Consider the following 57,671-nt stretch of genomic DNA (forward strand, 5'->3'; position numbering starts at 1 on the left):
AATTATGTATGGATCTATACAGGAAAAATGACGAGCTGTATCGAAAATTCAACAAGCATAAAAAAAGAATGGTCAAAAGTTTTATACTACAAATCAAAAGGAGGTATTTCTAAATGGAAAAGAGAAATGTAATGGCAATAATATTAGAGAAGGTGGCTCGAAATTCTGTAAAGGTGGCAGCAGACAGTAGATGTATGTATTGCCTTCATCAACCGAAGCAGCCCAAAGGTATTGAAAAGTTTCGTAAGTAAATGGCTTATGATATAGATAAAGGAACATGAAGATAGTTTAATGATATGTACCGAATAGTTTCAATATTTTATCAACCTATATAAATGCTTGGGTGGTAATATTCAAATATTGGGACAAACAGAAAGAATAAAATGTAATTAAAAAAACCGTTCAGGCTGAAAGGAGAAAAGCATGAACGGTTTTTTTACTGATAGAAATACGATAGCCGGACGTTTTTTTTACTGTCCGGTTTTTTTTATGTGCAAAATTCTTGAAGCATAAGAAGTTTGCCTGCCATATCCGGGCACCGCCCCTTTCCGATTTTGAATATTTCAAAAATCGGAAAGGAGAAAGCCATAGATGGCAGAAAGAGAAAAATATTATATCGGACTGAACGGACAAACCTTTGAGGTCAGTAAGGAGCTGTACGAGGCTTATTACAAAGGGCAGCGTAAGGAGAAATACTTTACCCATGACCTGAAACAGGAGCATATAAAGGTGGATAAGGAAACCGGAGGGATAATTGTCATTTCCAGCAGGGAAGATTCTTACGAGCGGCTTCTGGAAGCAGAGAAGCAATTTGCAGAGGAAGCGGAGAATGTAGAGGATGTGGCAGTTCGGGCGGTCATGCTGGAGAAACTGAACGAAGCCTTACATACACTTACAGACGAGGAGACAGCTATCATTCATGCTCTGTTCTATCAGGAAATCAGTGAGGTGGAACTGGCGAAGAAATTAGGAATAGCCAGAACAACCTTACAGTCAAGAAAATATAAGATATTAGAGAAACTGAGAAAATTATTGTAAAAAATAAATTTTTTTCGGCAGACCCCTTTACCTAGCGGCGAATTAGGTGAAGGGGTTTTCTTTTGTTTAAAAATATTCCCCTTTTACTGCACTTTGACAACTTCATATCTGTGCATCAGACACATATCCGACCGGCCGGAGAGCCGGAAAGCACAAGTCAGGGTACGCCATGACGGACCAGTGTGAAAAGAACCGCACTATCCTGAGCGGGAACTACCCGTGGCTTTACTGCCCGTGGTGGGGCAGGATGCGATGATACCGGTCGGAGATAATGATACTTCCACGCCAGTGGCCCGCATAAGTGACGGGAAAATGTACACCCACGTTTGAGAAAGAATGTGGGCGGCTTTTATGATGCCTGCTTACCGGCAGGATGGCTGATGCACTATATATGGGGAAATGCCTGTTCCTGGCATTTCCCGGCGTGAAACCTAGTGCTTCTTGGCGAAGCACCCGCTGGTGTGAGCCTTAGAAGTACTTTTCACGCTATAAAGCAGTAGAAATCATGGGCTGGATGGAAACTCATTTTTGTTAGTAAAAAGCCAAACCAATACCTCCAGCCTATTCCTGTGCTGCTTTATGGCACTAAGAAATTTTAGGAGGCGTAACGATGGCAAAGAGTGCAGAAGAATTATTGATTTATTTATTTGATGAGATTTTACCGAAACATGGAATGAACCTGAGGGTAAAACAGAAAGAACTTTCTCTTGAAATGCTCCGGGCATTGCAGGAAAACAAACTGGCTTTATGTGAGGCGGAAGTGGGGACAGGAAAAACTCACGCATATATCCTTGCACTGACGGTATATAACATTTATTTGGGCAGGAAGGTTCCGGCGGTCATATCCACATCTACCATAGCTTTACAGAAAGCATTGACAGAGGAATACATACCGCAGATATCCGGCATTCTTTTAGAACACCATATCATTGATAAACCATTATCTTTTGTGGTGAGAAAAGGAAAACAGCATTATGTTTGTGACTCCAGATTGAAGATATATGAGACAGCCATCATAAATTTGCAGAGAGAAGCGGACGCTGATCTGATACTGGAATTGGAAAGGCTGGGAGAGAATGGAGATGACAGGATTGATTTGGATGATGCAAGTCTGACACCTTATGTAAAAGGAAGAATCAATGTGTTTCACTGTAATAGGTCATGCCCGTATTCTGTTTTATGCAGATTTATGAATTTTAAAAAGAAGTGTATGACAGGCAGTTTTGATTTTCAGATTACGAATCATAATTATATCCTTGCCGATCTGATTGGGCAGAAACAGGGAAGAAAATCTCTTTTTCCGGGATATGGTGCAATGGTGTTTGACGAGTCCCACAAGCTGATAGACGCTGCCAGACAGATGTACAGCACAGTCTGGAATGAGCAGGAGGCAGAACTTATTGTGACTTTGAGTGAAGTGAGCAGAAGAAGTACAGCAGTAGATGAACTTAGTGTATTACGGAGTCAGCTTGAGGAATATAACAGGAAAATATTTGACAGGCTGTCAGGTGATTTGACAGGAAATCACACAAGAGAGGGAAGCAGGACTGAAATAACAATAGGTGTTATGGAAAAAAGTTATGTCAGGAACATGATAAAGATTTTAGAGCAGCTTCCCTTATCCTATCAGGAAAACAGCGGACAGAAAATGCGGATGCAGAACCTGAAAAGACGTTGTCAGGAGCTGGCAGACAAGCTGACGGTATTTCTAAACAGTGATAATTACATTTGCTGGATGGAAAAGAGGGAGAACAGCAGGCTTGCCCTGTGTGCGGTTCCTATGGAATTGGAGCAGATTTTATTTCGTGATATCTGGAGCAGAATGATACCGGTCATTGTCACGTCCGGCACAATGTCAGTCAGGGGCGATTTCAGACATTTTAATAAGATGACAGGGTTGTCTTTTGCTGCTTCTTCCAGAATCATGGAAACCAGCAAGCCGTCACCTTTTGATTTTCAGAGTAACGGTCTGCTCTATATACCGGAGCGTATGCCGTTCCCAAATATCCGTGATGACAGGTACATACAGGCGGTGATGGCGGAAATATTGCAGATTGTGTCTGCCACCCATGGGCATACCCTGATTCTTTTTACATCCTATTGGCTTATGGAGAAAGTGTTTTATGGTTTGAAGGAGCAGCTTTCCGATTATCCGCTGTTTCTTATGGGCAGAGGCAGACTGGATGTGATAAACAGATTCCGAAGAAGTGGAAACGGAGTATTGTTTGCCAGTGATAGTGCCGGAGAGGGAATTGATCTTGCAGGGGATATTCTTTCCAGCCTGATTGTGGTAAAACTGCCGTTCCCCGTGCCGGATCCGGTTATGGAATACCAGAGAAACCAGTACGAGGACTTCGACTTATACCGCAGGGACATCATCATCCCGGAAATGCTGATTAAACTCAGGCAGTGGTTCGGGAGGGGAATCCGCAGGGAAAAGGACACGGCGGTATTTTCTATTTTAGATAGCAGAGCATCCCTGCGTGGCAGATACCGTACAGAGATTTTGAACACACTCCCGACCATGCCGGTTACGGACAGGCTTATGGATGTGGCAGATTTTATTATAAGGAAGAAAGCGGACAGTTATTTTATGGATAAGGAGTGGAACGAAGAATGAAAATCATAGGGATTGCAGTGGGTGCTGTAACAGGCACCCTGCTTCTTATATTTCTGGTGGCTTGCATTGCCGTTGTCAGGGCTGGGAAATGTATGAAGGCGATGGAAGAAATGTGAAGTTTATAAAGGAATATCGAACAAGCTGGCTGTCATATAGTAAGATAAGCCAGTTTGCTGATTTTGGGAGTGAAAAATGGAGAATTGGGAAAAGCTGAAGTCTGCTGATATACGAACGGTTAAGCGGGATGAGCTTATAGATATTACAAGGATTCCAAAAGATGATTCAGACTGTGAAGATAAAGAAATGCAGATGAGAACTTTTTTAAGAAATATAAAGAACCCATATTGTTTTATGGTAGGGGATGTAATAGTAAAATCTTCTTTTACAGAAGAAGTTAGTCTGAAACAAAGACTGCGGGAACTGGCGGATGGAATATAGAATGAAAATTGCTATAAAGGTCTGGAAAAAGGAGAAGTTCTGTGCTAATATGTGTATAGGACTAAAGAAATAGAAATCACTTCTTATTTATAGCAGATTGTTCTGGCTAATATGAATAAGGAGTGTTTTTTATGCTGTCAAATAACTTATCTAAAACATATCTATGTGGTGGCTATCTTCGTTTATCCAAAGAGGATGATGATATTGCCAAAAGTGAAACTCTGCAAAGCAACAGTATTGAAAATCAGAAAGAATATATTGAAGATTATCTGCAAAGCAAACCGGAAATTAGGGTTGTAGATTTTTACATTGATGACGGCTACAGTGGTGTAAATTTTGACAGACCTGATTTTCAGAGGATGCTGCAGGACATTAAGGACAAGAAGATAAACTGTGTCATTGTCAAAGACCTGTCACGATTAGGAAGAAACTATATCGAGGTTGGAAAATATATTGAGAGGCTTTTTCCTTTTCTTGGAGTACGCTTTATAGCAATCAATGATAATTTCGACAGTGCTGATGATGCGGCATTATCGAATAATATAATTGTTCCCTTTAAGAATTTAATCAATGACGCATATTGCAGGGACATATCAATCAAAATCAGAAGCCATTTGGAAGTAAAGAGAAAACGCGGTGAATTTATTGGTGCTTTTCCAGTCTATGGATATATGCGGGGAGAGGATAAAAATAAACTGATTGTCGATCCGTGTGCGGCAGAGATTGTAAAAGAAATTTTTGCCATGAAAATGGAGGGAATGAGCCAACAGGCAATTGCCGATGAACTGAACCGTTTGGGAGTGCTCTCTCCGGCAGAATACAAGAAAGAGCAGGGGAGCGGATATAAGACGGTATTCCAGACACACAGCAGGGCGAAGTGGACTGCGGTTGCAGTTCTGCGTGTTTTGACAAATGAAGTTTACATGGGAACTCTGATACAGGGAAAGGAGAGTACCCCCAATTATAAAGTCAGGGTGAGGGAAAAGAAACCGAAGGAAGAATGGATTCGGGTAGAAAATGCGCATGAGGCAATTATAAGCAGAACTGATTTTGAACTTATTTCAGATATTTTACAGAAGGACACAAGGGTAAGTACAGGAAAAAGTGCAGTTTCTGTATATTCCGGTTATCTTGTCTGCGCGGACTGCGGATGCAGCATGGTAAGAAAAAAGGTTCGCAGTGGTTCTTTAGAATATGTATATTATGTCTGTTCTGGAAATAAGAAGGACAAAGATATATGCAGTAGTCATAGAATCAGTGAGAATACCTTGAACATGGCCATAACAAAGACATTGCAGCTTCATTTGAAACAATTGGGCGATTTACAGGAGAGTATTCGGTATATACGGGAGACATCCGGTAATTCAGATAAGATAAAAAAACTGGTGCTGCAGTCAGAAAAACGGAAAGAAGATATCGAAAAATATAACCGGTTAAAATTGGAATGCTATGAGGACTATAAAAAGGAACTGATTACGCAGGACGAGTATATGCTGTTTAAAAAAGAATTGGATAATAGAATTGAAGAGATTCAAAGGGCTATTACAGAATTAGGAAAGAAAAAAAGAATGTTATTGGATGGCGGATACGAAAAGGAAAGTTTACTAGAGAAATTTTTGACAAGTAAAGAGATAGAATTGAAGCGTTCCATATTAGTCCGCTTTATTAGCAGGATATATGTATATGAGGATCATCGGATAGAAATTATCTTTCGTTATCAGGATGAAATCAGGCAATTATTAGGGATAGTAGAAGAAATTAAGCAGGAAGTGGCGCTTGAGGAGGTGATTTGATGGCACGCACAGTCAGAAATCACCCGGTTCCGAGAGATAAGATGCAGGAAGAACGGGGAGCGGAACAAATACCTGAGGTTAAAACACAGGAAATCTCCGTTGGATTATATATTCGATTGTCAAAAGAAGACAGCGGAAAACATAATCAAAATACGGTAGAAAACCAAAAAGCGTTGTTAGAGGACTTTGTCAGAAGCAAAGCGGATATGAAAGTATTCGATGTTTATATTGACAATGGCTTTAGTGGGACGAATTTTGAACGTCCCGCTTTTCAAAAAATGATGGAAGATGCGAAAAGCGGAAAGATTAATTGCATTATTGTGAAAGATTTGTCTCGTTTTGGACGCAGTTATTTGGAAATAGGGAATTACTTGGAAAAGATATTTCCCTTCTTAAATATACGGTTCATTTCTGTAACAGACCACTTTGATACTTTTGCTGCAGCTTCTTCTGAAAGCGGCAGACCATTGACGAATGGGCTGGAAATACCGCTGAAAAATATTATCAATGAGGTGTATGCAAAGGATATTTCCAGAAAAGTAGGCTCTGCCATAGAAATCAAGAAAAAAGAAGGCAGATATGGCGGCGGAGTTGCACCCTATGGTTATCGGAAATCGAAAACTGTTAAGGGAAAATATGAAGTGGATGAGGAAGCAGCCAAGGTAGTGCGCTATATTTTTGGACTGCGCTCTGAGGGTTATGGATATTGCAGTATAGTAAAAATTTTGAATGAGAAGGAAATAAAGTCACCCAGTGCATACCGTTATGAAAAAGGAATCGTAAAGAACGAGAAGCTGAGGGATGTGCTTTGGAAAGCTTATGCCATAGAGGATATGCTTCGTGATGAAGTGTATTTGGGAAATATGGTACGGGGTAAAACGCATTCTGCTATGCACAAGGGAGAAAAGAGGCATCCTGTTCCGAGGGAGGAATGGATTGTTGTTCCGGGAATGCATAAGCCTATTGTATCTAAAGAACTCTTTGATGCGGTACAGGCTGTGAATGAAAAGAGAGCGCAGGAGCATAAAAAGAAATTGGAAAAAGCAAAAGAAAATCCGAAACGTGATAATGTGTTTAAAGGAAAAATCTTTTGTGGAGATTGTGGCATTACCATGGGGTGTAGTGTCGGCAAACATAACTCTAAGAGTTACTACTGCACAAATTACAGGGAGAATGGTGCAATGGGATGTGTGAAAAAGCATATCAGTGCAGGAAAATTAGAAAAGGCGGTAGCAGAGGCAGTTCAGATATATCTAAAAATGTTCTTAGAGAGCAGAGATATAATCAGGTCAAGAAACGGAAATATTGAAATCAGTAAGAAACGGATGGTACTTGAAAAGGAGATAAGAGATTTAGGACAAAAAGAGGTACAGCTTCAACAGAAATTGAGCAGCAGTTATCTTGACTATAAAGACAAATTACTTACGGTTCAGGAATATTTTATGCTCAAGGAAGAATATCAGAGGGCATTGGCACAGACTGATGAAGTCCGTAAAGAGAAAGAATTGCTTTTGCATGAAATGCAGGAAACTTATGGAGATAATCTGGAACTGTCTCAGGCTGCAGAGCAGTATGCAGGGCAGGATACGGTTACACAGGACATGATAGATTCTTTGATAGAACGGATAGAAGTATTTGCAGGAGGACGTATACATGTTATATTCCGATTCGAGGATGATTGCCGGAGGTTATTAGAGAAGAAAGAAGAGATGGAGGTCGGGGAATGAAAAAGTATACGATTGCTAAGTATATCCGGCTTTCTATGGAAGATTTAGATTTATGCGATTCTGAAGAAAAGGCTGAGAGTGTAAGTATCAGTAATCAGAGGAATTTTATCAATGTTTTTATGGAGCAAAAGGAAGAATTTAAAGGAGCAGAAGTCAGGGAATTTGTAGATGATGGATATTCCGGTACCAATTTTGACAGACCGGCGATGAAAGAGATGCTTCGGCTATGCAAGCAGGGAGAAATAAATTGTATTATCGTAAAGGACTTATCACGTTTTGGACGAAATTATCTGGAGGTTGGAGATTATTTGGAACAGATATTTCCTTTTTTGGGTATCCGCTTTATTAGTATCAATGATGGGTTTGACAGTAAAAATTTTTTCGGACAGACAGGTGGAATGGATGTAGCTTTCAAAAATTTTATTTATGAAATGTACAGCAGAGATTTGTCTGAAAAGGTAAAAAGCGGGGTTACAACCTGTATGAAAAGGGGAGAGTATTACGCAGGTTGTATGGTGTATGGCTACCAAAAATCGTCTGATGGTAAAAGAATGGAAATTGATGAAGGTGCAGCAGTCACGATACGGCGTATTTTTCGGGAATTGGCTGATGGAAAAAGTGCAAAAACTTTGGCAATTGAACTTAACGCAGAGGGAGTACCGACTAGACTGACTTATAAGCAGGCAAAGGGAGAGCAGCTTAATCGGCATTATAAAGCAGATATATGGAATCGTAACAAGATACATTCCATTATCCATAATCGGGTATATCAGGGAGATATGGTGTATCGAAAGGCTGTCCGCACAAGGGTTGGAAGTAAACGGAAGGTAACTCAGCCGGAAGAAAAATGGTTTGTGATACCGGAACATCATGAGGCGATTGTCAGCCGGGAACTTTTCAAAAAAGCAAATGACAGTATCAGAAAAAGAAAAACAGCAGAATATGACCGTTCTTCCGTCCACCGGGGGATTGTCTTTTGTGGATGTTGTGGAAATCGGCTAGAACTGCGGAAAACCAAAACACCATATTATCTATGTAAACGAAGAAACTTGCTGGATGATGCGGCGTGCAATGAACTTCGTGTGGAGAAAGAGCAGATTGAGAGGACAATATGGACTATCTGGCAGGAACATTGTCGGTTGTTTGCGACAATTCCTGTTGCGAGTCTCTATGAGCAGCAGATTGAGAAGCTGAGGAAGCAGGAAAAAATACTAAAGCAGAGTTTAGAGCGTTTTCCGGCTGAAAAAATCAATTTGTATGAACAGTTCTGTTCCAGCAGGGTAAAGCAGGATATGTTCTTGAAAGAAAAGGACCAATTGAGCAAACAGGAAGAAGTGGTACGGAAAGAAATAGAGAAAGTCTCCGGACAGATTGATATGCTGGAAAAAAGACAAAAGAATTATCAGTGTGCTGCTGATCTTGTAGAAAGGTATAGAACAAGTGAAGCATTGACAGAAGAATTTATGAGTGAGATGGTAGAGAAAATCGTAGTGTATGAAGACAAGCGGATAGAAATTGTCTGGAAGTATCGGGAAGAATTTGAAGAAATATTGTAAGAATCTGAAAAGAGGAAGCCTAAGGAAGCAGAAAGGCTTCTTCTTTTTGTATATTATCTATCCATAGTTAATATTTTAGATGTCAATAGTAGGAAAATATTGTATAATATATATGTATTTTTTGACAACGGAGGTATTAATCTATGGCACAGATGACGTATATAGAGAAAGATTATTTCGAGAGATTATTTGACATGGAAATGGGTTATGTATTAGATTTCACAAATTATACATATCAAAGATTCGTTGCTGATACTATTAATATAGATGTTTATAAAAAGTATCATAATTTATCCAAGGCAAAAATCTTAAGAGCAATTATGGATGATTATGATAATGTTATTGTTGGAAAATTGTTACTTGGACTAATGCAATATATGCAGGCAAGAAAACTTGTGACAGATGAGAAAAATGAAATCTTTCAGAAATGCTCTCAAATAGGGTATCGCTTAATCGGAAAGAAAATTTCTGAGAAATCGGTTGATACTGTAGCTGAATCTCCCAAAAAAGAATTTGATTTTAAAAAGTATCTTGATGAACTTAAAGAGTTGGCAGATTATCATGATAATCCGCAAGCAAGAGGATATCAATTTGAGAGATATTTAAATAGGCTATTCAAAGATTGTGCGTTAGAGCCAAGAGAAAGCTTTAGGATTAAGGGAGAGCAGATAGATGGAAGTTTTGTTTTAAGGAATGATATATATTTATTAGAAGCAAAATGGACGAACAAGTTAACTGAAAAAAGTGATTTAGTGGTATTTAATGAAAAGGTATCTTCAAAATCAGGCTTTACAAGAGGGCTATTTATTAGTTTTGCTGGCTATAGCAATGATGCAGTTGAAACATTATGTAATGGTAGAAAAGTTAATATAGTGTTAATGACAGTACAGGAGTTGGCAGTAGCCTTAACAAGGGAAATGAATATTTCTACTGTGATATGGAACAAGGTTAGGGCATTAGCAGAAGAGGGAAATTATAATAAGTTGGTATTTGAGATGTGAGTTATAACACCAAGGTATGGGATAGCAGTGGAGTATGGCTAAAGTGGTACTACAAATTGTAACTGTGCTTATGCAAATTTTCTTTAGAAAACTGTTTTCGGTTCAAAATCAGCAGACACTAATTGAATAATCTACAAATGAATTATGAGGAGAAGCAGTAATGATAAGACGAGAGAACGTGATAAAAAGATTTATAATGGGAATGAGCGTACTCACTGCATACATTTATTATACAGGAAATTTGAATATGCATGATATAAATATTAGTGCAGAACAATTTATGTGTGATTTGCTGAATATTCTTTATAATATGGATTTAAAAAATGCAAATAATGTCACATATAATAATTCGGGATATGACTTGATCAGCGAAAATAAAAAAATAATTATACAGGTAACAGTTACGGATACACCAGAAAAAATAATACGAACACTTAATACTATTAAGCATAAGGTATTTGAATACTCAGAGTGGACGGAGAAACTTAGAGAAATAAGAGTGCAAAAAAAATTAGATCCGTCGACATATACTTCTAAAGTGCAAGACGATGAAAAGAAAATTAGGTCTAAATTGGCGGAGAATGTGAATTTAAATGATTATACATTATATTTTATGGTAATGAAGCAAGACGCAACCATGCAGAGAAAATATAAGGGTGAGAATAATCAGGGGTATGTGTGTATAGATGAAGTTAATTTTGACAAAAAGAATATTTGGGATTTCAGCACGCTTATTAATAAAGTTAATAGTATATCGGAAATTTCCAGCAATGGGGAAGATGATTTATTAACTGAAATAAATCATTTTATGGATAAAAATATCAATGTATTTGGAATGTTATCTGAACATGGAAATAGCCTTAACAATAAGGTTAAATCTATTATTAAAGAATATGCAGATAATTTTACAGAAAAGTTATTTCGACATAGATATGTTAGGAATAGTAAGGTTACATTAAATAGATTGTTTGTAGAACCTAAAATGAAAGTTAAAGAGTATTCTTTGGACAATTTTATTGTTATATTGGATAATTTTTTGTGGAATGAAACAAAGAAAAGAATATTGTTTATTGAAGGCGATGCAGCAATTGGAAAAACAAGTCTAGTTTCATATTTGTGTTATCACTATTTAGAAAAAGATGATATAAGTAAAGCAGTTTTTCTTAATAGTGATTTAGTGTGCGTAAGATTACGTGAACTAGATTTTTCCGATCGGAATAAAAGTATTCAAGAGATTTTATTAGAATATTTAGGCTTTGAAACAATGGAAAAGTTTAAGACTCTATTCGCTGATTGTATTTTGATTCTAGATGGTGCAGATGAAATGAGCATGATTGAAGGAATACATAGTACGGGAATGGAGGACTTGATTGTTTCCATTAGAAAAATATTTAAGAATAACAAAATAATTATAACTTCTAGACCACAATTTATTGATACAAGAAGATTTGATGCAAGAAATTTTAGCATTGAAAAGGCAGAAATTTTGCATTTTGATAAAGAAAAGAGAAAACAGTGGTTAGAAAAGTATGAGAGCTGTGGGGAGAGTGTACCTGAAAAAACAAAAGAATATATAATAAATATAGATGATAATGTAGCATCAGGAGTAGCCGATACACCTTTGGCACTATATCTTTTGGTTGCATGTGATATGCGAGAGGAACTTCAGGGAAATGTGTGGGCTTTATATCATGAAATATTTCATAATGCAATCATTAACACAGAGTATAATGAAAATTTTGATAATAGTCTTGAGCATCCAATAAAAGATTATGAAGAGATTCTATATAAGATTGTATGTAGTATTGCATTCAGAATGTTTAAAAATTCAATGGAAGAGAGGTATTATATAAGTTCACATGAACTTGATGAAATCATAAATGAATCGGGGGTTGACTCCGTAATTGTAAAATGGGTTCGAAAATGTTGTGTCCTTTGTGCATATTGGAAGAGCAATGGTAAGGCAGGTGCATTAGAATTTTATCACAATAATATTCGGGACTATTTTTTTGGTGAGTATATATATAATAAACTGAGCTTGCTAATGAATGAAAATGATGTTGAGAATCCACAAAATTTTCTCACAACAATGTGTGAAATAATGCAATACGGATATATAGCAGGAACAACATGGGAACAAACATTTTTGTTCATTTATAATAAGTTACAATATGATGATAAGAATTATGAGTGTGATCTTGAGAGTATGGTGATTTTTCTGCAAAGTATATATACAAAAATTATTTTAGCTGATGATACAATTTGGACGTATAATTACAGTGGATACAATTATCAGAAAATCAAGAATACATTATTTAATACATTGTTGTTAATTCGAGTTTATCAAAAAGGAGCGTTAATAGAAAAAAACAGTACGAAAACTACTTTTTGGAGTTCAGATGGTGAATTTATACAAATATTAAATTCAAATATTTTTGCGGATTGGTGTGATATGTTTAAGCAAAAAGTAATTATATCGAATAATAATATAATCTCGATAGGGCAAAACTGTCTACTCGATGGATTGAATTTTGAAAATAGGAGTATGCAGAATGTTGGATTTCAAGATTCGAGCTTAAGAAAAGCAAGCTTTAATAATACAAATTTGAATGGTATTGATTTTGCTTATAGTGATCTTTCAAATGCGTTTTTTTCAGGAGCAATATTAGAAAAAATAAATTTTTCAAATGCTCTTTTGGATGATATTGATTTTAGTAATGCTACTCTTATTAATTGTAATTTTACAGGTGCCAAAATTAGAAGGGGAAAATTTGACTTAACTAAAGTGGTAGATTGTGCATTTAAAGATTTGAAAGTGGAGGATGTAAATTGGGGTACTACGAAAATTCAGAGGTGTCATTTAGAAAATGTAAAGTTTACAAATTCATGTTTAGATAGAATAAAACTTAGAAAGGAAACGATTAATAATTCTGAATTTATAAATTGTAGTTTAAAAAAGGCGGATTTGGAAAGATGTAATGTTCAAGAAAGTATATTTGGAGAATGTGTGTTAGATGAAATTATATTAATTGGTGCAGAACTTTGCAATATAGAAATTACAAAAACATCATGCAGAAACGCAAATTTAAGTAATTCATCTATTGAGGATAGTCAGCTTATAAGTATAGATTTTGAAAACACAAGCTTTACTCAGGCAATTTTAAAGAAAAATAGCTGGGAACATATGAAATTTCGAAATTCAGATTTTAGACATACACAAATTTTTACAGATGATTTCATCAAGTTAAAAAAATATGATGCAGATTTAAGATGGTCAGTGGAGAAGAATGAGGATTTTTAAGATAAGTTAGGTTAGTCCACGCAAGTTTGAAATTTGTCAGCTCTAAAATAATAATTTATTCAAAATTTTTGGTCCTTACTTGACATCAGCAGACGATGGACCAAGCCCGGAATGTACGAAAGATTTACTGGAAGGGCTGAAGGAGCGCAATGTCAAAGCAACCTTTTTTGTAATCGGAGAGAAAGCAGAGGCATATCCGGATTTGATAAAGAAAATTCAGGATGATGGGCATATCATAGGAAATCATTCCTATACCCATGTGAACCTTGGCATCTTATCGAAGAAAGATGCCTGTGAGCAGATTCGAAAGACCAATGATGCCATTTATCAGATTACCGGGGAATATCCGCAGTTTTTGCGTTCTCCTTTCGGAAGCACCCAGAAGAATCTGGACTGTCAGATGAATATGATAGAGGTGCTCTGGGATGTAGACCCAAGGGACTGGGAGGTGCAGAATAAGGAAAAAGTCGTCAATAAAGTAATGACGGATGTCAAAGATGGTGATATTATTTTATTACATGACGGTTATGACAGCAGTATGCTGGCAGCCTTTGAGATTATTGACCGGCTGCAGGCACAGGGTTATGAATTTGTAACGGTAGATAAGCTGATATTTGAGTTACCTTGAGAAAAAAGAATGTTTCAATGGATTTTTTGTGTGTTTTCACTGGAAAATCGAGAAAAAATACCAGAATAGACTTGTCAAAAGGCAAAAATTAAGGTATGGTATCTTAGGATGAAATGAATTATTTTAAAGCTCAAATGTCATTTTGAAACCAAAAAAGTATAAAAATGAAGAAAAATAAGAGTAAAAATGCAAGATTCGTTTTGAAATTATGCAAGGAGCAAAAATGGATTTATTTGATTACATGCGGGAACAGAATATGGAAAAAGAGTCTCCCCTTGCGGCAAGACTTCGTCCCACGACCTTAGACGAAGTAGTCGGGCAGGAACATATTATCGGAAAGGACAAGTTGTTATATCGTGCCATTAAAGCAGATAAGTTAAGTTCTATTCTTTTCTATGGACCGCCGGGAACCGGAAAGACCACGCTGGCAAAAGTGATTGCCAATACCACCAGTGCTGAATTCCTTCAGATGAATGCTACATCTGCAGGAAAGAAGGACATGGAGGAAGTGGTGCAGCAGGCAAAGAACAATCAGGGAATGTATGGAAAGAAAACGATTCTTTTCATCGACGAGATTCATCGTTTTAATAAAGGACAGCAGGACTACCTTCTGCCTTTTGTAGAAGACGGAACGATTATCCTGATTGGTGCCACAACGGAAAATCCATATTTTGAAGTCAATGGAGCTTTACTATCCCGTTCCATTATTTTTGAACTGCATGCACTGGAAAAAGAAGATATTAAGAAGCTTTTGGTGCGGGCAGTTACTGATAAGGAAAAAGGAATGGGTGCATATCAGGCAGTCATCGATGAGGATGCACTGGAATTCATGGCAGATGTAGCCAATGGAGATGCAAGGGCAGCCCTTACCGCCATTGAACTTGGAATCTTAACCACACCACGAAGCGAAGACGGACTTATCCATATTACAATCGATGTGGCACAGGAATGTATCCAGAAGCGTGTAGTGAAATATGATAAGGCAGGCGATAATCATTATGATACGATTTCTGCATTTATCAAAAGTATCCGTGGAACAGACCCGGATGCAGCCCTTTATTACCTCGCAAGAATGTTATATGCAGGAGAAGATATCCGTTTCATCGCAAGAAGAATCATGATCAGCGCGGCAGAGGATGTTGGTACAGCAGACCCGATGGCATTGAATGTAGCGGTTTCTGCAGCACAGGCAGTAGAACGCATCGGTATGCCGGAGGCACAGATTATTCTTGCAGAAGCAGTTGCCTATGTGGCAAGTGCACCAAAGAGTAATGCATCCTATATGGGACTGAATCGTGCGATGGATGTGGTAGAACATACCAAAACGGCACCGATACCAAATCACTTAAAGGATGCACATTACAAATCCGCCGGAAAATTAGGACATGGTCTGGGTTATCTTTATTCTCATGATTACCCGCATCACTATGTCAGACAGCAGTATCTTCCGGACGGGCTGACGGATTCGGTATTTTATGAGCCGACCGACAATGGAAAAGAAAAAGAAATCGCCCAGTGGCTTCACTGGTTAAAAGAAAATGATGAATGATACAGGAGGAAGGAATAAGATGCAGTCTTATCAGGAAATGTCAAAAGAAGAATTGTATAAGGTAAAGGAAGGTCTTGAAAAAGAGTATGCAAAATACAAGGGAATGGGTCTTTCTTTAAATATGGCAAGAGGAAAGCCGGCAGCAACCCAGCTCGACCTTGCTATGCCGATGCTGGATGTATTAAACAGCAGCAGTGAATTAATTGCAGAAGATGGTACAGACTGTAGAAATTATGGAGAATTAAAAGGAATTCCGGAAGCAAGAAAATTAATTGCAGATATGGTAGGAAGCACACCTGACCATGTCTTTGTATACGGTAATTCCAGCTTAAATGTTATGTACGATACCGTATCCCGTTCCTTTACCCACGGTGTCATGGGAAGTACACCATGGTGCAAACTGGATAAAGTAAAATTCTTATGTCCGGTACCGGGTTATGACCGTCATTTCGGAGTAACAGAATTTTTCGGTGTAGAAATGGTAAATGTACCGATGACTTCTGAAGGACCGGATATGGATATGGTAGAGCGTCTGGTAAGCAGTGATGATTCCATCAAAGGAATCTGGTGTGTACCAAAATATTCCAATCCGCAGGGAATTACTTATTCCGATGAAACTGTCCGCCGTATGGCAGCATTAAAGCCGGCAGCAGAAGATTTCCGTATTTACTGGGACAATGCCTATGTAGTACATCATCTCTATGAAGATGAGCAGGATGACCTTTTAGATATCATCAGCGAATGTGAGAAAGCCGGCAACCCGGATATGGTATATGAATTCTGCTCTACATCAAAGGTAAGCTTCCCAGGAAGCGGTATTGCAGCAATTGTAACCTCTAAGGCAAACCTTGAGTTCATTGAAAAACAGTTTACGATGCAGACCATCGGACATGATAAGATTAATCAGCTTCGTCATGTACGTTATTTCAAAAATATTGACGGAATCAATGCACATATGATGAAACAGGCAGCAATTATGCGTCCGAAGTTTGAAATGGTAGAAAGAACATTGCAGGATGAATTAGGCGAGCTTGGAATCGGTTCCTGGATTAGCCCGAAGGGTGGATACTTCATCTGCTTTAATACTTTACCGGGATGTGCAAAGAGTGTTGTTGCCAAAGCAAAAGAAGCAGGCGTTGTTATGACACCGGCAGGAGCACCTTTCCCTTATGGAAAAGACCCGGAGGATTCTGTTATCCGTATTGCACCAAGCTTCCCGACTATGGAAGAACTTGAGACAGCAACTAAAATTTTTGTACTTTGCGTCAAACTTGCAAGCGTAGAAAAACTGCTTGCAGAATAGAAAGAATCATATGAAACAGGAAAAAAGACAGGGAATTTTATTTATTATAGGAGCAGGCTTCTTCTTTGCACTGATGACATTTTTTGTCCGGCTGTCAGGAGACCTGCCTACGATGGAAAAGGCTTTTTTCCGAAATGCAGTAGCTGCCATTGTGGCAGCTTTTCTGCTCATCCGGGCAAAAGAGCCATTCTATGCACCAAAGAAAAGCTGGGGCGGACTCTTCATGCGAAGCTTCTGCGGAACGGTAGGATTAATCTGTAATTTCTATGCCATTGACCGGCTGAATATTGCAGATGCCAATATGTTAAATAAGTTATCGCCTTTCTTTGCAATTATTATGTCAACCTTTATCTTAAAGGAAAAGGCAAATAAAGTAGAATGGGGAGCAGTTGTGCTGGCATTTACCGGAGCACTACTTGTCATTAAGCCATCCTTTGATATACAGTTTGTTTACGGACTGATTGGAGCACTGGGCGGACTGGGTGCAGGAATTGCTTATACCTATGTGCGTAAATTGGGAAAAATGGGAGTGAAGGGACCGGTTATTGTCCTTTGTTTTTCACTCTTTTCCTGTGTTGTCACATTGCCATTTTTTATCATCGGATATAAGCCTATGAGCATGACACAGTTTGTCTGCCTTATGCTGGCTGGCGTATGTGCAGCAGGCGGACAGATCTGCATTACCACAGCATATACGAAAGCACCGGCAAAAGAGATATCTGTTTTTGATTACACCCAGATTGTCTTTGCAGCACTTCTTGGCATTCTGTTCCTGGATCAGATACCGGATGTCCTCAGTATTGCAGGCTATATTGTAATCATTGGAACTGCCATATTTAAGTGGCAGTATAATATGAAATACGACACCTAGAAAAGGAAATTGGAAAAGATTTCTGAAAATGCACTTTTTTACGGTAATGCGTAAAATTACAGTTGCGTTGAATTAGGCTATCACTTATAATGATACTCAAAGTAAATATATTGGGCGATTGCGAAATTGGATAACCAGTCTTTCCAATGTTTGACATCGTCGCTGCATTGGTCGTCAACTTCAGATGCATGATAAGGGCTGTTAGGGGCACTTAGAATTTCGTCTGTTCTTTGGCAACGCTGGCACAGGGACGTGCCAGCGAGGCGCAATTGAACATGGATGTGAATTTGCGCCGGTTGCCGGAATGTACGATGTCCATGCCGAAATTCTTAGTGCTCCTTGCAGGCTTTATGCCGCATCTGCAGTTGGCGGACAGTACAGCGACCCCGTTAAAGCAACGGAAAGACAGTTTACAATCAAGCAAAACATACACTTAAGAACTGCTGGCATTCCAGTACAAATAACTCCAAATCCCCTTTCATAGCAAAATTTTGAAAGAAAAGCTGTCCCCTTTCGCAATCGCCTAAAGAAAATCACATAGAGAAGGAGAAGAAACATGTATACATTAGAAGATATTCAGGCAGTGGACATGGAAGTTGCAGATGCCATTACCAAAGAATTTGACCGTCAGAACAGCCACATTGAGCTGATCGCATCTGAGAACTGGGTAAGCCCGGCAGTAATGTCAGCAATGGGCAGTGTAATGACCAATAAATATGCAGAAGGATATCCGGGAAAGAGATATTATGGTGGATGTGACTGCGTTGATATTGTAGAGAACCTGGCAATTGAGAGAGCAAAAGAGCTGTTTGGCTGTGACTATGTAAATGTACAGCCACATTCCGGTGCACAGGCAAACATGGCTGTACAGTTTGCTATTTTAAAACCGGGTGATACCGTAATGGGAATGAACTTAGACCATGGTGGACATTTAACACACGGAAGTCCGGTAAACTTCTCCGGAACATATTTCCATATTGTGCCTTATGGTGTAAATGATGAAGGCTTCATTGACTATGACAATGTTATGCAGATTGCAATGGAATGTAAGCCAAAGATGATTATTGCAGGTGCATCTGCATATGCAAGAACCATTGATTTCAAGAAATTCCGTGAAATCGCAGATGCCTGTGGTGCAGTTCTTATGGTTGATATGGCACATATCGCAGGACTTGTTGCAGCAGGACTTCATCCAAGCCCAATCCCATATGCAGATGTTGTAACAACAACAACCCATAAGACCTTAAGAGGACCAAGAGGCGGAATGATTCTCTGCAATCAGGAAGCAGCAGATAAATATAACTTTAATAAGGCAGTATTTCCGGGAATCCAGGGTGGACCTTTAATGCATGTCATTGCAGCAAAGGCAGTCTGCTTAAAAGAAGCGTTACAGCCGGAATTCAAGGTATATCAGCAGGGTATTATTGATAATGCCCAGGCACTTTGCAAGGGATTATTAAGCCGTGACATCAGGATTGTATCCGGCGGAACTGACAACCATCTGATGTTAGTAGACCTTACTAATTATGATTTGACAGGTAAGGCAGTAGAAAAATTATTAGACTCTGTAAATATCACCTGTAATAAGAATACCATTCCGAATGATCCAAAGTCTCCATTTGTAACCAGTGGCGTCCGTCTCGGTACTGCAGCTGTTACATCAAGAGGCATGAATACAGAGGATATGGATAAGATTGCAGAAGCAATTGCCATGATGATTAAAGAGGGTGAAACAGCTTCTGAAAAAGCAAGAGCAATCGTATCAGAGTTAACTGCAAAATATCCTTTGAAATAAATTACAAAAAATTTCGTCAGGAAATTAATGATTTCTTAAGAAATCTTAGGAATTATCCATGCTGTATTTCAGATAAGAAAATGATAAAATAGTCGTAAAGTATGAAAGCTTTACGGCTATTTTTTCGATTGTCAGGCATTCCTGAGAAACTGCCAACGGCAGCTTCTACAGGTAAAAGGCAGAAAAAAGGAATTATTCAGGAGGAGACAGATGAGCAAAAAGAAGGTAGGCATTATTATTGGAGTTATTGCAGCTGCAGTAGTTGCAGCCGGAGTAGGATTCTATTTCCTAAGAGGAAAGAGCAGTGGTGGAAATTCGGCAGACAAGGTATATGTAGAAAAAGTATCTGCAATCATGAACCAGTCAGCAGGAGTCAATAACCGTTACAGTGGTGTGGTAGAACCACAGGAGACCTTAGAGATAAATAAGGATTCCGAACGTAAGGTAAAGGAAGTATACGTTTCTGTTGGTGATGAAGTAGAAGAGGGAACCGTATTATTTTCCTATGATACAGAGGATTTGCAGATGCAGATAGACCAGGCAAAGCTTGAGATGGAAGGCATTGCAAATGACATTTCAAATTCAAATGCACAGATTGCAGAATTACAGAAAGAAAAAGCAAGTGCACCGGAAGACCAGCAGTTTGAATATACCACACAGATTCAGACTCTGCAGACTTCCATTAAGCAGTCAGAATATAACAAGAAAAGCAAACAGGCAGAGATTGACAAATACCAGAAATCCATCGACAACTCAGAAGTAACCAGTAAGATGGCTGGTGTTGTAAAAGAAATCAATGAAAACGGGGTGGATTCCAATGGAAATACTGTAGCATATATGAAAATATTAGCTACAGGCGAGTACCGTGTAAAGGGAACGATTGATGAGACTTCTGTAGGAACAATATCTGAGGGAACACCGGTTATTTTACGTTCCAGATTAGATGAGACGCAGACCTGGACAGGAAGTATTTCCAAGATTGATACTGAAAGCACGCAGACTGACAGTAATTCTTCTTATATGTATGATGGAAGCAGCTCCGGAGATTCTGCGTCCAAGTATTCATTCTATGTTACTTTGGACAGTACAGACGGACTGATGTTAGGACAGCATTTATATATAGAGCCGGATTACGGACAGGGCGAGGTTGAAGAAAAGGAAGGACTCTGGCTGTATGACTATTATATTGTGCAGGATGATGGAGACCCATATGTGTGGGCAGCAGATAAGAAGAACCGTCTGGAAAAACGTAAAGTGGAATTAGGCGAGCATGATGAAAATCTGGGTGAATATGAGATTAAATCCGGACTTTCTGAAGATGACCTGATTGCATTCCCGATGCAGGGACTGTATGAGGGTGTAGCTGCAGTTACCAATATGGAAGAAGTAGATTATTCTTCTCCGTTATACAATCAGGAATCTACAGATGATTCCGGTATGGATGAGGGAATGTATGATGAAGCCGGAACTGAATCTATGGATGAAGGCATGTATAATACTGACGGAACCGAATACATGGACGAAGGAATATATGATGAAGCCGGAACTGAATTAACAGATAGCGGCGAGTCAGGTGCGACAGATTCGGAGGTGGTTGAATGATTCTGAATCTGCAGCATATCTATAAAGATTACAATCAGGATAAACTGGTAGTTCCGGTATTGAAGGATGTATCTTTACAGGTAGAAGAAGGAGAATATGTTGCTATCATGGGACCGTCCGGTTCCGGAAAGACAACATTGATGAATATTATCGGATGTCTGGACAGACCGACTTCCGGAACCTATGAACTGGCAGAAAAGGATGTCTTAAACTTAAAAGACCGTGAGATGTCGGCTGTCCGACTGAACAGTATTGGATTTGTATTCCAGAGTTTTCAGCTGATGCCAAGGGAAAGTGCACTGGATAACGTATCACTTCCGCTGAGCTATGCCGGTGTAAAGAAGAAAGAACGGAAAGAAAGAGCACAGAAGGCATTGGAGCGTGTAGGCTTAGGAGACCGTTCCGGATTCCGCCCGACACAGCTTTCCGGTGGACAGAAGCAGAGAGTGGCAATTGCCCGTGCCATGGTAAATAATCCGAAGATTTTACTGGCGGATGAGCCGACCGGAGCATTGGACCAGAAATCCGGTAAACAGATTATGGAACTGTTCCAGAGCCTGAATGATGAGGGCGTTACCATTGTCATGATTACCCACGATATTAATATTGCAAAGCAGGCAAAGAGAATCCTCCATATAGTAGACGGAGAAATATTTACAGACGATGAGGAGGGCAAGGCATGAAAAAGAAAGTTATAATTGCAATTCTAATCGTAGTTTTAACCGGAGGTGGAATCACCGGAGGAGTAGTAGGATACCGGGCATACCAGAACAGTAAGCTGGTAGCAGAGGTACAGTCAGTATCCATGTTAAATACCGGTTTCTGGGGTGACAGCATGGAAAGTGACGGAACCGTGACCAATGGACAGCAGCAGGATGTTTATGTCAGCACAGAGCAGACCGTTCAGAAAGTATTTGTAACAGAAGGACAGGAAGTATCCGAAGGTGACCCACTGTTACAGTATGATATGACCAATATTGACCTTGCAATTGAGATGAAGAAATTAGACATCCAGACGACCGAAAATAATATTGCTGTAGCACAGAAGGAATTGGAAAAGCTTAAAAATACCAAGCCGGTCAGCAATACCACAACAAGTACACCGTCTGTAGACAGTGTGACACCATCAGCACCGGAAACACCATCTACGGATACTTCTGTAACCACACCGGATACGGTAGAAGAGAAGAACGGAGATGCCTATAATTATATTTCAACAACGGCGCAGCCATATACCGGAGATGGAAGCCAGGAGAATCCATACCGCTTCTTATGTACAAAGGAAGCATATGTCTATGGAAGCTATCTGAATACATTGAAAAGTGAGGGGAAGGTTGCGGTATTTGAAATTCATGACGGAAATACCGTAGCCGGAACCTTAATCAGTGCATGGACAAAAGTCGGTGCAGCTTTAGAGGAAGCAGACCCGGATGCAAAATGGTATGTTATTGATGGAAGTAAAGTAATTAATGAGCCGGATATCCCGGATACCCCGGTCGAACCGGTTGTACCGGATACACCATCTGTACCGGATGATAACCAGCAGAGCGGATATACGGCAGATGAACTGGCAAAAGAGATTGCGGATAAAGAAAAAGAACTGACTAAGCTTGATCTGGATAAAAGAAAAGCGGAGCTTGCGTTGAAACAGATGGAAAGCCAGTCAGAAGATGGAATGGTTTATGCTGAGTTTAATGGTACCGTAAAGAAAGCAGGAGATCCGGATAATCTTCCAAATGATGGAAGTGCATTTTTGACACTTTCCGGTTCGGATGGTCTATATGTAAAAGGAATACTAAATGAGCTTGCATTGGAACAGGTGAAGGTGGGACAGAGTGTTACAGCAACCTCCTGGAGCACCGGAATGGTATTCGATGCAACGATAACAGAGATTAATGATTACCCGGAAGATGCAAATGGATATTATGGCAGTGGTAATCCAAATGCCTCCTATTATGGTTATACTGCATATATTGAAGACAGTACCGGACTTAGCAATGGAGATAACTTAAGCCTTTCCATCAATCTTGGCGGAGATGAAGATGCTTCTGATAAGATTTATCTGGATAAAGCGTATGTGCGTAAGGAAGATGGTAAGAGCTATGTCATGAAGGATGATGGAACCGGTCATCTGGTAAAGCAGTATGTGAAGACAGGAAAGACCATATACGGATATGCAGTAGAAATCAAATCCGGAGTTACAATGGATGATTATCTTGCTTTTCCATATGGCAAGACAGCAAAAGAAGGAGTCAAAACCAATAAGGATGAAGATTCCGGAACTGAAATGTATTAGTAGGAGGGACGAACATGTTAGAAAATTTAAGATTATCTTTTCAGGGTATCTGGTCACACAAGATGCGTTCCTTCTTAACTATGCTGGGTATTATTATTGGTATTGCAGCAATTATTGCAATTGTATCTACGATTAAAGGAACGAATGAACAGATTGAGCAGAACCTGATTGGCGCAGGCGATAACAATGTTACAGTGCAGTTGTATCAGGGAGATTATTCCATGGATTTTTCCTATGGAAGTGTACCGGGTGGAATTCCGGTAATTACAAATGAAGCACTGGAGCAGATTAAAGATCTGGATGAAGTAGAGGATGCATCTTTATTCCTTTCCAGACAGGATTATGATGGAGCATACTATAAAAATACTTCTCTTTCCGGCGGTTATATTATGGGAGTAGACAATGGCTACTTTAATACTGCGGGAATGATTATGAAGAGCGGGCGCTGCTTTACCGAAGAGGACTACAGTGATTTTGCAAAGGTCGCAATCTTAGATGAAGATTCTGCAGAAGCATTATTTCAGGGCGAGAATCCAATTGGAAAGACCATTGAGATTAAGCAGCAGCCATATATTGTTGTAGGAATTGCAACCAAGAGCGAGCAGTTCGAACCGGTTATCAATTCCATGGATGATTATTATACTTATTCCCAGGACAGCAGTGGTAAGATTTATGTACCATCTGTAACCTGGCCGATTATCTATCGTTATGACGAACCACAGCAGGTTCTCATTAAAGCAAAGAGCACCAGCGATATGACCAATGCAGGAAAGAAGAGTGCCGATATTTTAAATGGCTATCTTGCAACATCGGATGATACCATTAAGTACAAATCCGAAGACTTACTGGAGCAGGCAAAACAAATTCAGCAGTTGAGCCAGTCCACCAATACCATGTTAATCTGGATTGCCGGAATTTCCCTTCTGGTTGGCGGTATCGGTGTAATGAATATCATGCTGGTATCCGTAACGGAGCGTACCAGTGAGATTGGTCTGAAGAAAGCAATCGGAGCAAGAAAGTCTGTTATCTTAGGACAGTTCTTAACCGAGGCAGCAGTACTTACCAGTTTAGGCGGATTGATTGGAGTTCTGGTGGGAATCATATTAGCTGAGATTATCTCAAAACTTAGTACCACACCGGTTGCCATCAGTGCACCGGCAGCCGTAGGCGGCGTGGTATTCTCCATGATTATCGGAATTATTTTCGGTCTTCTGCCATCCTATAAGGCAGCAAACTTAGACCCAATCGAGGCATTGCGTCACGAGTAAAAAATAGAAAAATGTAGACCTATAGGACAAGATGTAAAAAAGAGAGGAAAATTCAGAAGATGAAATTTCCTCTCTTTTATGTTGCATTTTTATGGCGTAAATGGGCTGTTTTTATATCAGAAAGACCAAGAAAATAATCGGAAGAAACACTATAGTAATGGCAGAGCTTCAGAAGATGGCGGATAGGAAGCTCATTAGCACCACGCTCATAGCGGGCGTACATGGTCTGGGAAGTTCCGAGAACGTCGGCAATTTCCTGCTGGGTTTTGTCATGGTCTTCGCGTAAATTACGCATTCGCTGTATATAATCCATATAATCTCCAAATCTAAAAATAAATCCGGAATTTTTCAAAAATAAATTTATATAATTCTCAAAAAATCCAGAATATATCCTAAAAATAATATGTCTTGCAGAGGACTTTTTTAATTTATCATAATAAAGATGTTTACTATTGATTTTAGTAAATATATGTACTAAAATAGAGAGCAGTTCAAATGATAACAGGAAGATAAAAAGGAAAGGCGGACATTTATGAAAAACAGAAAGATTTCAACAGCAATAGCGGAAAAAGTTATGACAGGAGTATTAACGATACTTATGGCAATATCAGTTACAGCCTGTGGCAGCACGAAAGAGCAGGCAAATCCAGCCGCCACAGAAGTGACCGAAGCAGTTGTCACAACTGAGACAGAGAGCGAGACAGCAACGGAGGCAAAGGTAGAAAATGAGATCGTGACAGAGACCGAGGCAGTGACGGAGACAGAAACAGAGGAGCCGGTGCTGTTTCGGGTGAAGGTTACGAATTCAAATGGAGCATATTTAACAGACCAGCCAAGCAGTGAAGTATATAGTGAATACTTTTTGGTGGAAAATGGAACAGAGTTTGATGTATTAGAAGTTTTTGAAAATGATACAGAGGCGGCTACCTTTTATGGGGTTGATTGGAATGGACATAGAGAGTTTTTGTGGGATAAAGATGTCACCGTTATCGACTAACCATACATTCATCACATTTTTCAGTAACACAGTATTTTAGATATAAAGAACTGCAAAAATTTTGTTAAAAGAAAAATCGCTTAGACCGTGAATGTGCCAAGGCACATTCTTTTTCCAGAAATGAACATGGATATAGTAAAAAGTAACAAAAATTCCTTCCGAATTTTGTTATGGGTTTTATGGTTTTACGATGGTTTACGATGGTTTACGATGGTTTACGAATGGAAAACTTGATAACATAGTCAAATTATGATATGATGTGACTATAATATAGGCGGAGGTGTTTTTTATGCATGCATTACAGGAAACAATACGACCATCTGCAGATTTAAGAAATCATTATAGTGAAATTTCAAAACAATGCAGAGAAGAAAATGAAGCGGTTATAATCACAGTAAACGGTCGTGGTGATACAGTCTCTCTTTCGTATGAGGAATATAAAAGAATGAAGTCAAGAATAGAACTTTTGGAAATTCTTACAGAAGCGGAAGATGATGTAAAGAATGGTAGAGTAGCACCGGTTCGTGAAACATTTGATGATTTAAGACAAATGCTTGGGGAGGAATAGAATTATTGAAATATGAAGTTGTTCGTACAGAAACGGCAGATGCGCAGATTAGAAAAATCGTATTGTATATAGCCGAAAATTTTGGTAATAAGGTTGCACTGGAAAAATTAGAAGAACTGGAACAGAATATTCTTGATTTGGCGGTTCATCCATTAAAGGGGGGAGAACCGCATTATCTTGTATTGAAAAGACAAGGGTATCGGGTGTTGATATTGGAAAAAAATCTGGTTTTCTATAAGATAAATGAAGAAAATAAAAGAGTTATAATCTATGCTGTTGTTGACCAACGCCAGGATTACTTAAATATAATTAGAGGATTGTAGAATCCTCTTGCGTAAATCCACTCCCCGCGCTATAATAGGAAACAGAGTAAAAACAGCGTTTGACGAAAGCTAAGATTGACGGAATAATTCAGAGAGCCGGCGGCTGGTGTGAGCCGGTATTAGGAAGCAATTGGTCCACTTTCGGAGGCTGGTGGTGAAAGCCACGGGTTCGTACCCCTTATGATACGCAATGAAGTGGTCGCAGGCAAAGAAGAGAAGACGTAAATGTGATGCGGCAAAATGGGTGGCAACGCGGAACGGTAGATAGGCCTTTCGTCCCATGTATGAAAATGCATGGGATGGAAGGCATTTTTTATGCGAGTAGCGAGAAAAATCGCATGCTTGCATGCAGATTTGGCGAGCACCGCATGCTTACGAATCAATCCTATAAAATTTTTAAAAAAAGCACATGATATCAAAGAAGGAGAACAAAGATGATTGATTTAAAATTCTTACGGGAAAATCCGGACATCGTAAAAGAGAACATTAAGAAGAAATTCCAGGATCACAAATTGCCACTGGTAGACGAGGTAATTGAGTTAGATGAGCAGGCAAGAAGTGCACAGCAGGAAGCAGATGCATTACGTGCAAACCGTAACAGTATTTCCAAGCAGATTGGTGCATTGATGGGACAGGGCAAGAAAGACGAAGCTATGGCATTAAAAGAGCAGGTAAGCAAAGATGCAGCCCGCCTTGCAGAGTTAGAAGAGCAGGAAAAAGATTTACAGGAAAAGATTACCAGGATTATGATGACAATTCCAAACATCATAGACCCATCCGTTCCGATTGGAAAAGATGATTCCTGTAACGTAGAAATTGAAAAATTTGGTGAGCCGGTTGTTCCGGATTTTGAAATCCCATATCATACCGATATCATGGATCGTTTCCATGGTATTGATTTGGACGCAGCAGGAAAAGTTGCGGGAAATGGCTTCTACTATCTGATGGGAGACATTGCAAGAGTACATTCTGCAGTTATTTCTTATGCAAGAGATTTTATGATTGACCGTGGATTCACATACTGTGTACCACCATTTATGATTCGGAGCAATGTTGTAACCGGTGTTATGAGTTTTGATGAAATGGATGCCATGATGTATAAAATCGAAGGCGAGGATTTGTATCTGATTGGTACTTCTGAGCATTCCATGATTGGTAAATTCATTGATACCATCAATGATGAAGAAAAACTTCCATATACTCTGACCAGCTACTCTCCATGTTTCCGTAAAGAAAAAGGAGCACATGGTATTGAAGAACGTGGTGTATATCGTATCCACCAGTTTGAGAAGCAGGAAATGATTGTTGTATGTAAGCCGGAAGAGTCCAAAGAGTGGTATGACAAGCTCTGGAAGAATACCGTAGATTTGTTCCGCAGCTTAGATATTCCGGTACGTACCCTTGAGTGCTGTTCCGGAGACTTAGCAGACTTGAAAGTGAAATCCTGTGACGTAGAAGCATGGTCTCCACGTCAGAAGAAATACTTCGAAGTAGGAAGCTGCTCTAACTTAGGCGATGCACAGGCAAGAAGACTGAAAATCCGTGTCAAAGGCAAGGATGGAAATAAATATTTCGCACATACCTTAAATAATACTGTAGTTGCACCACCTCGTATGCTGATTGCGTTCTTAGAGAACAACCTCAATGCGGACGGAAGCGTAAATATTCCAAAGGCATTGCAGCCATATATGGGTGGAAAAGAAAAACTGATTCCACTGGATTAATAGAAAATAAGAATTTTGGAACCTGATTTTAGAAAATGAGTTTCAAACAGTGAGAAAATCAAAAGAAACAGGAAACTGTGTTTTGTGTATAAAATTCACAAGACACAGTTTCTTTTTTATGAAGAACTATTGTGAAAAGTGTGATAATTATTGATAAAAATAACCGGATATTGTATAATATATACAAATACTGTGATGAATCACGACAAAAAACAACCTGTGAGGGGAGCAATACAGGTATCATACAAAGGAGGGGCACATGGCAGAACCAAGAGAATTGATTCTGAAACTCGGTCAGAAAATTACAGACCGAATCGGAGTGAAAGTTACGGAAAATGACCCGGAATACTGGGGCTTGGCAAGTGTAGTGACGGATGAGATGGCAGAAGTTGCACTGGCAATGAAAGTCAGAGTACCGGCTACCGCAGCAGAAGTAGCAAAGAAATGTAAGAAGAGCGTAGAGCGGACCGAAGAACTCTTAGAAGAAATGAGTGTCATCGGAGTCATTGAGTACAACCGGGAAAATGAAGACCATCATAAGCAGTACATACTGCCAATGTTTGTTCCGGGCTGTGCAGAATTCATGGTAATGAATAAAGAGCAGGTGGAAACACATCCGGAGATTGCAGATTTCTTTGAACAGATGTCAAAACTTCCGCTGGAGAAAGTTACACCTATGGTTCCGCTGGGTGGAGCAGGAATCGGAATGCATGTTATTCCGGTAGAAAAAGCAATCCCGGCAAACCAGCAGTCGGCAAGCGTGGAGCATATTTCCCACTGGCTCAATAAATATGATAAATATTCCGTTGGTGCATGTTCCTGCAGACGTCAGCAGCGAATCCGTGGGGAGGGAACCGGAGACTTAGAGGATGATTTATGTATTGGTGTCGGTGATATGGCAGATTACTGTGTAGAGACTGGAAAGGGCCGTTACATTGATTATGATGAAGTAATGGAGATTCTGCAGCGAGCAGAGGATAATGGCTATGTCCATCAGATTACGAACATTGATGGAGAAGATAAAATCTTTGCAATCTGTAACTGTGCAGTCGGTGTATGTAATGCATTGCGTACATCCCAGCTTTTCAACACACCAAATATGTCACGCTCCGCATACCGTGCCAGTGTAGAGCCGGAGAAATGTGTAGCCTGCGGAAGATGTGTAGAGTACTGTCCGGCTGGTGCAGCAAAGCTTGGACAGAAACTATGTACCAGAGATGGCGGACATATCACTTATCCACAGCAGGAACTTCCGGATACCACCAAGTGGGGACCGGAAAAATGGAATCCAAATTACAGGGATGATAACCAGATTAACTGTTATGACACCGGTACCGCACCATGTAAGACAGCATGTCCGGCACATCTTCCGGTACAGGGCTATATTAAGATGGCATCCCAGGGAAGATATCTGGATGCATTGAAGCTGATTAAGACGGAGAATCCGTTCCCGGCAGTATGTGGAGCAATCTGTAACCGCCGCTGCGAAGATGCATGTACCAGGGGAACCATTGACCAGGCAGTAGCTATTGATGAAATCAAGAAATTCATTGCGGAACAGGAGCTCCATGCAGAGAAGCGTTATATTCCACCAATGTTGAATTATTCTGGAAAGCCTTTTGAGGAGAAGGTAGCAGTAATCGGAGCAGGACCGGCAGGAATGTCAGCCGCATTCTATTTAAAGAAAATGGGTTATCCGGTTACTGTATTTGAAAAAGAAAAAAGACCGGGTGGTATGCTGATGAACGGTATTCCATCTTTCCGTCTGGAAAAAGATGTGATCAATGCAGAAATCGATGTGCTGCGCGAGATGGGGGTAGAATTCAAGTGCGGCATAGAAGTTGGCGAGGACATCACCATAACACAGCTGCGTGAACAGGGGTATAAAGCATTTTACATAGCAATTGGTGCACAGGGCGGACGTATGACCGGAGTACCGGGAGAAGATGCCGTAGGCGTAGAAACCGGAGTAGACTTCTTGCGTCGTGTCAATTTAAATGAAGAAGGCGTGAAATTATCTGGCAAGACCGTAGTAATCGGTGGAGGAAATGTAGCAGTAGACGTTGCAAGAACCGCACTTCGTACCGGATCTTCCGATGTATCCATGTTCTGTCTGGAATCAAGAGATATTATGCCGGCAGCCGATGATGAGGTGGCAGAGGCAGAAGAAGAGGGCATTGTGGTAAATAATTCCTGGGGACCAAAGGAAATCCTTACCGAGAATGGCAAAGTGACCGCAGTGGTATTCAAAAAATGTATCGCTGTACTGGATGAGAATAAACGGTTTTCACCAAAATATGACGAAGAAGAATTATTAACGGTTCCTTGTGACCAGGTATTATTATCCATTGGACAGTCTATTAAGTGGGGGGCTTTATTAGAAGGAAGCAAAGTGGAATTTAATCCGAACGGAACCTTAAAGGCAGATCCGGTAACATATCAGACCGCAGAGCCGGATATTTTTACCGGTGGAGATAACTATACCGGACCAAGATTTGCTATTGATGCTATTGCAGCAGGAAAAGAAGGCTGTGTATCTATTCACCGTTTTGTCCATGAAGGACAGAGCCTTACTTTGGGACGTAACAGAAGACAGTTCATTGAACTGGATAAAGACAATATTAAAGTTGAGACCTTTGACAATGCAAAACGTCAGGTGCCGGGACATAAGGCTGGAGATGCAAAGCATACTTTCCGTGATTTACGAAGCACCTTTACCGAGGAGCAGGTACAGAAAGAAGCAAACCGCTGCTTAGGCTGTGGTGCTACCGTAGTAGACCCGAATAAGTGTATCGGCTGCGGAATCTGTACAACGAAGTGCGAATTTGATGCCATCCACTTAAGCCGTGACCTGCCGGATGCAAGCCGCATGGTAAAATCAGAAGACAAGTTAAAGGCAATCTTCCCATATATGTTAAAGCGTGAGATTAAGATTAAATTCAAAGGCAGGAAGAAATAAAAAGCAGGATGTGAGTGTATGCATGAACTGGGAATTATCATTCATATTTCCAAAACATTAAAGGAAGTAGCAGAAGAAAATGAAGTGACGAAGATAGGTTCTGTTACTTTGGAAATTGGAGAAGTCAGCGGAATTGTCCCGGAATACCTTTTAGACTGCTGGGACTATTACCGGAAGAAATCGGACCTGTTATCGGAATCGGAATTGCGTATCGAGACGCTTCCGGCGGTAACCATGTGCGAGAATTGCAAAAAGACTTATCCGACTGTAAAATTCGGCAGACAATGTCCGTACTGTAAGAGTGATGACACCTATCTGCTGACGGGAAATGAATGCAGTATCAAAGAAATGGAGGCCTGCTGAGGCAGGCTTTCCAATAAATAATTTACCAAAGAAAGAAGGGGTTAAAATGTTGTTTCATGTTTATGGAGGAAATGGAATTTATCAGTGGATTGCCATGCTGGCAGTCTTAGCCGGACTTATTTTATTAAATGAGTTTGCAAGAAGAACCAAGTTTGGTGGACTTATGATGTTTGGAATTATTCCGCTGGCACTTACCGTTTACTTTGTTGTAATTGCAGTATGCGCAGGACAGGGCGTAGAATGGGCCGTAAATAACCAGACACATCTTTATATGAATGGATGGTTCCATTACGCAAAACTGTATGCAGCACTTGCCGGATGTATCGGCTTTATGATGATTAAGTATGAATGGGGTATTGGAAAGAAACAGTGGTTCCGTGCATTCCCATTTGTAATCGTAGCAATTAATATTTTGATTGCAGTAGCCAGCGATTTCGAATCCGCAATCAACGGCTGGTATTCCTGGTGGTTATCTTCCGAAGATGTATGGCTCTATGGTGGCTGGCACAACGTAATGAACGGAATCGCAGGAATCTTAAATATCCTTTGCATGACAGGCTGGTGGAAAGTATATTCCTCCAAAGACAAGAAAGATATGATCTGGCCGGATATGATCTGGGTTTACATTGTAGTATATGATATCTGGAACTTCGCTTATACCTACAATTGTCTGCCAACCCACTCCTGGTTCTGTGGTGTAGCACTGCTTTTAGCACCTACTATTGCAGCATTAATCTGGAACAAGGGTGGCTGGATTATGAACCGTGCAAATACACTGGCAATCTGGTGTATGTTTGCACAGATTTTTCCACTGTTTCAGGAGACTGCTGCCGATGGAACAACCTATTATCCATGGGCAACCATTTCCAGACAGTATGCAGACGGAACGGTAAATGGCATTGTAGCAGGAACTTCGAACAATGCAGATCCGACCGCAATGACAATCGTCAGCGCACTGGCACTGATTGTAAATGCCATTGCTTTAGGATACATCATTTACAAATCTGTAAAGAATAAGAAGAATCCGTATACCAACGAAGTATTTACAGACTTCAAGTATTATAAAGATGCACTGGCAAGAGCAGATGTAAAATAGGGTATAATTGAGGAACTGGAAATGAAAGTAATTGAAGTAAAAAGAAGTATATTTGAAAATAATGATAAGGATGCTGCCAGCTTAAGAGAACAGTTAAAGGGAGAGAAAACATTTCTCTTAAATCTGATGTCTTCACCGGGAAGTGGTAAGACTTCTACCCTGGTGCCAACGGTCAATGAACTATTAAAGGACTACCGGGTAGGAGTCATGGAAGCGGATATTGATTCCGATGTAGATGCATGGACGATTGCTGATAAGACAGCAGCAAAGGTTGTACAGCTTCATACCGGCGGTATGTGCCATCTGGATGCAGACATGACCAGACAGGGCTTGAAGGAGCTTGGCACTGAGGATGTAGATATTGCTATCCTTGAAAATGTGGGGAACCTTGTCTGCCCGGCAGAATTTGATACCGGAGCAGTGAAGAATGCAATGATTTTGTCCGTACCGGAAGGACACGACAAGCCATTGAAATATCCATTAATCTTTACCGTATGCGATGCACTTATTATCAATAAAATTGATGTGCTGCCATATTTTGACTTTGATATGGATAAGGTAAAGGAGTATGCATGGAAACGGAATCCGAATCTTAAGATATTCCCAATCTCCGCAAAGACCGGAGAGGGAATGGAAGCATGGTACTCCTGGCTGAAAGAAGAGGCAGATAAATGGATGAAATAAAGTATCCTTTTGGGTGAGAAAACAGCCGGAAACATCACAAAAAAACTAGCAAAAGAACAAAAAATAATTAATTGATTAAAAAATGCCCTTGCAATAGGGATAGAAAAGTGCTATAGTCCTAGCTGTAGACGAAGATGTCAAAAACACGAAAACGTGTTTTTGGCATCTTTTTTTACTTTACAGGAAATTGTTTTCCTGTAAAGTAAAAAACGCTCCGCGAGGATGCACACTGCGGCGTATAAGGTAGATATCGCAAGCGACCGCCGCAGGCACGAGAATGTGCCAAGGCACATGCTTTGCTCCGTGCGCTACTCGCATAAAGAGTTTCTCAAGTGAAAAGAAGGAGGATTAGATATGAATACTGGAGATACAGCCTTTATGCTGATTGCAACAGCACTTGTGTTTTTTATGACACCGGGACTTGCATTTTTCTATGGAGGTCTTGTACGAAGAAAGAATGTATGTAACACGATGATGGCATGTGTGGCAATCATGGGATTGTCGGTAGTGCTTTGGACACTGTTTGGTTATTCCCTTGCATTTGGTGGCAATCACGGAGGTATCATCGGAGATTTCCGTTGGATAGCCTTGAATGGTGTAGGCTGGGAGACAGGACCTTATGCAGATACCATTCCACATCTTGTATTCTGTGCATTCCAGATGATGTTTGCCATGATTACACCGGCACTGATTACCGGTTCCTTAGTAGGAAGAATGAAGTTTAAGGCACTGTTTCTCTTTGTAACACTATGGTCCTTTGTTGTATATTATCCACTGGCACATATGGTCTGGGGAGAAGGCGGACTTTTAGCAGCCATTGGCTCTGTTGACTTCGCAGGAGGAGATGTGGTACATATCAGTTCCGGAATCAGCGCGCTGGTTCTGGCAATCATACTTGGAAGAAGACGTGGCTATGAGCAGGTTACTTATCGTATTCATAATATTCCGTTTGTTGTATTGGGAGCATCCCTTTTATGGTTTGGCTGGTTTGGATTTAATGCAGGAAGTGCACTGGCAGCCGATGGACTGGCAGCCCATGCATTTATGACATCTGCAATTTCTGCAGCAGCAGCCTTATTATCCTGGATGTTTATTGATGTTGTAAAAGAAGGAAAGCCAACCCTGGTAGGCGCATCCACCGGACTTGTAGTAGGACTTGTGGCAATTACACCGGGTGCAGGATTTGTTCCAATCTGGTCAGCATTTATTATCGGAGCTTTGGTCAGCCCGATTTGTTACTTCGGAGTTGCACTTATTAAGAAAAAACTGAAAATTGATGATGCGCTGGATGCATTTGGATGCCATGGAATCGGCGGTATCTGGGGTGGAATTGCTACCGGAATTTTTGCACAGAAATCCATTAACAGTACTGCAAAATGGGATGGACTGGTGTTTGGAGATTACCGTCTTTTCCTGGCACAGCTGGAAGGAATTTTAATTACCATTGTAATTGCAGTGGTTGGTACCCTGTTTTGTGTAGCAGTGGTAAGAATCTTTACTCCGCTTCGTGTGAGCTTAAAAGAAGAACAGCTTGGACTGGATGTAACACAGCATGGAGAAAATGCTTACCCAAGCTTCAACGGATTAGACCAGTAGGATAGAAAAGGAGATAATCAGATATGATGATTAAAATAGATGCAATTGTGCGGGAAGAAAAATTCGAAGATGTAAAAGCAGCATTAAATGCCATCGGAGTCAACGGTATTACGGTATCGCAGGTTATGGGCTGTGGTGTGCAGAGAGGATATAAGGAAATCGTCCGGGGCATGGAAGTGGCAGTGCAGATGCTTCCGAAAATCAAATTTGAAATCGTAGTATCTTCCGAAGAATGGGAACAAAAGACCATCGAAGCCATTCAGAAGGCAGCCTTTACCGGAGAAGTCGGCGATGGCAAAATCTTCAGCTATGAGATTCGCTCCGCCCAGAAAATCCGTACCGGAGAGACCGGCTATGACGCATTACAGAGCAACGATTAAAGGAAGGATAGATTAAAAAAGTAACACAAAATTGATTAAATTTAGACCTTGACATTAAATTTAAAAGGGAGTAAAAACAATAATTAAATAATTCATATGAGGAGGAATTTGAAAATGAATGGTTTAGTTATTGTATTAATAGCCATCGTATTGTTGGCTGCCGGTTATTTACTTTATGGACGCTGGCTGGCTAAGAAATGGGGAATCGACCCGAAAGCTGAAACCCCTGCAGTAAAATATGAAGACGGAGAGGACTTTGTTCCTTCATCCAGATTTACCGTATTCTCACATCAGTTCTCATCTATCGCTGGTGCAGGCCCTGTAACGGGACCAATCCTTGCCAGTGTGTTCGGATGGGTACCTGTATTCTTATGGATAGTAGTTGGTGGATTGTTCTTCGGAGCAGTACAGGACTTCGGTGCTCTGTACGCATCAGTTAAGAATGAGGGAAAATCCATGGGTATGATTATTGAAAAGTACATCGGTAAGATGGGAAGAAAACTTTTCATGTTATTCTGCTGGTTATTTACCCTTCTGGTAATCGCAGCATTTACAGATATGGTTGCCGGAACCTTCAATGCATATCCGGCAGGTGATGGTAATGCTGTATATGCTAATGGTGCAGCAGCAACCGTTTCCATGTTATTTATTGGTGTTGCAGTTATCCTTGGTATTATCTTAAAGAAAGCACCAAAGATGAACGAAATCGTAAAAGGTATCGTTGCAATTGCATTAATCGTAGTAATGTTTGCAGTAGGTATGAAACTTCCAATCTATACCAATAAGACCATGTGGATCTACATTATCATGATTTACTTATTCTTAGCATCGGTACTTCCAATGTGGCTTTTGATGCAGCCAAGAGATTATATGACAACCTTTATGCTTCTTGGTATGATTATCGGCGCAGTTGTTGGTGTAGTAGTTGCACATCCTGCAATGCAGTTAAATGCATTTAACGGATTCGTTTTAACCGGAGCAGACGGAAGCAAATCCTATCTGTTCCCGACCTTATTTGTAACCATTGCCTGCGGTGCTGTTTCCGGATTCCACAGTCTGGTATCTTCTGAGACATCATCTAAGACCATCCGCAATGAAAAAGATATGCCTATGGTTGGTTATGGTGCAATGGTAGTAGAGTCATTACTTGGAATTATCGTATTGGTCGTTGTTGGTGCAGTAGCTGTAAATGGTACAAAACCAGATGGAACACCATTTGCAATCTTCTCATCCGGTGTTGCAGGCTTCCTTGAGATGTTAGGGGTACCAAATGATGTGGCAACTGTATTTATGACCATGTGTGTATCTGCATTAGCACTTACTTCACTGGATTCTGTAGCACGTATCGGAAGAATGTCCTTTCAGGAATTATTCTATGAGGATACAACAGACCCTGCAAAAATGGGTGGTGTCCGCAGAGTATTAACCAATAAATATTTCGCAACAATCGTAACCTTATTCTTTGGATACTTATTAACACTGGGCGGATACAACAATGTATGGCCGCTGTTTGGTTCTGCAAACCAGTTACTTGCAGCACTTGTTCTGATTGCACTGGCTGTATTCTTAAAGACTACCGGACGTACTGGCTGGACACTGTATGTACCAATGGTAAGCATGCTGGCAGTAACCTTTACTGCACTGGTTCAGAAATTCATTGCACTGGTAAGCAATGTAATGAATGGAACTGCAGTATTCTTAGTAGATGGTTTGCAGCTCGTTGTTGCAGTTCTTCTGATGGTATTAGGTGTTATGGTAGCAGCAAGCTGCTTTACCAAACTGTTAAAGACCAAAAAACAGGAAGAAGCATAAATTGAATAGAAATTAAATTGAAATTTTTAAATGGAAATTACATTTACTTCTTTTCAAATGGGGAAAAATAAGATACAATCTTGAGTTATGAGATAGTAAAGGAGCAAATGACGATGATTAAGGTAGTTAAATTTGGTGGAAGTTCACTTGCAAGTGCAACACAGTTTGCAAAAGTAGGCAGGATTATCACATCAGACCCGGAACGCCGCTATGTTGTACCAAGTGCACCGGGAAAACGAAATTCCAAAGATACCAAGGTAACAGATATGTTATATGCATGTTATGCTCTGGCGGAAAATGATGAGGATTTCGATAAGGAATTAAAAAAGATTGCAGAACGTTATGATTCCATTATTAACGGACTGAACTTAAAGCTTTCTCTGAAAGATGAGTTTGAAGTAATTGCGAAGAACTTTGCAGCCAAGGCAGGTTCTGATTATGCAGCTTCCAGAGGCGAATATTTAAATGGAATTGTAATGTCGAACTATTTAGGCTATGAATTTGTGGATGCGGCAGAAGTAATCTTCTTTGATAAAGATGGTAACTTTGATGCAGACAAGACAGATAAAGTGTTGAGCAAACGTCTTTCCAAGGTTGAACGTGCTGTAGTTCCTGGATTTTACGGTTCCATGCCGGACGGAAGTGTTAAGACCTTCTCCAGAGGAGGCTCTGATATTACTGGTTCTATTGTTGCAAAAGCAGTACATGCAACAGCATATGAGAACTGGACGGATGTTTCCGGTTTCCTGATTGCAGACCCAAGAATTATTGACAATCCGGAACCAATTAAAGTAATTACATACCGTGAGTTAAGAGAGCTTTCCTACATGGGAGCAAGCGTATTACATGAAGATGCAGTATTCCCGGTTCGTAAAGCCGGTATTCCAATCAACATCCGTAATACCAATGCACCGGAAGATGAGGGAACATGGATTGTGGAAACAACCTGTCACCAGTCCAAATATACCATTACCGGTATTGCCGGAAAGAAAGGCTTCGTATCTGTAAATATTGATAAAGATATGATGAATTCAGAAGTTGGTTTTGGACGTAAAGTGCTTTCTGCATTTGAAGAAAACGGTATTAATTTTGAACATATGCCATCTGGTATTGATACCATGACCGTATTTGTACATCAGCCGGAATTTGAAGGCAAGGAACAGGCAGTTGTATCTGCAATTCACCGCCTTGCAAAGCCGGACAGCGTAGAATTAGAGTCTAACATCGCCCTGATTGCAGTTGTAGGACGCGGTATGCGTTCCACCAGAGGAACATCCGGAAGAATCTTCTCAGCACTGGCACATGCAAATGTCAATGTAAAGATGATTGACCAGGGGTCATCTGAGTTAAATATTATCATCGGGGTAAGTAATTCTGATTTTGAAAATGCCATCAAAGCAATTTACGATATTTTCGTAACAACACAGTTATAAGAAACCTAAAGAAAATATATAAAGAAGATGTAGAAAAAGAGACCTGTTATTTTGCAGGTCTTTTTTTGCTTTACAGGAAATTGCTTTCCTGTAAAGTAAAAAATGCTCCGCGAGGATGCGCACTGCAGCGTATAAGGTAGATGTCGCAAGCGACCGTCGCAGGCACGAGAATGTGGGATAAATGTCTGGTAAATAAATTTAAAGAGTTTCATAAAAAGCAGGTGGAAAGTCGGAATATTTGTGGTAAAATAAAAGAAATATGCTGGAGGGAATATAATGGAAGAACTGGGTAATATTGCAGTCTTTTTAGCTGGATGGAATAGTGAATATCAGACCAGATTAATTAATGGTATTATTCGTAAGGCAAAGGAAGCAAACTATGCAATCTCTATTTTTACCTGTCAGGCAGGGAGTGAGATTTCGGATAAGCATGTGCTTGGAGAAAATAAAATATATTCGCTGGCTAATCTTTCGCGTTTTGATGGCGTAATTTTTGCGACAAATACAATTTGGGAGAAACCAACAAAAGAGGAAATTATTCGAAGAATACATCACGCTGGCATTCCTGCAGTAAGCTTTGAGGAAAAGGTAGAAGGCTTAAGCCTGATTGGAATAGATAATTATAAGGCAATGCGGGAGATGGTAGAACATGTTGACAGTCATGGCTATCATCCGATTCATTTTGTAGCTGCAAATGCAACAAATGAAGAGAGTAATATCCGCCAGAAGGCATTTGAAGATTTTGTGAAAGAAAAGAACTATTCTGCAGAAGATTATGCGGTATGGCATGGGGATTTTTCCTTTGACAGTGGCGTACAGGTAGTGGATGCCATGGAAGAGGCTGGAAGGATGCCACGGGCACTTTGCTGTGCCAATGATGAGATGGCATTAGGTGCCTGCAACCGTTTGAAACAGTTGGGATATCAGGTGCCACAGGACATAGCAGTAACAGGATTTGATGGCTCTTATGATACCCGGCGCTATATTCCGGGAATTACTACGGTAGACAGACCCAAGGAGACACTGGGATATACCGCTATGCAGTTGCTTTTGCAGGAAATTGAGACAGGGAAGAAACAGAAACTGATTTTGACATCACGTGTTGCAGTGGATGAAAGCTGTGGCTGTGTTTTAGAGGACAAAAAGCGTGTGGCATCTGCGATAGAGACGTTATACCTTGAAAAAAAAGAAAATGAAAAATATACTTATCAGATACACAATATGGAAGATGAGATGATGGAGTGCGAATCATTGGAAGAATTAATCTTCTGTATCCGTCAGAATATTGGAAAGTTTACGACAGAGGATGTATATCTGTGCCTGAATAAGAGTATTTATTATGAGATGACCGGCCGTGGTAACAGCATTTTACGTAACCGCACAATTACCCGGGATTATGAAAACAAGATATACATAACCAAATTAAATAATGAGGACGGCATGCCGGAATTTTATTCTTTTACCAGTGAGCAGATGTTCCCGGCAATGTGGAATGGCAGAGGTTCAGGGGAATATCTCTATATGCCGGTTCATTTCAGGGATAATTGCCTGGGATATATGATACTGACCGGTACATTGGATACAAAACATATTCCAAATTATTATGTCTGGATTCGTAATATCAGTAATGCATTGGAAAAGTTAAAGAATGTATCAGAACTTCGGAATGCTGCCCGTAACATTGATAATATGGCAGTCCGCGACAGCCTGACAGGAGTTTATAACCGGATGGGAATCAACCGTTTTGTGGTAGATATGGTAAAACAGGCAAATACCAGCAGACGTCGATTGTTATTTATCTTTGCTGATATGGATGGGTTAAAGAAAATCAATGATGAGTTTGGTCATGAAGCGGGTGACCAGGCAATCTGCCTTGCAGCAGAGGCATTGCAGGAGGCGTTCTGTGAAAAGGAACTGATTATCCGTTATGGAGGGGACGAATTCTTAGTGGTTTCTGATGCTTTAAGCTGGGAACAGGCTGAAGAAAAGAAAGCTCAGATAACAGCCTTGTTAAAGCAGTGGCAGAGGGATGAGAAGCTGCCGTACCGTCTGTCTATGAGTATTGGTTATTACCAGAAGGAGCCGGATACCGAGGCATCCATGGAACAGTATATTAACTGGGCAGATGAGCGAATGTATGAGATGAAATGTAAGAACCGTGAGCAGCGAAAATAAATAATAAGTATAAAAAGCATGAAAGGCATTGGAGCAGAAAAATTTCCTGTTCCGATGCCTTTTTGACAGTTGCAATGCATCTGCAGGTTAAGCCATTTGATTTACAGTTTTATAGCGGTAAATCATTTCTGCATGCTGCTGTTCTTCCGTCTGGATATGGTTTAAAATCTGACGGACTTTTGGAGAAGCAAAGCTGAATAAATCGTTGTTGTATGCAGAAGATACATACTTTTCACTGGAAATGGAATCGCTGCACAATAATGCATCGTGCTTCTTGTCGGCATTTTCACTGGATGCATGGTAAGCAGCGTTTGGCTGATAGTTCTTCGGGGCAGCAATACCAACATCAGGCGTATCACCGGAAAGCAGACTGCTGATGGTGTCATAGTGTTCTGCTTCTTCTTTCTGAATGACCTCAAATAATTGTTTTAATTCAGGGTCTTTTGCTTCGCTGCTGTAAAAGGCATATTTGTCGCGGCAAAGTTCTTCCTGCTGTTTTAAATCATTTAACAGCATAGTCTCTTGTTCGGTTAAAATCATTTTGTCATCACCTCATCCGTAATATAACCCGAAAGGAGTATTTTTATACAAATTATGCGAAAAAAAAGATAGAATTATTGATTGCACTTGATAACTATGCTATGCTAAAGTGTATTTAACCATTTAAATTGGAATCAAAAGAGAATAGGAGCGAACAAAAATGTTAGACCAGATTAACAGCATTCTTGGTAAAATTGATAATTTTGTCTGGGGTGTACCACTTATTGTATTGATCCTTCTGGTGGGAATTTTTCTTACCATCCGCCTGAAGGGACTTCAGATTAGAAAATTACCATTAGCAGTAAAATATTTGTTTGAAAATGAAAAGAGTGGCGAATCCGGCGAAGTATCCAGTTTTGCAGCACTTTGCACTGCATTATCAGCAACCATAGGAACCGGAAATATTGTCGGAGTAGCAACTGCATTGGTAGAAGGTGGTCCGGGTGCGTTATTCTGGATGTGGATAGCAGCACTGGTTGGAACTGCCACAAAATATAGTGAGTGTCTACTGGCAATCAAGTACCGTGTGGTGGCAGAAGATGGTCATATCATCGGCGGACCATTCTATTATATTGAAAATGGAATGGGATCAAAGTGGAAATGGCTTGGAAAATTATTTGCCTTCTTTGGTGTAGGTGTAGGCTTATTTGGAATCGGAACCTTTACACAGATTAATGGTATTACCAGTGCAGTAAAGGGTTTCTTTGACCCGGATACCACCTGGACAGTTGACCTCTTTGGAAGAACTTATTCCTGGACTGTAATTATTGCAGGTATTATTCTTACCATCTGTGTGGCGCTTGTTATCATCGGTGGAATTAAGAGAATCTCTACAGTATCACAGGTCATTGTACCATTTATGGCACTGACTTATGTGGTTGTTGTATTAATTATTATTGTGATGCATATTACAGAGGTTCCAGCAGCATTTGCAACTATTATAAAGAGTGCCTTTGGATTTAAGGCGGTAGCCGGTGGTGCAATGGGAAGTATTATTGTAGCAATGCAGAAAGGTATTGCCCGTGGTATTTTCTCAAATGAAGCAGGACTTGGTAGTGCACCAATCGCGGCTGCAGCAGCCCAGACCGATTATCCGGTAAAACAGGGACTGGTTTCCATGCTTGGAACTGTAATTGATACACTGATTATCTGTACCATGACAGGTCTTGCAATCGTACTTACCGGTGCATGGGACATGGGCTTGGAAGGTGTTGCTGTTACAACCAAGGCATTCCAGCTCGGACTTCCGTTCCCAAATCAGGTAGCATCCTTTATCCTGATGGTATGTCTGGTATTCTTTGCATTTACCACAATCTTAGGATGGGATTATTACAGTGAGCGCTGTCTGGAGTATCTGACCGGACATAAGAAGGCTGTTGTAAAAGCATACCGCTGGTTATACATCTTAGCGGTATTTATCGGACCGTTTATGACAGTATCTGCTGTATGGACCATTGCAGATATTTTCAACGGACTGATGGCTCTGCCGAACCTGATTGCAGTTACTGCATTGAGCGGTGTGGTTGTGGCTGAAACCAAAGTTTATATGGATGGATTAAAAAAAGATAAGATTCAGCCATAGAAAGATGGGAAAAAGGGAATATTAGATTATCGTTAATTAGGAGCAGGTACAGTGAGAAAGTTATTGCGTTTTTTAAAGGATTACAAAAAAGAGAGCATTTTAAGTCCATTATTTAAATTATTAGAGGCATCCTTTGAATTGTTTGTGCCTTTGGTTATGGCAGCAATCATTGATACCGGTATTGGCAATAAAGATGGCGGATTCATCTTGAAAATGTGTGGAATCTTGATTTTGCTGGCATTAGTGGGACTGACCTGTTCCATTACTGCACAGTATTTTGCAGCAAAAGCGGCAGTAGGTTTTGCAACTAAGGTACGTCATGCATTATTTGACCATATTCAGAAATTGTCCTATACAGAGATGGATACCGCAGGAACGGATACCATGATTACCAGAATGACCAGTGATATCAATCAGGCACAGTCCGGTGTCAATATGGTACTCCGTCTGTTTTTGCGTTCTCCTTTTATTGTATTTGGTGCCATGATTATGGCATTTACCATTGACGTAAAGGCAGCGCTTATCTTTGTGGTAACGATTCCTGTTTTATCCGTTGTGGTATTTGGAATTATGATAATTACAATTCCGTTGTTCCGCCGGGTGCAGGCATCTTTAGATAAAGTCCTTGGAGTAACAAGGGAGAATCTGACCGGAAGCCGTGTTATCCGTGCCTTTAATAAAGAGCAGGAAGAAATTGCAGATTTTGATGAGAGTAATGAGAGGCTGACGGATGTACAGCTCTTCGTAGGAAAAATTTCAGCATTGATGAATCCGCTTACCTATATTATCATCAACGTGGCACTGGTTATTCTTATCTGGACAGGTGCAATTCAGGTAAATATCGGAAAGATTTCCCAGGGTGAAGTAGTAGCATTGGTAAACTATATGTCCCAGATTCTGGTGGAATTAGTAAAGCTTGCAAACCTGATTATTACGGTAACCAAGGCAATTGCCTGTGGAAACCGCGTGCAGAGTATTTTTGAGATGGAGACTTCCCTGGTGGATGGAAATGGAAGCAAAAAGGAAGATACCGGATATACCGTAGAATTCCGCAATGTTTCCATGCGTTATAAAGGTGCCGGAGCAGATACCTTAACCGGCATTGATTTTAAAGCAAAGCCAGGAGATACCATTGGTATTATCGGTGGAACCGGTTCCGGGAAGTCCTCTGTGGTCAATCTGATTCCTCGTTTCTATGATGTCACGGAGGGACAGGTTATGGTAGATGGCATGGATGTTCGGGAATATAAGATTACGGATTTAAGAGATAAGATTGGTATTGTGCCGCAGAAAGCAGTGCTGTTTGCGGGAACCGTCCGAAGCAATCTTGCCTGGGGCAAAGAGGATGCGACGGAAGAAGAGATGCAGCAGGCACTTTCCGTTGCACAGGCAGCAGAAGTTGTAGATAAGAAAGAAGGTAAGCTGGATGCGGAAGTAGAACAGGGTGGAAAGAATTTCTCCGGTGGACAAAAGCAGCGTCTTACAATTGCCAGAGCACTGGTAAAACAGCCGGAAATCCTTATCATGGACGACAGCTCATCTGCACTGGATTATGCTACCGATGCTAAACTGCGTCAGGCAATTCATAATATGCCAAACCGTCCGACCGTATTTATCGTATCACAGCGTGCCGCATCCATTATGTATGCCGATAAGATTATCGTATTAGATGATGGAACTGTTGCAGGAACCGGCACCCATGAAGAATTGTTAAAGGATTGCAGCGTATATCAGGAAATCTATTATTCGCAGTTTAAGAGGACGGAAGGAGGACACTGATATGAAAAAGGAATCAAGACAGAAGGAAACCCTTGGAAGAATCCTTAAGTATATGAAAAAGTACTGGTTATTCTTAGGTTTGTCCATTGCATTAGCGGTGATCAGTGTAATTTTAACCTTATACATTCCGATTCTTACCGGAGATGCCATTGATTATATCGTAGACAAAGGAAAAGTAGATTTTACTTATATTACACCGATCCTTAAGAAAATGGTGGTAGTCATTCTGATTACGGCAGCTGCCCAGTGGATTATGAATGTCTGCAACAATAAGATGACTTATAATATTGTCCGGGATATCCGTAAGGATGCTGTCCGCAAAATAGAGATTCTTCCACTGAAATATTTAGACGCTCATTCCTACGGTGAAATAGTCAGCCGCGTAATTGCGGATGTAGACCAGTTCGCAGACGGACTTCTGATGGGTTTTACCCAGTTGTTTACCGGTGTGGTAACAATTGTCGGAACATTAGGCTTTATGTTGAGCGTCAATGTAAAGATTACGGCAGTGGTAGTATTTTTAACACCGTTGTCTTTTGTGGTAGCAGGATTCATTGCAAAGAAAACATTCTCCATGTTTAAGCTGCAGTCGGAAACAAGAGGAGAGCAGACTGCTTTAATCGATGAAATGATTGGAAACCAGAAAATTGTCCAGGCATTTTCCCATGAAGATGAGGCGTTGGAAAGTTTCGATGAAATTAATGGAAGACTGGAAAAATATTCCCTTCGTGCCTTATTCTTTTCCAGCATTACCAATCCGAGTACCCGTTTTATCAATGCGTTAGTTTATGCAGGTGTTGGCGTGTTTGGCGCAGTTTCAGCTATCCATGGTGGAATCAGTGTTGGGCAGTTATCCTGTTTCTTAAGTTATGCAAATCAGTATACGAAGCCTTTTAATGAGATTTCCGGTGTCGTAACTGAGTTACAGAATGCACTGGCTTGTGCAGCAAGAGTATTTGAGCTGATTGATGAAGAGGCACAGGTACCGGATGCAGAAGATGCAGTGGTATTAGAGGAAGTAAAGGGAGATGTGGATTTAGAGCATGTTTACTTCTCTTATGAGCCGGGGCAGAAGCTGATTGAGGATTTTAATCTCCATGTCAATCCGGGTGAGCGTGTGGCAATTGTCGGACCGACCGGATGCGGTAAGACAACATTGATTAATCTTCTGATGCGGTTCTATGATGTCAACAGCGGAATCATCCGTGTCAGCGGCGTGCCGGTTAAAGATATGACAAGAAGCAGCCTGCGCAGCAGCTATGGTATGGTATTGCAGGAAACCTGGTTAAAGGAGGGAACCATTCGTGAGAACATCTGTATGGGAAAACCGGATGCTACCGATGAAGAAATCATGGAGGCAGCAAAAGCTTCCCATGCCCATAATTTTATCAAACGTCTGCCCAAGGGCTATGATACGGTAATTGCAGAGGACGGTGGCAATCTTTCCCAGGGACAGAAACAGCTTCTTTGCATTGCCAGAGTTATGCTTTGCCTGCCGCCAATGCTGATTTTGGATGAAGCAACTTCATCGATTGACACACGAACTGAGATGAAGATTCAGGAAGCTTTTGGCCGGATGATGAAGGGAAGAACTAGTTTTATCGTTGCCCATCGTCTGTCTACCATTGAAGAGGCAGACATTATTCTGGTTATGAAAGACGGTCATATTATCGAACAGGGCAATCATGAAGAACTGCTTCAGAAGAATGGCTTCTATGCAGCCCTTTATAACAGCCAGTTCGCACAGTCATAGAATTGATTTATAGTGTTACATGTTGTAACAGCATTTCGTACGTTACCCCAAGTTCCGGATTAAAATTCCATGGAACGAGAGCTGCCTGGCAGCCGGGGTAACGTTTTTTGATGTCTAAAATGCATTCCATGGCGCCGCTTACGGGAGAATCATTAAGGGAAGAAGTCCGTTCATTTCCAAAGAAAGCGTCTTTCCCGGTAGAAAGCAAAATGGTATCATTAACCCGTTTTACAATCTCATCGGTCTGGGAGGCAATATATTTCGTTACCCGTTCGTCCTGCCAGTGACAGGCTTCTGCAATGGTATCCCAGATCCACGCAGCCATATTATTAAGCTGGCTGTGAAGACCAAAAGATACAGAATAATCAAAAGCATGGCTGCCATAGCGTATGACATGCTTTTTGGCTTTCTCATAAGTCTGATGCAGAAATGCCAGTGCCGTACTGACCGGAAGCTCTGTATCAATGGATGCACCAAAGAGCTTTTTCTGCTCAAAGAGTGTATCACAGAATTTTTCGTAATCACTGCCGTATAAACCGGTAAGATTGCATTCGTCAAGGCAAATTGCAGGATAAGATTCCAGTTGATAGCGTTTAAGAGCCTGCTTCATGGCAGGAAGATTATTATCAATTAAAGTAATCGATGAAAAGTGTCCGGCAAGGAGCGATAAATCCCAGTCGTTACAACCGCCGGCACCAAAGATGGCAAGGGAGCTGTCAGCAGCAGTAGAGGCAATCAGATAATTGCTGATGGCATTGCGATAATCTGTCCAGTCTTCGTAGGCGTGAGGCAGAAACTGTTTTTGCAAGAGGTCTTCGTAAAGTGACATGGGATACTCCTTTCGTTATGTGTATCAGAACGGTTGGTATAAATGTGGTTATTTTTGATGCTGAGCGGGAAAGAACATTTTCCAAGTGCCCCTAACAGATGAAAAAATATATCTGCACGCAGCCACTCGGCAAATGCCTTTCCTATCACCACAACAGACCACATTTATACAAACTGGTTTGCTTCCTCATCATATTCGGAGTCGATGGCAGAAAGCTTGCTGCAGAGCTCATCTTTCGAAAGATTTAATGCAGAACAGAGTTCATTTAAGGTAGGGTAGAAGTCCCGAAGCTGCGTGTTGATGTAACTTAATAACATGACTGGGTCATTTGGTATATTCATGGTGTAATATCTCCTTTTATCATTGATTGCATAGGTGCTTGCGAAAGGGGGAGAGGATTTCCTGATAAAAAAGTTTTAAGGCATTCGCTGCACATTTGATTTTAAGATGATGAAATGCCACAGTTCTAAGTAGCCCATTTTTCTTTTTCGGATAAAAACAGTCTTTTCCATGTTTAACAGAATATTGGTACTGTCCGTCAAAGTACGGATGCCTTTTAAGGGCTGTTAGGGGCACTTGGGATTTCGTCTGGCAACAGGCAACGCTGGTACAGGGATGTACCAGCGAGGCACATTTGAACATGGATGTGAATTTGTGCCGGTTGCCAGATGAAATCAGAATTATGCCGAAATTCCTAGTGCCCCTTGCAGACATTATGTGGCATCCGCTTTTGACGGACAGTGCCGATATTCTGTCAAAGCAAGTGAAAAGACAGTTTATAATAAAGAAAAATGGACTACTAAGAACAGTTGGCATTTCACATCCCCAAAAATCAAACGTACATCGAATGCCACAAAATTTCTTTATCCTTAAAATCTCTCCCCATTCGCAAGCACCTATGGATTATTCAGGTATATGCCCAATTTTAGTCTAAAATTTATCGGCTGACAACCTGAAATTAATATAGAAAATGATTTACATTACTGATTTATCATGGTAGTATACTAAAGTGATGGAAAAAGAACTTAATAAAAAGATATTACAAAAAGAGGAGGAACTCTATTATGAAGAAGAAAATGTTGACTGTTTTACTGGCAGCTGCAATGACCGTGTCACTGGCTGGCTGTGGAAGTAAGGATGCAGATAAAAAAGACAATGCATCTGTCCAGAATACTGAAAATGCAAAGAGCGACAATGGTTCAGACCGTACCCAGTTTGTTGTAGGATTTGACGCAGAATTTCCACCATATGGCTATATGGATGAGGATGGAGATTATACCGGATTTGACCTTGAACTGGCACAGGAAGTATGCGACCGTAACGGATGGGAACTGGTAAAGAAACCAATTAACTGGGATTCAAAAGATATGGAATTAGAGTCAGGTTCCATTGACTGTATCTGGAACGGATTTACCATGAATGGAAGAGAAGATGATTATACATTCTCTGATCCATATGTAGACAACAGTATCGTTGTAGTTGTTGCAAAAGATTCGGATATTAATAAATTATCAGATCTGGCAGGAAAAGTAGTAGACGTTCAGGCTGATTCTTCAGGACTTGCAGCATTACAGGGAGATGATGCAACTGACGAAAATAAAGAACTGACTGCATCCTTTGCAGAGCTTCAGCAGGTAGCTGATTACAATACCGCATTTATGAACTTGGAGTCCGGTGCTGTAGATGCAGTGGTATTGGATATCGGAGTAGCAAAATACCAGATGTCATCCAAAGGAGATGCTTTCCGTATGTTAGATGAGCAGGTATCCAGCGAGCAGTATGCAATCGGATTTAAAAAAGGTAATACAGAGTTAAGAGACCAGGTTCAGAAGACCTTGGATGAGATGGTAAAAGATGGAACATTTACTACTATCGTAAATAACTACACAGATTATAATTTACCAGAAATGGTTTGCTTAGGAGAATAGATATGTCATTTATTGCTGTAGCACAGCAGCTGGGTTCCGGTATGCTGGCATCACTTTCTATATTTGTATTAACATTGGTATTTTCACTGCCGTTAGGACTTTTGGTGGCATTTGGAAGAAAGTCACGGATTAAGCCGGTGCAGTGGCTTGTAAAATTATACATATCCATTATGCGTGGAACTCCGCTGATGCTTCAGCTTCTGGTGGTGTATTTCGGACCATATTACTTATTTGGAATCCGAATCTCCAAAGAGTATAGCTTTTATGCAACAATCATTGGTTTCTCCATTAATTATGCGGCATATTTCGCAGAGATTTACCGTGCAGGAATCGAGGGAATCCCGGTAGGGCAGTATGAAGCAGCCAAGGTATTGGGCTATTCCAAGGCACAGACCTTTTGCAAAATCATTTTCCCACAGATGGTAAAACGTGTAGTGCCGCCGGTAACCAATGAAGTTATTACACTGGTAAAAGATACTTCCATGGCATTTGTACTGGCTTATGCAGAAATGTTTACCATTGCAAAACAGATTGCAGCCCGTGTCAGCAGCATCATGCCATTGTTTGTAGCAGGACTTTTCTACTACATCTTTAACTTTGTAGTGGCATTTATCATGGAACGAATTGAAAAGAAACTGAGTTATTATAAGTAAGGAGAGGAAAAGAATGAAGCTGTTAGAGATAAAGAATGTAAAGAAAAGCTTTGGGGCTGTAGATGTACTTCATGATATTTCACTCTCCGTGGAACAGGGTGAGGTTGTAGCAATTATCGGTCCTTCCGGTTCCGGTAAATCAACACTGCTGCGTTGTGCCACACTTCTTGAGACTATGGATGAAGGAGAACTGGTTTATCTCGGTGAGCATGCGGTGTCAACCGGTGCGGATGGAAAATCCCAGTATGTGGGAAACGCAGAATTAAAAAAGATTCAGGGATATTTCGGACTGGTATTTCAGAACTTTAATCTGTTTCCACATTATTCCGTGTTAAAGAATCTGATGGATGCACCGGTACATGTGCAGAAGCGGAATAAAGAAGAAGTAAAGAAAGAAGCAATGGAGCTTCTTGAAAAAATGGGGTTATCCGATAAGGCAGACTGCTATCCATGCCAGCTTTCTGGTGGACAGCAGCAGAGAGTTGCCATTGCAAGAGCGTTAGCACTTCATCCACAGATTTTATTCTTCGATGAGCCAACCTCCGCATTAGATCCGGAGCTTACCGGAGAAATCTTAAAAGTAATCCGTCAGCTGGCAAGTGAGCATATGACCATGGTAATTGTAACCCATGAGATGGCATTTGCCAGAGATGTGGCTGACCGTGTCATTTTTATGGATGGCGGTTATATTATTGAACAGGGTGACCCGAAGGAAGTAATCGAGCATCCGAAAGAAGAGAGAACAAAGCAGTTCCTGGCAAGATTTGCCCAGAATTAGGATTGGGTAAAACCGGGATTGCATTATTTATAAAGTCTGCTATAATTCGTCATAGGTATTTGCTTCAACGACCAATAAATATGTATGAGAACAAGCATAGGAGAAGCTATGAAGATAATTATAGTGGGCTGTGGTAATGTAGGTGCAACACTTGCAGAACAGCTTAGTAAAGAAAAACATGATATTACAGTAATTGATTGCAGACAGCAGGCTGTAGAGGCAGTGACCAATGTATGTGATGTAATGGGAATTATTGGAAATGGTGCAAGTTTTAATGCACAGACAGATGCAGGGATTGCAGATGCAGACCTTATGATTGCAGTGACAGGTTCAGATGAACTGAATCTTTTATGCTGTCTGATCGCAAAAAAAGCAGGAGGCTGCCATACGATAGCAAGAGTCAGCAATCCTGTATACAGTAGAGAAATAGGTTTTATTAAAGAGGAATTAGGGTTGTCCATGATTATCAATCCACAGCTTGCAGCAGCACGCGAAATGGCGAGACTGCTGAAATTCCCTTCCGCGCTCAAAGTGGATTCATTTGCCAAGAGCCGGGTGGAATTAGTCAACTACCGGATTGAGGAGGACAACCCTCTTTGTAATATGCAGCTTAAGGATATGGGAAGCAGACTGCATTGTGACGTACTGATAGCAGTGGTTGAGCGTGGAGATGAAGTATATATTCCGGATGGTAATTTTGAGTTGAAAGCCAGGGATGAGATTTCTATTGTAGGGACACCGGCTAAAACTATTGAATTCTTTAAGAAACTGGGCGTGCCTACTTCTTCTGCGAGAGATGCACTGATTGTCGGTGGCGGAAGAACTTCTGTTTATCTTGCAAAGCAGCTTTTGGAAATGGGTATCCGTGTCAAAATTGTAGAACGTGACGAAGAACGCTGTGAAGAATTAAATGAAATGGTTCCAAAGGCGATGATTATCTGTGGCGATGCAACAGATAAAGACCTTTTAATCGAAGAGGGATTGTTAGAGACAGAAGCCTTTGTAGCGACCACTAATTTTGATGAAGAGAATATCATGCTGGCATTGTTTGCAAAGAGTTTATCTTCTGCAAAACTGATTACTAAAGTTCATCGTATTTCTTATGATGATATTATTGACCAGTTAGATGTAGGAAGTATTATTTATCCGAAATTCATTACTTCCGAGAGTATTATCAAGTATGTACGTGCCATGAAAAACTCCATGGGAAGTAATATTGAGACATTGTACAAGCTGAATGATAACCGGGTAGAAGCACTGGAATTTTTAATTAAAGAGGGTTCTCCGGTGGTTGGAATTCCACTGCAGGATCTTCGCTTGAAACCTAAGATGCTGATTGGATGTATCACCCATAAAGGAAAAGTGACCATTCCAAAAGGACAGAGTGTAATTGAAGTGGGAGATACGGTAATTCTTGTTACCACGACGACAGGGTTACATGATATCCGGGATGCATTAAGGTAGGAGGCTTGTCATGAATTATTCCATGATTCGATACATATTAAGCAGTGTTATATGCTTCGAGGGAATCTTTCTTCTGCTTCCGGCAGCAACAGCAGGTATTTATCAGGAAAAGGAAGGCTTTTTATATCTGATTACCGGACTTGCCTGTATGCTGATTGGGTTTTGGGGCAGAAGAAGAAAACCGAAGAGCAGTGTATTTTATTCAAAAGAAGGATTTGCAGCAGTTGCATTAAGCTGGATAATCCTCAGTCTGATTGGTGCATTGCCAATGTATTTAACCGGAGAATTTCCATCTTATATTGATGCGTTATTTGAGACAATTTCCGGCTTTACGACAACAGGCTCAAGTATCTTAAGTGATGTAGCGGCACTTTCCCGTGGAACAGCTTTCTGGCGTTGCTTTACCCACTGGATTGGTGGTATGGGTGTGCTGGTATTTATTATGGCAGTCATGCCCCTTTCCGACAGCTCCAGTATGCATCTGATGCGTGCAGAAAGCCCGGGACCATCTGTTGGAAAACTGGTTCCAAAGGTAAAGACTACTGCAATGATTCTCTATGGAATCTATGTAATCTTTACGGTGATTGAGATTATTGCGCTGTTAATAGCAGGAATGCCACTCTTTGATTCCATGACATTGACCTTTGGTACCGTGGGAACCGGTGGATTTGGACTATTGAACAGTAGTATAGCATCTTATAGTACAGCGGTGCAGATTATCATTACGGTATTTATGATTATCTGTTCCATTAATTTTACTGTATATTATATGTTTTTGATTAAGCGGCCGAAGGAAGCACTGATGTGTGAGGAAATGCGTTACTATCTTTTGATAGTATTCGGTTCGGCACTGCTTATTGCATTTAATATCAGAGCCAGCTTTGCTTCTTTTGGAAAAGCATTCCAGCAGGCAATCTTTCAGGTGGCATCTGTTATCAGTACTACAGGATTTGCCACGGCAGATTTTAATCTCTGGCCGGAATTTTCAAGAATGATTCTGGTGCTTTTAATGTTTGTCGGAGCCTGTGCCGGAAGTACCGGCGGTGGATTTAAGGTTTCCCGTCTCATTATTATGGTAAAATCTGTCCGTAATGAAATTATGTCTGTGACCCATCCGAGAAGTGTGCAGAAGGTACATATGGACGGAAGACGAATACCGGATAATGTGGTAAAGACTGTGTTATGCTATCTGGCAGGCTATGTTGTTATTCTTATCGTATCAGTGTTGTTAATCAGTCTTGATAATTTTGATATGACAACGAACTTTACAGCAGTTATGGCAACCTTTAATAATGTCGGACCGGGACTTAACAGGGTAGGACCGACCGGTAACTTTGGTGGGTTCAGTGTTTTATCCAAGCTGGTATTGATGTTTGACATGCTGGTTGGTCGATTGGAATTATACCCGATGTTAGTGATTTTTGCACCGGGTTTATGGCGGATTCATCCTCACCGCCATGTTGGCAAAGTTCAGTAAATCTTAATAAATAATAAGGAATCCCTCCTTTGTCTGTATGCTATAATGTGTTTGGAATAGCAGACAGGCAGGAGGGATTTTTATGAAAAACCGTATTCTTGTGGTGGATGATGAGAAGGAGATTGCAGACTTAGTAGAAATATATCTGGTAAGTGAGAAGTTTGACGTAATCAAGTGTTACGATGGAGATACAGCAATAGATGCAATAGAGCATGAGAAAATTGACCTTGCAATTTTGGATATTATGCTGCCGGGGATTAGTGGACTGGAGCTGTGCCGCCGGATTCGAAAAAAAGAGAATTATCCGGTTATTATGTTAACTGCAAAAGATTCCGAAGTGGATAAAGTAACCGGACTTACCATAGGAGCAGATGATTATGTGACAAAACCGTTTCTTCCGCTGGAACTGGTTGCAAGAGTGAAGGCACAGTTACGCCGTTATGAGCGCTATGGAGCAAGGACGGACCAGCCGGCAGAGAATATGTCTTTTGACGGTAATATAATAGAAAATACATCTGCAAATGGTTCATATGATGCGGCAGATGGAACGTATGCATCAAATCATGCAGGAACGGAATCGGATGATACTATTATATGCCGTGGAATTTTGTTAAAGAAATGTGCACATGAATGCTATCTGGATGGAGATGAGATTTCACTTACACCGACAGAATTTACGATTTTGCAGGCGTTGTGTGAAGCAAAAGGCAGGGTACTCAGTGCGGAAGAGCTGTTTCATATTATCTGGAAAGACGAATATTATAGCAAAAGCAACAATACCATAACCGTTCACATCCGGCATCTGCGGGAGAAACTTAAGGATACCGGTGAACGTCCAAAATACATTAAGACAGTATGGGGAGTGGGATATAAGATTGAAAGATGACAATAATAAGAAAAAACTGGATTTTGCACCGGTAAGACGAAAAATATTTTCCCGGATTGTATTACTGATGGCAGGAGCTTTCTTTGGCATCTGGTTTCTCTATCAGTATGTGCTGCAGGGCAGATTTGCGGATGGAATTGTAAGGTTTCTTTATGATTTTACCAGCATGACTTATGAAGATGCGAGAGATTTCTATTGGCATAATATCGGAAATCACTTCGAACTGATTTTCTTTGGGGCAATTGCACTGGTATTCTGTCTGATGTTTTATTTCTTTTTAAATTCATTTACAAAATATTTTCAGGAAATCGATGACGGAATCAATGCATTGGTGCATCATGATGGCAGACAGATCCGCATGTCGAAGGAAATGGCTGCCATGGAAGAAAAGTTAAACAGCGTGAATGCAACTTTAAACCGGCAGCTTTATGATATTCAGATGGCAGAGAAGAAGAAGGATGAGCTGGTATTGTATCTTGCCCACGATATCCGGACACCGCTTACCTCTGTGATTGGGTATCTGAAATTATTAGAGGAGATGCCGGATATTTCAAAAGAGCAGCAGGATAAATTTATCCATGTCACCCTGGACAAAGCACTGAGACTGGAAGTTCTGGTGAATGAATTTTTTGACATCACCCGTTTTAACCGGCAGGATATTGAACTGGCAACGACAGAGATAGATCTTTATTATATGCTGATGCAGCTGTCGGATGAAGTGTACCCGCTTCTTGCACCGGAACATAAGAAAGTGGAAATACAGGCTGATGAAAACTGCAAAGTATATGGGGATGCAGATAAGCTGGCGCGGATTTTTAATAACATATTAAAAAATGCCATTGCCTACAGCAATCCGGACAGTACCATTGTCATTTCCGCATGGGAGGAGCCACCGGGAACCGTTATCCTGTTCAGTAATCAGGGGCAGACCATATCACCGGAAGAACAGCAGCGTATTTTTGACAAATTCTATCGGCGGGATGAAGCGAGACAGACCAACAGCGGAGGAGCGGGTCTGGGACTTGCCATCGCAAAAGAACTGGTGGATCTGCATGGAGGAACCATCCGTGTAATGAGTGAAAACGGCCGGACAACATTTAAGGTCTGCCTGCCGAGACGAAAAATGCCGACAGCTTAGAAACGCCGGTTGTATTTTTATGCGTATTATTTTATAATATTCGTTATGAGTAAAGAAGAAAAAAAGCTAAGACAACAAAATAAAGAGAAGATAAAGAAGGAGAAAGCCGCTGCCAAAGCAGAAAACAAGCAGGAAAAGCGGGCTGTCAAAGAGCAGAGCCGGCACGAAAAAGCCGCTTCAAAGGAATTGGAAAAGCAGGAGAAGCAGCAGCGGAAAGCAGAAGATAATAAGCGCCGTCATACCGATATCAAATGGGACCGGCTGGATAATACGGCACATCTTTTTCCGGTAATTGCAGGAGAAGCAATGAGCAATGTGTACCGGATTGCAGTTACTTTAAATGAAGAGGTACAGCCGGAGTATCTGCAGCAGGCACTGGATATCGTACTTCCGAAATTTCCGGGCTTTAACTTGAGACTGCGTCAGGGAATTTTCTGGTATTATTTTGAAGAGAATGGCAAGAGTGCTCCAAGAGTACAGGAAGAAAGACATTTTCCATGCCGTTTTATCAGACAGAATAAGAACCACAGCTATCTTTTCCGGGTAACTTATTATAAATGCCGGATTAACCTTGAGGTTTTTCATGTACTGACAGATGGCATGGGCGGAATCAATTTCTTAAAGGAGCTGACCTATCAGTATTTAAGACTGGTGCATCCGGAACTGAAGGAGAAGCTGGGAGATAAGTTAAGCAGCGACACATCCATGAACCGTGAGGACAGCTTCCTTAAAAATTACAAGCACAGCTATGCCAAGGGATATAAGACAAAGAAAGCATATCTTATCAAAGGGGAAAAATTACGAACCGATGAATTTGGAGTGATTCATGGATTTGTAAAGATTCCGGCATTGAAAGAGGTATGTCATAAATATGGTGTCAGCATCAATGAGTATCTGGTTGCGGCATTTGCTTACAGCGTATATCGGGAATATCTGCATGGTATGCCGGACAAACGTCCGATTCGTGTAGCGGTTCCGGTGAATTTAAGACCGTATTTTAATTCCATTACCACCAAGAACTTTTTTACGGTAGTATCTGCAGAGTTTGAACCGGTGGAGGATTCCTATACGTTTGAAGAAGTATTGAAGATTACTACAGAGAGTCTTCATCAACAGATTAATAAAGAGCATTTAGAGGAACTGTTTTCTTACAATGTGTCCAATGAGAAATTATTGATTGCAAGAGCAGTACCGCTGTTTTTGAAAAATATTGCCATGCGTTATGTGTATACATCGGCAGCACTGGCAAATACATCCACTGTAACCAACATTGGAAATGTGAAAGTGGAAGAGGATTACCAGCCATATATCAAGATGTTTTATGCATTCCTTGCCATGTCAAAGGGACAGAATATCAAGGGAACGATTTGTTCCTATCAGGATACGCTGGCATTTACCTTTAGTTCTGTTTTAAAAGATACATCCCTGCAGCGTGGATTTTTCCGGAAACTGTCAGAGGATGGTCTGAATGTGGAAATAGAAAGTAATGGTGTGTATTATGAGTAAATGTAAGAACTGTAATGTGGAAATCTTAGATGACAGCCAGATCTGTCCGCTGTGCCACAGTGTATTAGAAGAAGGAGAAGAAGGACACAATACCTATCCGGATGCATGGATTCCCACCAGAAGATTAAAATTTGTGACAAATATTATATTCTTTCTGGTGTTATTAGGCAGTGTGGCAGCAGGCTATCTCAATTATATCTGGTATCAGGGAAAACTCTGGAGCCTGATTGCAATTGCAGGACTTTGGTATCTGTTCCTGATTTTCCGGCTGGATATTTTAAGCAATAATGGATATCGGACGAAAATCATAGCAACCACATTATCCGGAATTTTATATGTGATTCTGATTGACTGGATAGTGGGATTCCATGGCTGGTCGGTTAATTATGTGCTTCCGGCAGGCATTATGCTGTTAGATGCAGGTATTGTTCTGCTCATGATTATCAATTCCAGAAACTGGCA

At 40.6% G+C, this 57,671-nt stretch carries 47 protein-coding genes (1 of these 47 running past the window's edge); 43 read left to right on the forward strand and 4 right to left on the reverse strand.

Going from position 1 to position 57,671, the window contains the following annotated elements:
- The first annotated feature begins 113 nt into the window (after positions 1-113).
- From DWX65_RS12935 to DWX65_RS13020, 18 genes are all read left to right on the forward strand, one after another.
- A complete protein-coding gene (locus DWX65_RS12935) occupies positions 114-251 on the forward strand; it encodes a cyclic lactone autoinducer peptide (protein WP_118173568.1) in 138 nt (45 codons plus the stop codon).
- A gap of 340 nt (positions 252-591) precedes the next feature.
- A complete protein-coding gene (locus DWX65_RS12940; protein ID WP_118173569.1) occupies positions 592-1,038 on the forward strand; it encodes an RNA polymerase sigma factor in 447 nt (148 codons plus the stop codon).
- 610 nt (positions 1,039-1,648) lie between these two features.
- On the forward strand, positions 1,649-3,658 hold the full coding sequence (locus DWX65_RS12945; RefSeq protein ID WP_118173570.1) for an ATP-dependent DNA helicase: 2,010 nt from the start codon (positions 1,649-1,651) through the stop codon (positions 3,656-3,658).
- 192 nt (positions 3,659-3,850) lie between these two features.
- Positions 3,851-4,096 carry a DUF6870 family protein gene (locus tag DWX65_RS12950; protein ID WP_118173571.1) on the forward strand — a complete coding sequence of 82 codons (246 nt, stop codon included), beginning with the start codon at positions 3,851-3,853 and terminating at the stop codon, positions 4,094-4,096.
- Positions 4,097-4,227: 131 nt separating this feature from the next.
- Positions 4,228-5,889, forward strand: coding sequence for a recombinase family protein (locus DWX65_RS12955; RefSeq protein ID WP_118173572.1), 1,662 nt, complete (start codon positions 4,228-4,230; stop codon positions 5,887-5,889).
- The gene (locus DWX65_RS12960; protein WP_118173573.1) at positions 5,889-7,616 is read left to right on the forward strand and encodes a recombinase family protein; all 1,728 of its coding nucleotides are present in this window, start codon (positions 5,889-5,891) and stop codon (positions 7,614-7,616) included. The genes DWX65_RS12955 and DWX65_RS12960 overlap by 1 nt, the downstream gene beginning before the upstream one ends.
- A complete protein-coding gene (locus DWX65_RS12965) occupies positions 7,613-9,172 on the forward strand; it encodes a recombinase family protein (RefSeq protein WP_118173574.1) in 1,560 nt (519 codons plus the stop codon). The genes DWX65_RS12960 and DWX65_RS12965 overlap by 4 nt, the downstream gene beginning before the upstream one ends.
- Before the next feature lie 143 nt (positions 9,173-9,315).
- The gene (locus tag DWX65_RS12970; RefSeq protein WP_118173575.1) at positions 9,316-10,173 is read left to right on the forward strand and encodes a restriction endonuclease; all 858 of its coding nucleotides are present in this window, start codon (positions 9,316-9,318) and stop codon (positions 10,171-10,173) included.
- 160 nt (positions 10,174-10,333) lie between these two features.
- Positions 10,334-13,474: a pentapeptide repeat-containing protein gene (locus DWX65_RS12975; protein ID WP_118173576.1), complete on the forward strand. Its 3,141-nt coding sequence runs from the start codon at positions 10,334-10,336 to the stop codon at positions 13,472-13,474.
- A gap of 79 nt (positions 13,475-13,553) precedes the next feature.
- Positions 13,554-14,102, forward strand: a complete 549-nt coding sequence (locus DWX65_RS12980; RefSeq protein WP_158564746.1) for a polysaccharide deacetylase family protein — start codon at positions 13,554-13,556, stop codon at positions 14,100-14,102.
- Positions 14,103-14,325: 223 nt separating this feature from the next.
- A complete protein-coding gene (locus DWX65_RS12985; RefSeq protein ID WP_022243922.1) occupies positions 14,326-15,651 on the forward strand; it encodes a replication-associated recombination protein A in 1,326 nt (441 codons plus the stop codon).
- A gap of 19 nt (positions 15,652-15,670) precedes the next feature.
- Positions 15,671-16,954 carry an aminotransferase class I/II-fold pyridoxal phosphate-dependent enzyme gene (locus tag DWX65_RS12990; protein WP_117697549.1) on the forward strand — a complete coding sequence of 428 codons (1,284 nt, stop codon included), beginning with the start codon at positions 15,671-15,673 and terminating at the stop codon, positions 16,952-16,954.
- 10 nt (positions 16,955-16,964) lie between these two features.
- Positions 16,965-17,825 (forward strand): DMT family transporter, encoded by an 861-nt coding sequence (locus DWX65_RS12995; protein WP_117697551.1) that lies wholly within the window; start codon positions 16,965-16,967, stop codon positions 17,823-17,825.
- A gap of 556 nt (positions 17,826-18,381) precedes the next feature.
- Entirely contained in the window at positions 18,382-19,620 is a 1,239-nt protein-coding gene (glyA, locus tag DWX65_RS13000; protein WP_117697555.1) for a serine hydroxymethyltransferase, read from the forward strand.
- A 210-nt stretch (positions 19,621-19,830) separates the two neighbouring features.
- Positions 19,831-21,222, forward strand: coding sequence for an efflux RND transporter periplasmic adaptor subunit (locus tag DWX65_RS13005; protein WP_117697557.1), 1,392 nt, complete (start codon positions 19,831-19,833; stop codon positions 21,220-21,222).
- The gene (locus DWX65_RS13010; RefSeq protein WP_117697558.1) at positions 21,219-21,905 is read left to right on the forward strand and encodes an ABC transporter ATP-binding protein; all 687 of its coding nucleotides are present in this window, start codon (positions 21,219-21,221) and stop codon (positions 21,903-21,905) included. Before DWX65_RS13005 ends, DWX65_RS13010 begins: the two co-directional genes overlap by 4 nt.
- Positions 21,902-23,518, forward strand: coding sequence for a biotin/lipoyl-binding protein (locus tag DWX65_RS13015; protein ID WP_117697560.1), 1,617 nt, complete (start codon positions 21,902-21,904; stop codon positions 23,516-23,518). The genes DWX65_RS13010 and DWX65_RS13015 overlap by 4 nt, the downstream gene beginning before the upstream one ends.
- Positions 23,519-23,532: 14 nt before the next feature.
- Complete coding sequence (locus tag DWX65_RS13020) at positions 23,533-24,786, forward strand: ABC transporter permease (RefSeq protein WP_117697562.1); 1,254 nt, start codon at positions 23,533-23,535, stop codon at positions 24,784-24,786.
- 76 nt (positions 24,787-24,862) lie between these two features.
- On the opposite strand, the gene DWX65_RS13025 is transcribed toward DWX65_RS13020, so the two are convergent.
- Positions 24,863-25,099 (reverse strand): helix-turn-helix domain-containing protein, encoded by a 237-nt coding sequence (locus tag DWX65_RS13025; protein WP_117697564.1) that lies wholly within the window; start codon positions 25,097-25,099, stop codon positions 24,863-24,865.
- A 219-nt stretch (positions 25,100-25,318) separates the two neighbouring features.
- On the opposite strand from DWX65_RS13025, the gene DWX65_RS13030 reads away from it, so the two are divergent.
- The 13 genes from DWX65_RS13030 (at position 25,319) to DWX65_RS13090 (ending at position 40,896) form a co-directional block, all read left to right on the forward strand.
- Entirely contained in the window at positions 25,319-25,783 is a 465-nt protein-coding gene (locus tag DWX65_RS13030) for a hypothetical protein (protein WP_117697566.1), read from the forward strand.
- 289 nt (positions 25,784-26,072) lie between these two features.
- The gene (locus tag DWX65_RS13035; RefSeq protein ID WP_022243932.1) at positions 26,073-26,351 is read left to right on the forward strand and encodes a type II toxin-antitoxin system Phd/YefM family antitoxin; all 279 of its coding nucleotides are present in this window, start codon (positions 26,073-26,075) and stop codon (positions 26,349-26,351) included.
- Between the two features lie 5 nt (positions 26,352-26,356).
- Positions 26,357-26,674 (forward strand): type II toxin-antitoxin system RelE/ParE family toxin, encoded by a 318-nt coding sequence (locus DWX65_RS13040; RefSeq protein WP_117697569.1) that lies wholly within the window; start codon positions 26,357-26,359, stop codon positions 26,672-26,674.
- A gap of 434 nt (positions 26,675-27,108) precedes the next feature.
- Positions 27,109-28,398: a serine--tRNA ligase gene (gene serS, locus DWX65_RS13045; protein WP_022243934.1), complete on the forward strand. Its 1,290-nt coding sequence runs from the start codon at positions 27,109-27,111 to the stop codon at positions 28,396-28,398.
- A gap of 259 nt (positions 28,399-28,657) precedes the next feature.
- Entirely contained in the window at positions 28,658-31,357 is a 2,700-nt protein-coding gene (locus DWX65_RS13050) for an FAD-dependent oxidoreductase (protein WP_118173578.1), read from the forward strand.
- Positions 31,358-31,375: 18 nt separating this feature from the next.
- Positions 31,376-31,720 carry a hydrogenase maturation nickel metallochaperone HypA gene (locus DWX65_RS13055; RefSeq protein WP_117697576.1) on the forward strand — a complete coding sequence of 115 codons (345 nt, stop codon included), beginning with the start codon at positions 31,376-31,378 and terminating at the stop codon, positions 31,718-31,720.
- Positions 31,721-31,766: 46 nt separating this feature from the next.
- The gene (locus DWX65_RS13060) at positions 31,767-32,816 is read left to right on the forward strand and encodes a DUF5692 family protein (RefSeq protein ID WP_117840600.1); all 1,050 of its coding nucleotides are present in this window, start codon (positions 31,767-31,769) and stop codon (positions 32,814-32,816) included.
- 21 nt (positions 32,817-32,837) lie between these two features.
- Positions 32,838-33,500, forward strand: coding sequence for a hydrogenase nickel incorporation protein HypB (gene hypB, locus DWX65_RS13065; RefSeq protein ID WP_118173579.1), 663 nt, complete (start codon positions 32,838-32,840; stop codon positions 33,498-33,500).
- Between the two features lie 354 nt (positions 33,501-33,854).
- On the forward strand, positions 33,855-35,096 hold the full coding sequence (locus DWX65_RS13070) for an ammonium transporter (protein WP_118173580.1): 1,242 nt from the start codon (positions 33,855-33,857) through the stop codon (positions 35,094-35,096).
- Positions 35,097-35,119: 23 nt separating this feature from the next.
- Positions 35,120-35,476, forward strand: a complete 357-nt coding sequence (locus tag DWX65_RS13075; RefSeq protein WP_022243940.1) for a P-II family nitrogen regulator — start codon at positions 35,120-35,122, stop codon at positions 35,474-35,476.
- 114 nt (positions 35,477-35,590) lie between these two features.
- Positions 35,591-37,288, forward strand: a complete 1,698-nt coding sequence (locus DWX65_RS13080) for a carbon starvation CstA family protein (protein ID WP_117697582.1) — start codon at positions 35,591-35,593, stop codon at positions 37,286-37,288.
- A 113-nt stretch (positions 37,289-37,401) separates the two neighbouring features.
- A complete protein-coding gene (locus DWX65_RS13085; protein ID WP_117697584.1) occupies positions 37,402-38,721 on the forward strand; it encodes an aspartate kinase in 1,320 nt (439 codons plus the stop codon).
- 276 nt (positions 38,722-38,997) lie between these two features.
- Positions 38,998-40,896, forward strand: a complete 1,899-nt coding sequence (locus DWX65_RS13090; RefSeq protein WP_118173581.1) for a diguanylate cyclase — start codon at positions 38,998-39,000, stop codon at positions 40,894-40,896.
- A gap of 87 nt (positions 40,897-40,983) precedes the next feature.
- Here DWX65_RS13090 and DWX65_RS13095 read toward each other — a convergent pair whose 3' ends face one another.
- Complete coding sequence (locus DWX65_RS13095; protein WP_117697588.1) at positions 40,984-41,436, reverse strand: ferritin-like domain-containing protein; 453 nt, start codon at positions 41,434-41,436, stop codon at positions 40,984-40,986.
- 160 nt (positions 41,437-41,596) lie between these two features.
- Here DWX65_RS13095 and DWX65_RS13100 point away from each other — a divergent pair, with 160 nt between their 5' ends.
- The 3 genes from DWX65_RS13100 to DWX65_RS13110 are packed head-to-tail and all read left to right on the forward strand — an operon-like array spanning position 41,597 to position 46,550.
- The gene (locus tag DWX65_RS13100; RefSeq protein ID WP_117840613.1) at positions 41,597-43,018 is read left to right on the forward strand and encodes an alanine/glycine:cation symporter family protein; all 1,422 of its coding nucleotides are present in this window, start codon (positions 41,597-41,599) and stop codon (positions 43,016-43,018) included.
- Positions 43,019-43,069: 51 nt separating this feature from the next.
- Positions 43,070-44,797, forward strand: a complete 1,728-nt coding sequence (locus DWX65_RS13105; RefSeq protein ID WP_118173582.1) for an ABC transporter ATP-binding protein — start codon at positions 43,070-43,072, stop codon at positions 44,795-44,797.
- 1 nt (position 44,798) lies between these two features.
- Positions 44,799-46,550, forward strand: coding sequence for an ABC transporter ATP-binding protein (locus DWX65_RS13110; protein WP_118173583.1), 1,752 nt, complete (start codon positions 44,799-44,801; stop codon positions 46,548-46,550).
- Between the two features lie 7 nt (positions 46,551-46,557).
- Here DWX65_RS13110 and DWX65_RS13115 read toward each other — a convergent pair whose 3' ends face one another.
- Positions 46,558-47,379 carry a hypothetical protein gene (locus tag DWX65_RS13115; RefSeq protein ID WP_118173584.1) on the reverse strand — a complete coding sequence of 274 codons (822 nt, stop codon included), beginning with the start codon at positions 47,377-47,379 and terminating at the stop codon, positions 46,558-46,560.
- Positions 47,380-47,543: 164 nt separating this feature from the next.
- Positions 47,544-47,720 (reverse strand): DUF4250 domain-containing protein, encoded by a 177-nt coding sequence (locus DWX65_RS13120; RefSeq protein WP_118173585.1) that lies wholly within the window; start codon positions 47,718-47,720, stop codon positions 47,544-47,546.
- Positions 47,721-48,443: 723 nt separating this feature from the next.
- Between DWX65_RS13120 and DWX65_RS13130 the strand changes: the two genes are divergently transcribed.
- From DWX65_RS13130 to DWX65_RS13170, 9 genes are all read left to right on the forward strand, one after another.
- Positions 48,444-49,307, forward strand: coding sequence for an amino acid ABC transporter substrate-binding protein (locus tag DWX65_RS13130; protein WP_117697602.1), 864 nt, complete (start codon positions 48,444-48,446; stop codon positions 49,305-49,307).
- A 2-nt stretch (positions 49,308-49,309) separates the two neighbouring features.
- Positions 49,310-49,960 (forward strand): amino acid ABC transporter permease, encoded by a 651-nt coding sequence (locus tag DWX65_RS13135; protein ID WP_022243952.1) that lies wholly within the window; start codon positions 49,310-49,312, stop codon positions 49,958-49,960.
- Between the two features lie 13 nt (positions 49,961-49,973).
- Complete coding sequence (locus DWX65_RS13140; RefSeq protein WP_022243953.1) at positions 49,974-50,738, forward strand: amino acid ABC transporter ATP-binding protein; 765 nt, start codon at positions 49,974-49,976, stop codon at positions 50,736-50,738.
- A gap of 108 nt (positions 50,739-50,846) precedes the next feature.
- Complete coding sequence (gene trkA, locus DWX65_RS13145) at positions 50,847-52,202, forward strand: Trk system potassium transporter TrkA (RefSeq protein WP_118173586.1); 1,356 nt, start codon at positions 50,847-50,849, stop codon at positions 52,200-52,202.
- Positions 52,203-52,212: 10 nt separating this feature from the next.
- Complete coding sequence (locus DWX65_RS13150) at positions 52,213-53,679, forward strand: TrkH family potassium uptake protein (RefSeq protein WP_118056404.1); 1,467 nt, start codon at positions 52,213-52,215, stop codon at positions 53,677-53,679.
- A gap of 82 nt (positions 53,680-53,761) precedes the next feature.
- Entirely contained in the window at positions 53,762-54,565 is an 804-nt protein-coding gene (locus DWX65_RS15435; protein WP_118173587.1) for a response regulator transcription factor, read from the forward strand.
- The gene (locus DWX65_RS13160; protein WP_242997874.1) at positions 54,555-55,703 is read left to right on the forward strand and encodes a sensor histidine kinase; all 1,149 of its coding nucleotides are present in this window, start codon (positions 54,555-54,557) and stop codon (positions 55,701-55,703) included. Before DWX65_RS15435 ends, DWX65_RS13160 begins: the two co-directional genes overlap by 11 nt.
- A gap of 45 nt (positions 55,704-55,748) precedes the next feature.
- Complete coding sequence (locus DWX65_RS13165) at positions 55,749-57,209, forward strand: hypothetical protein (protein ID WP_242997875.1); 1,461 nt, start codon at positions 55,749-55,751, stop codon at positions 57,207-57,209.
- Positions 57,202-57,671: the 5' portion of a DUF6320 domain-containing protein gene (locus tag DWX65_RS13170; RefSeq protein ID WP_117841230.1), read on the forward strand. The gene runs 196 nt beyond the window's last position; the window shows 470 of its 666 coding nt (coding positions 1-470); the start codon lies at positions 57,202-57,204; the stop codon falls past the right edge of the window. The genes DWX65_RS13165 and DWX65_RS13170 overlap by 8 nt, the downstream gene beginning before the upstream one ends.

This window comes from Roseburia sp. AF20-18LB (genome assembly GCF_003461185.1).
Classification (GTDB): domain Bacteria; phylum Bacillota; class Clostridia; order Lachnospirales; family Lachnospiraceae; genus Roseburia_C; species Roseburia_C amylophila.

Bases quoted from the DNA above. Each gene is read 5' to 3' on its own strand.
- DWX65_RS12975 (WP_118173576.1), top strand. From the start codon at position 10,334: ATGATAAGACGAGAGAACGTGATAAAAAGATTTATAATGGGAATGAGC.
- DWX65_RS12950 (WP_118173571.1), top strand. From the start codon at position 3,851: ATGGAGAATTGGGAAAAGCTGAAGTCTGCTGATATACGAACGGTTAAG.
- DWX65_RS12990 (WP_117697549.1), top strand. From the start codon at position 15,671: ATGCAGTCTTATCAGGAAATGTCAAAAGAAGAATTGTATAAGGTAAAG.
- DWX65_RS15435 (WP_118173587.1), top strand. From the start codon at position 53,762: ATGAAAAACCGTATTCTTGTGGTGGATGATGAGAAGGAGATTGCAGAC.
- DWX65_RS13010 (WP_117697558.1), top strand. From the start codon at position 21,219: ATGATTCTGAATCTGCAGCATATCTATAAAGATTACAATCAGGATAAA.
- DWX65_RS12955 (WP_118173572.1), top strand. From the start codon at position 4,228: ATGCTGTCAAATAACTTATCTAAAACATATCTATGTGGTGGCTATCTT.
- DWX65_RS12985 (WP_022243922.1), top strand. From the start codon at position 14,326: ATGGATTTATTTGATTACATGCGGGAACAGAATATGGAAAAAGAGTCT.
- trkA (WP_118173586.1), top strand. From the start codon at position 50,847: ATGAAGATAATTATAGTGGGCTGTGGTAATGTAGGTGCAACACTTGCA.
- DWX65_RS13005 (WP_117697557.1), top strand. From the start codon at position 19,831: ATGAGCAAAAAGAAGGTAGGCATTATTATTGGAGTTATTGCAGCTGCA.
- DWX65_RS13135 (WP_022243952.1), top strand. From the start codon at position 49,310: ATGTCATTTATTGCTGTAGCACAGCAGCTGGGTTCCGGTATGCTGGCA.
- DWX65_RS13080 (WP_117697582.1), top strand. From the start codon at position 35,591: ATGAATGGTTTAGTTATTGTATTAATAGCCATCGTATTGTTGGCTGCC.
- DWX65_RS13095 (WP_117697588.1), bottom strand. From the start codon at position 41,436: ATGATTTTAACCGAACAAGAGACTATGCTGTTAAATGATTTAAAACAG.
- DWX65_RS13025 (WP_117697564.1), bottom strand. From the start codon at position 25,099: ATGGATTATATACAGCGAATGCGTAATTTACGCGAAGACCATGACAAA.
- glyA (WP_117697555.1), top strand. From the start codon at position 18,382: ATGTATACATTAGAAGATATTCAGGCAGTGGACATGGAAGTTGCAGAT.
- DWX65_RS13020 (WP_117697562.1), top strand. From the start codon at position 23,533: ATGTTAGAAAATTTAAGATTATCTTTTCAGGGTATCTGGTCACACAAG.
- DWX65_RS13100 (WP_117840613.1), top strand. From the start codon at position 41,597: ATGTTAGACCAGATTAACAGCATTCTTGGTAAAATTGATAATTTTGTC.
- DWX65_RS12940 (WP_118173569.1), top strand. From the start codon at position 592: ATGGCAGAAAGAGAAAAATATTATATCGGACTGAACGGACAAACCTTT.
- DWX65_RS13120 (WP_118173585.1), bottom strand. From the start codon at position 47,720: ATGAATATACCAAATGACCCAGTCATGTTATTAAGTTACATCAACACG.
- DWX65_RS13060 (WP_117840600.1), top strand. From the start codon at position 31,767: ATGTTGTTTCATGTTTATGGAGGAAATGGAATTTATCAGTGGATTGCC.
- DWX65_RS13110 (WP_118173583.1), top strand. From the start codon at position 44,799: ATGAAAAAGGAATCAAGACAGAAGGAAACCCTTGGAAGAATCCTTAAG.
- DWX65_RS13090 (WP_118173581.1), top strand. From the start codon at position 38,998: ATGGAAGAACTGGGTAATATTGCAGTCTTTTTAGCTGGATGGAATAGT.
- DWX65_RS12970 (WP_118173575.1), top strand. From the start codon at position 9,316: ATGGCACAGATGACGTATATAGAGAAAGATTATTTCGAGAGATTATTT.
- DWX65_RS13075 (WP_022243940.1), top strand. From the start codon at position 35,120: ATGATGATTAAAATAGATGCAATTGTGCGGGAAGAAAAATTCGAAGAT.
- DWX65_RS13035 (WP_022243932.1), top strand. From the start codon at position 26,073: ATGCATGCATTACAGGAAACAATACGACCATCTGCAGATTTAAGAAAT.
- DWX65_RS12935 (WP_118173568.1), top strand. From the start codon at position 114: ATGGAAAAGAGAAATGTAATGGCAATAATATTAGAGAAGGTGGCTCGA.
- DWX65_RS12995 (WP_117697551.1), top strand. From the start codon at position 16,965: ATGAAACAGGAAAAAAGACAGGGAATTTTATTTATTATAGGAGCAGGC.
- serS (WP_022243934.1), top strand. From the start codon at position 27,109: ATGATTGATTTAAAATTCTTACGGGAAAATCCGGACATCGTAAAAGAG.
- DWX65_RS13070 (WP_118173580.1), top strand. From the start codon at position 33,855: ATGAATACTGGAGATACAGCCTTTATGCTGATTGCAACAGCACTTGTG.
- DWX65_RS13115 (WP_118173584.1), bottom strand. From the start codon at position 47,379: ATGTCACTTTACGAAGACCTCTTGCAAAAACAGTTTCTGCCTCACGCC.
- DWX65_RS13015 (WP_117697560.1), top strand. From the start codon at position 21,902: ATGAAAAAGAAAGTTATAATTGCAATTCTAATCGTAGTTTTAACCGGA.
- DWX65_RS13085 (WP_117697584.1), top strand. From the start codon at position 37,402: ATGATTAAGGTAGTTAAATTTGGTGGAAGTTCACTTGCAAGTGCAACA.
- DWX65_RS13140 (WP_022243953.1), top strand. From the start codon at position 49,974: ATGAAGCTGTTAGAGATAAAGAATGTAAAGAAAAGCTTTGGGGCTGTA.
- DWX65_RS13150 (WP_118056404.1), top strand. From the start codon at position 52,213: ATGAATTATTCCATGATTCGATACATATTAAGCAGTGTTATATGCTTC.
- DWX65_RS12945 (WP_118173570.1), top strand. From the start codon at position 1,649: ATGGCAAAGAGTGCAGAAGAATTATTGATTTATTTATTTGATGAGATT.
- DWX65_RS13050 (WP_118173578.1), top strand. From the start codon at position 28,658: ATGGCAGAACCAAGAGAATTGATTCTGAAACTCGGTCAGAAAATTACA.
- DWX65_RS12960 (WP_118173573.1), top strand. From the start codon at position 5,889: ATGGCACGCACAGTCAGAAATCACCCGGTTCCGAGAGATAAGATGCAG.
- DWX65_RS12965 (WP_118173574.1), top strand. From the start codon at position 7,613: ATGAAAAAGTATACGATTGCTAAGTATATCCGGCTTTCTATGGAAGAT.
- DWX65_RS13130 (WP_117697602.1), top strand. From the start codon at position 48,444: ATGAAGAAGAAAATGTTGACTGTTTTACTGGCAGCTGCAATGACCGTG.
- DWX65_RS13055 (WP_117697576.1), top strand. From the start codon at position 31,376: ATGCATGAACTGGGAATTATCATTCATATTTCCAAAACATTAAAGGAA.
- hypB (WP_118173579.1), top strand. From the start codon at position 32,838: ATGAAAGTAATTGAAGTAAAAAGAAGTATATTTGAAAATAATGATAAG.
- DWX65_RS13030 (WP_117697566.1), top strand. From the start codon at position 25,319: ATGAAAAACAGAAAGATTTCAACAGCAATAGCGGAAAAAGTTATGACA.
- DWX65_RS13165 (WP_242997875.1), top strand. From the start codon at position 55,749: ATGAGTAAAGAAGAAAAAAAGCTAAGACAACAAAATAAAGAGAAGATA.